This is a genomic window from Xanthocytophaga flava (genome assembly GCF_030068545.1).
Taxonomy (GTDB): domain Bacteria; phylum Bacteroidota; class Bacteroidia; order Cytophagales; family 172606-1; genus Xanthocytophaga; species Xanthocytophaga flava.
Genome location: NZ_JASJOR010000001.1, coordinates 519,044 through 576,714 on the forward strand (window position 1 = coordinate 519,044; position 57,671 = coordinate 576,714).

A 57,671-nucleotide genomic window follows, 5' to 3' on the forward strand; every position below is an offset into this window, starting at 1 on the left:
GGGTCAATCCCATCTACAAATTGATGTTTATTGAGCAGTTGTACTCCATTATAGGTTTCATTATATAGTTTGTTGTCTTCTCTCCCTACAAAATAGCTTACACCAGCCTTAGCCATCAAATCACCCTCATAGGTACAATCCATAAACATTTTAGCTTTAATAACATGATTGGTTGCACTAGAAGGCTTATCAGAGTTTTCAATCACAATTTCCTGAATAGTGGTACCTTGCTTTTTAACAGAAGACAAACGATAACTATATAACACCTGCACATTGCCCTTAGAGATATATTCTTTGAAGAGATTCTCAGCTACATGAGGTTCAAATATCCATTGTTCAAATTTGCCATAATGCTTTCCTATACGACGATAATAGTCACGTGCTAGCCCTGTAATTGCATATTTATTACCAATGTCTGTATAGCCTAGTCCTCCTGTGGTAAGTCCACCCAGGTGTTTGCCTGGTTCAATCAAAATCACAGATTTCCCGGCTTTCTTAGCAGTATAAGCTGCCATTACACCTGCCGATGATCCACCATATACACAAATATCTACTGAAGTAGTTACCTGCTGTGCCCAAAGAGAATGCGAAAACACAGGCAAAAGAAGAAATAGAAGAATCAATTTTCTCATAAGTATAAAACAAGGTGTAAAGGATTAGCTATTGAGTAACTTCTGCAAATAGGTAGGATAGTTTTGTCCATCGGCATCTCCCATAGTAATACTATCCCCAAAACATACTACTTTATTATGAGGTAAACCTTTCAAAGTAATATACTGATACACAGCTACCGCCATAACCCGATATCCATCTGCGGTAGGATGCACACCATCTGTCTTACCACTATTGATCTCATTTTTAAGCAGACTCATTGCCGAAAGTCCAATTTCTCCTGTCTTTTCAAAAATATGATGCATATCCAGAAATGAAAGATTTTTCTGCTCAGATATTCTATGAATCACCTCATTGACTTTGGACCTACGCAACGCTGGTCCGTCAGGAGCATAAAACTGAACAGGATGCCGGGTAAATAAGTACGGTTCATACACAGGCAAAATACTCATAACAAGTATCTTACTCTTGATTTTTAGTAACTTCTCAACCAGAGTCTGATAATTACTAGTGTATTCTTCCAGTGGCACATGTTTCATACTGTTCATATCGTTGGTACCTACCATCAGAATGGTCAAGTCAGGATTATGCTGTAGACAATCCTTTTCTATTCGTGCCAGAAGATCACGTGTATTATTCCCTCCTATTCCGGCATTAATTACCAAAGAAGGCTGATCCATAGAAAGCGTTTGTGGTTCTATATCAGGCAAAGAGGCCACAAAAGGAATTGTGGCCAATGATCGTTCTATAAAGTCTCTTCGTTTCACAGGTTTAACAGGCTATCAATAATCAGGATTTTGTTCTAATAGAGGATTAACGTCTCTTTCGGTTTGTGGAATAGGAAACAGATAGTGTCTTTCTTCCACAACGATGTCAGGATTCTGTGCTTTTAAGGCTGAAATGAGCCGCCGTGTTCGGGCCAGGTCATACCAGCGATGTCCCTCAAATGCCAGTTCAAGTCGCCTTTCCAATAAAACACTATTCCGAAACTCATCCTGTGTCAATCCTTCAGCCAGATCATCCAGCCCAGCCCGATTTCGTATGCGATTTACAGCCTTATAAGCATCTGAATTATTAGCTCCCAGCTCGTTTAATGCTTCAGCATACATCAACAGCACATCTGCATAGCGGATAATCGGAAAATTGTTACTCCCTTCTCCATTGGCAGTAGCTGTAGGGTCCAGGTATTTATTTACATAACAAGGAAAGGTAATACTAGCGGGAGCAGCAGGTGTACTGGTAGCCGAGTACAATCGCAGGGTAACGTCGCGTCTCTTATCATTTTCAGAGTAAGCTTCATATAGATTCTGTGTAGCAGGATCATCCCCAAAGCCAGCGATATTATTCACTTTGTCAAACGGAGGGCGCATGTATCCCTGCATAAAACTTCCTTCATTAAATCCCCCGCCCATAGCCTGAATCTCAAAGACAGCCTCTTTTCCATTCTTGTTAGCAATTAGAAATGCTTCGGCATAGTTAGTCCACAAATCATAAATTCCAAGATCTATCACTTCTTTGGCTTTGGTAGCAGCTTTCTCCCATTCCTGACGTGTTAGATACACTTTTGCCAATAATGCCTTGGCTGCTCCCTGAGTAACTCGCCCTATTTCAGCAGCGGAATAGCTGACAGGCAAAACAGATTCTGCTTCTGTAAAATCTTTGATAATTTGTGAGTATACTTCTTCTACAGAAGATCTGGCAATGGTGAGATTATTGAGAGATGTAGTCTCGGTTAATACAATAGGTACGCCTCCAAAAAGCCTTACCAGCGTAAAGTAATAAAATCCACGCAGTAATGTAGCTTCTGCCACATATCGCTTTTTCAAGGCGTCATCCATGCTGATGCCAGGTACACGTCCAATAACTGTATTGGCCTGATTAATCCCTCTATAGCAAGCTGACCATACACTCTGAAAGGTAGTGGTAGCAGGCGTGAAGGTATATTTGTCCAGATCATTTTTTGCCTGATTGGCAGTTGATCGGCCTCCACCCCACTCTGCATCATCAGTAGCCTGATCCTGTAAAATCCACATCAGCTGATTATATAGGTTATTATAGTTCATCTGATCATAGACAGCACTTACAGCGGATCTAGCATCATCCGCATTTTTATAAAAGTTATCAGGTGTAAAGCTGGACTCAGGAGATTGATCCAGTATTCCACAGCCTGATACCAGAATAAATACTACTGTATAAAAAGTGTTTCGGATTTTCATATCTGAATGATTTATCTTCAGTGGCATAAAAATGAACAGGTTGTAAAGAATGCTTCCACAACAATCAGAAGCCAATATTTAACCCAAATAACAATGTTTTGGCAGCAGGATATCCTCCATAGTCAAAGCCCTGGCTACGACTATCCTGTCCGAAACGGTTTACTTCCGGATCAAAGCCTGAATAACGGGTCCATGTCATGAAATTCTGGGCAGTAACATAAAAACGGGCTGACTGAATCTTAATCGCCTTTAGCAACGTATTTGGCAGATTATATGCCAGCTGAACATTCCGAAGCCTTAAATAAGAGCCATCTTCTATCTGACGAGTGGAAATACGATTGGCAGGACGGGTAGTAGAAGCTCTCGGTATGTCAGTGTTCGTGTTGGTTGGTGTCCAGCGATTGAGCATATCCCGATTCTGATTAGTGGTGCCATTCAAATATTCCAGTTCAAAACGGTTGGCGTTCAGAATATCATTTCCATACACTCCTTGAAAGAATACAGTTAGTTCTACTCCTTTATAGGAAAACGTATTGGTAATGCCACCAATAAACTTAGGCTGAGCTCTGCCAATGATGACACGATCCAAGTCGTTGATCTTTTTATCATTATTCAAATCAGCATACTTCCGATCTCCAGGTTTCTTAGCACTGGCATCTACCAGCTGTGTCAATTCGTCTGCTGTCTGATACACACCATTTGTCACATAGCCATAAAAAGATCCTAGTGACTCACCCACCCGAATAATACCTGAATTCGTATTTTGTGCGACATTGGCCACATTCCCTGCAAAAATCTGAGGTGCTCCACCAATGTCTAACACTGTATTCCGATTGGAGGCAAAGTTGATATCAGTAGTCCATTTAAAATCACCAACCAGATTGCGGGAAGATACACTAACCTCAATCCCTTTGTTTTCTACTTTCCCCAGGTTTTTGATAGCACTGGAATATCCGGAAGTACTTGGAATGGTAACACTTAACAACAGGTCACGAGTCCGCTTCAGATACACATCGGCAGTAAGTGTAATCCGATCCTGTAGAAATCCAATGTCTATACCTGCATCAGCCTGAGCTGTCGTTTCCCATGATAAATCCGGATTGGCAGCCTGATTGGGGCCAATACCAGTAGAAACAACATTACCAATGATATAATTTTGTGTACTCAACAACGAATAGGCAGGGTAGTTTCCAATCCCATCCTGGTTACCTGTTAGTCCATAGGAGGTACGTAGTTTTAGATCACTTAGGATTCTATTATTTTTTAGAAAAGATTCTTCAGAAACTCGCCATGCAAAGGCAGCAGAGGGGAAATAGCCAAATCGTTTGTTCTCGCCAAACCGTGAAGAACCGTCGGCACGAAAGGAAACTGTAAACAAGTATTTATCTTTTAGCCCATAGTTGATACGAGCCAGATAAGAAACCAGTCCCCAGGTTCCGATTCCAGAAGAAGGTATCAAAGCGACAGAACCAGTTCCCAGATCTCCGGTTTCCAGAATGTCGTTGACAAAGTTACGAGAAGCAGCCCGACTGCTCTCTGTACGGTTTGCCTGTTGTGTATATCCAAGTAGGACATTCAGATTATGGACAGAATTAAATGTTTTGGTATAGGTAAGCAGGTTTTCATTGAGCCAGGTAATGGATTGAGCATTAAAGATAGCCGCTGATCCACCCTGAGCCAGCCCGCTCTGTACTGTTCTGGGATCATAACGGTCCTGCTTTTGCAGAATGCCATCCAATCCAAATGAAATTTTCAGATTTAATCCTTCCAGAATCTGATATTCGCCAAAGATGTTTCCAAAAATACGATAGGCTGTATTACGATTCTTCCCATCTCTGGCTAGGGCAACTGGATTATCTGCAGTAAAATTCAAGGCAGGATTTGTAATTACATACGAACCATCTTCATTACGTACCGGTAAAATGGGTGGATATTGCAAAGCCGCTATTGTCACTAATCCGGCACTGCCTAAATCACCATCTGTACGTGACTGATTGGTTAGCGTCCGGTTTATCGTTAAGCTGTTTCCAATTTTAATTTTGTTATTGAGCTTTCTGTCTAGGTTCGTACGAAAGGAATATCGGTCAAAATTAGAGTTAATGACAATGCCGTTCTGATTAAAATATCCGGCAGTAACTGCATATTGTGTTTTCTCATCTCCTCCTGACATAGAGAACTGATAATTACTGATTGGGGCGGTACGGAATATCTCATCCTGCCAGTCAGTTCCTTTACCAAACGCATTAATTTGTTCCTGTGTATAGATAGGAGAACGCCCTTCATTTGTATTTGCCTCATTGACCATAGCCGCATATTCACTGGCATTAAGAACAGGATACTTACGTCGTACCTGCTGAATGCCGTAATACGCCTCAAATGAAACATTCGCTTTTCCAGCTTTACCACGTTTTGTAGTAATAATCACCACCCCATTGGCACCCCGAGATCCATAAATAGCTGTTGAAGAAGCATCTTTTAAAACAGTGAGGGATTCAATATCTGAAGGATTAAGAGTACTCAATACATTAAAACTTGAACCACTGCTGGCACCATCATTTTTAAACGGAATGCCATCAATTACATACAGTGGTTCATTATCTCCCTGAATAGAGTTGCCACCCCGTATACGAATAGTAGTACTCCCTCCGGGAGCCGCTGAATTTTGAGTGATTTGTACACCTGCAGCCCGTCCCTGCAACGACTGATCAATGGATGTTACTGCAACTTTCTTGATTTCATCAACAGATACAGTTGAAACAGAGCCTGTCAGATCCGTTTTGCGTACCTGTCCATAGGCAATCACCACTACTTCTCCCAATGCTTTAATGTCTGGCACCAGTTTTATGTCAATTTGTGACTGGGTGCCAACAGGTAACTCTTCTAAGGTATACCCGATGAAACTAAACACCAGTACAGCCTTTTCATCAGCAACAGTTAACTTATACTGCCCCTGTGCATTGGTTGTTGTACCATTGGTAGTTCCTTTTTCAGAAACACTCACACCTACCATAGGACTTCCATTTTCATCCCTCACAACTCCGCTTATAGAAATGCTATGATTCTCTACCTTTTGAACCTCCAGGGATACTGATGAAAGTGAATCATAGGAATCATTCCGACCTTCTTTAAGAAAGTTTTGCTCAGCTTTCTGATGATCTTTACGACGGTTTCGACCTTGCTTTGTACTAAAAATAGCGTAATACCTCTCCCCTATTTTTTCATACTTAAGTTGAAGTGGACTCAAGATATGATCCAGCGACTCTTCCAGATTATTTGTTATCGTAATATTCGGTGCCACAAACTTTTCCTGAATAGCAGCATTGTCAAAATTAAAGTAAACCTTAAATTTTTTCTCCATGTCTGACAATACCACTCTCAGTGCACGTGATTTCTGGTTACTATCCCGATCTTGCCTTACACGTATACCTGAAGCAAGCTCTTGAGCAAATGCATTTTTTTGACTAAAAAATACTATTTGAAATAAGACACACAAAAGACAGATGTAACGAGTTCGTTTCATACATAATTAGGAGGATAAAGTGGGGCTACTGCAAAATAATTTGATTTTCGGTACGAGTCACATGTAATCCGTAGATACTGGAAAGCGAGTTTAGAATTACTTCCAGATCATTATTGGGAAGCGTACCTGTATAGTATTGCTGGTTGAAAGAAGTATCCTGAAGTATAATTTTAATACCATAATAGTCCTCTACAGTCTGTAGCACTTCAGATAAAGGGATAGAATCAAAAACAAGTTTATTTTCCTGCCAGGCTGTATACAATTCCGGCTTTACATTCATTCGTTTTAACACAGTGTCTTTTGGAGAAAATGCCACCAGATCACCTGGCCTCATGTATACAGACGATACCTGCTTACTAGCAAAAGCACTTACCTTTACCTTTCCTTCTTTCAATACTACTCGTGTACTTCCACGTCGATCTGACACATTAAATTTAGTTCCTAATACTTCTACATTCAGGTTGCCAGTGTGTACAATAAACTTTTTGGCTTTAGCATTTTTTCGAATGCTAAAAAAAGCCTCTCCTTCCAGCCAAACTTCCCGTTGTGTATTGTCCAAAAAATCTCTTGGTATTCGTAAAGTTGAATGCGCATTGAGTACAATCTGACTATGATCAGGCAGGATCAGGGTTCGGGTTTCTCCATAAGCAGTCTGGTATGTCTGGTAAAAAAAGACATCTTTCATTGTCCAGAACATTACACTTACTATCAGTAGTATAGATGCAGCAACACTGATCCATCCCCAAAAGAAGTTCTTTGTTTTAGTAGTATCCTGACCAGAAACAGATTTCGATAATGAATGAGTAGCCTGGTTCTCCAACACAAAACTTCTATACTTAGTGTGAGCTTGCTCCAGATCCGGTACATATTGAGGATAAGTCATCTCCCATTTATCCAGACATTCATAAAATGCTTCTTCATTCTCCGAGTCCTGCAACCACTTTTCTATCATGTTCTTTTGCAGAAGAGTAGCACGACCAGCAAAGTATTCAAACAGGATTTCTTGTGTAACAGGCTTTTTCATATTTCTACAAAGAGAATAGTACAATGTCAGTACGATACGACAACTTTTCTTTCAGACACATTTACAGACACAGACACGTAGTGTATGCTAAAAAATTATAAGATAGAAGACAGCAGAAACAAGAAAAGTACTCCTCCTTCCTTCAGAACTTTCCGTAACAAGGCTAAGGCATTGCTAATATGAACCTCTACAGTACGCTGTGAAATCTGCATCTCCTCTGCGATCTCATGGTTTTTCTTGCCATCAAAACGGCTCATCAGAAATACCTTTTGACACTTGGGAGACATTTCATCTACTGTTTTTTGGATCATCTGATAGAGCTCATCATAAAACATCTGCTGATCCGAAGATTGAGTCTCAGATACAATAGGCAGGTCTTCCACAGAAATTGAGGATGTTAATTTTTGTCGCAAATAGTTAAAGGATCGGTTCCTAACTGTTTTAAACAAGTAAGATCGGTACGAGCTATGCACCTGTTCAAAAATTCGGTTTTTCCAGAAGTCATGAAAAATCTCTGCAACCAGATCTTCTGCTATTTCCCGCGAATACACATAGCGAACAGCATGACTACAAAGTACAGGATAGTATCTTCGAAATAGCAACGAACAGCCTTCCCAGGCATCTGTCTCAAATGCTTTCCGAATAAAGAACTCTGTATCTACCTGATTCTCCGCAGAGGAAATCTGTTCAGATAACTCTGTCATGTTAGTTCCTTGCTGGAACGACTCATCTGGGGTAGAAGATAGTTGCATTTGCCAGTGGTTAAATTTGCATAGATCAACTTTTTCTCAGCATTATACCATATAGACACAAAAGCATAGTATTACACGTAGTTAAATTTGAACTTTTTTATAAAAAAGAGAAATAAAGAATTGCTTTTCCTAAAAAGCAGGCAAGAAGGATCATTGTACAGAGTAAAATTCTTCCGGAAGCAGAAGGCTGTACGAAAATCCAGTCGATTAAGGGTAAAAAAATACCCAGGCTTGATTGCCTGGGTATCAAATTTCAACTAATTATTTTCTAGTGCGCTAAAAAGGAGAATCCTCTTCCCGATGTGTACCTAGAATCGCACTTAGTATATAGCCTATTCCACCAATAATTCCACCTATAGCACAGCCAATCACTACCAAAGATAACTTACCTCCATATCTCATCACATAGAAGATATAGGAGGATGCACCGAATCCTATTAACAGAAGGAAAATTCCATACAGATATCCTGCGCGACTTTCTTGCTTGAATTCTCCACCAGCCCTAGCATATAAATCTTCAAGTAATGCTGTTGCCTGTTGTGAAGTCATTCCTCGATAATCAGCAGTTAATGTTTCCAGTATATACTCTCTCCTCACGCCATCTTTTATAGCGCTAATTGCATATTCTATATTATTGGCATGTACACCCAGATCAGTATGTTTCTCTATAACAGCATCAAATTTTCCCATTGGTATTTCTGCTTATTTTGTAATTACCAGTTTTTGTACAAATTTTTGCTCTCCCAACATTACTTCCACAATGTAGATTCCATCTGCCAAGGCAGAAGTATTAAGAACTAATTCATTGTTGTTTAGTTTTACAGTTTGTTCCTGTATCACTTGTCCCATTATTGTAGATACAGTTACATGTGCTGACTGAGCTTTTGTTACCTCCTCAACAAAAACAACCTTTACACTTTCATTTGCCGGGTTTGGTACCAATTGTATCTGACGGGAACTGGTTGCCTGATCATAAGTAACAGAAACTACTTTGGAGTATAAATACTGACCATCCTGATCTACTTGCTTTAGACGATAATAGTTGCGTCCATTTGCAGGTGCTGAATCATAACAATAATAACTCTCCAACTGATTGCTGTTTCCTTTGGCACTTACCTGACATAGTTGAGTGAAAGTACTTCCATCTAAAGAACGTTCTACTATAAAATAATCTGTCTCAGACTCATAGGTAGTCTGCCAGTTTATCTGCACACCTGTACTGATCTTTTGTGCATTAAAAGAAAGCAATGTAGCAGGAAGAGGTACCAGACAAACCACATTTAGACTGGAAGAAACGATGTAACAGTTAGCAGAGCTCAGGTTAGGTACACTGCTGGCAATACGCAACCGCACCAGATCATTTTGATTAACTGTTGGAAAAGTAGGTATATATACGCTATCAGTAGCCCCAACAATATCTGTCCAGGAAGTACCATTATTTGAACTAACTTCCCACTGGTATTTAGGACTGGAATATTCATCTGTAATAGAATCAACCCAAACCAATGGAGTAGGTGTACAACCTGGAAAATTGTTTCCCAACAAAACAGAAGGTCCACAGGCACGAAACGAGAAGTCATCCAACGCAATATCGTTACCACCACCACCAGGTGCTTTATTCCGTACTTTTAATTCCAGTGATGTAACCCCTGCTTTGGTAGTAAAGGTAAATCCTACCTTATGCCATTGTTCATCATTAGGTATCGGTGCGGGAGGACTATAAGCAACCACCTCATTTCCACTGCCATCACCAATGATAAATTCGATATCAGGAAGTACCCGGTAGCTTCTTGAATCAGATGTAGTTGCATTAACAGTACCTGAAGTGTACCAGTCATACAAGTTACAGCCGCTACCACCTGAATTACTATGCGTAGTCAGATTTCGATTACCTGTTGCACTCACCCCACCGTCAAGCTGCGATAACTGCTGGCATCCAGGCTCTCGGGTAGGATCACAATTTTTAAATCCGCCATCTGCAGTTCCTGAACTTCCATAGGCAGTCCGATAAGTTTGTTTATCAACGTTCATTACCTGCACACTGAACTCATATCTGGTCAACTCACAGAAATTATTACTTGGCACCTGCTTGAAGAAAATATTGGGTTGATAAGCGGCATTGGCTAACATCAGGTACCCAGTACCACTATAATCTGTATTAGTAGTCCATACACCCCAGGCATTTCTTATGCCATTTACAAGAGTATAATATCCATCATTAGGTCCTCCGTTACCACCAAAGTTCAATACATCTACATAACAATAAGAACCACCACCTGTCACATCGACCCAAGGCCCGGAATCATCTATGGAACTTCTGGATGGAGGATCTGTCCAGGGTGATGTCTGAGCTATATTATAGGTAGGCGTAGAAGCATAGCTATCAAAGTCACCATTGGTAAAGATATTATTCCCAAGTGTTCCTGTACAGAGAGAGCCTTCAATGCGAATCAGATTAGATGCTGTTGTGGCAAAATTATAATCCGACGCGATACGCAGTTCGTCTATATAACTTTGAGGTATAGTTGATGCCACTCCCCCACCATAATAAGCAAGACTTGTAAATGTATTAACAACTCCAGCTGCCGATGAAGCAGAAACAGGAGCATTGCTAGTGGCAGGAGTACCAGACTGCCCAATATTGGTAGGATTCACATATAATGTTACCTGATTGCCTGTAGCTGAATTAAAATTAATTCTGGCAACCAGTAATGTCCATTGATTGGGTGTAATGATATCATTGCTGACAGTCACAGCATTATTAATCCGAATAGACCAATAGCGACTACCTCCGGAATTAGATGAAGCACCAAAATAACCAACAGCCAGATGATTTCCACTATCACCATCCCAATCATCTGAGTTTCTATGTAAAGAAATATAGGCTGGATTATCGTTATTCTCAGTTTTATTCACTAAAAAGCTAAGCCATAATGTAGTTCCATTTGCACCAACAGAAGTAGTTGTAGAGGAATAACTATTAGAAGTAAAGTTACCTGGTATTACCAGATAATTAGTACCATTACTCGTATTTCCCGTATTGGAGTTAGTACCATTTCTCCCAAATGGCCCGGCAGGACTATTTTGAAGTTTTCTTCCTATGGAAGAAGCAGTCCCTGTTTGTACAAAATGTCCGGCAGTAATGAGATCATATACGCCTGCCGTGTAATCAACAGAGGGCGAAGGACTTACTACATACGTTCCAGTCCCTCCAACCTCTTGCCAGTCACCTCCCCATCCCAAACTGGTCGCAAGATTAGTGGTAGTACCACCTGTGAATTTACCATTATGGATCTGATGAAGACTTTCGTTAGTCGTATTAAAATAATCAAAGCCCTCATAAACAAGTACCTGGGCACAAAGTTGCCCTGATACTATACTGTGTATGGCCAACAGTACTAAAAGTTTGAGTAAAGATTTGTATTTCATTTTTCATAGCAGGTTAATTCGTGCACTTTAATACCCATGTATAGACATCTTACTTGTAGTAGCATGAAAAAAAATGTATAAGATTACGGTTGAGGCAATCTTATAATCAAAAATCTTACGTATTCACTTGTATAACTAGTCTGAAAAAGGCATTATCTCAGTAAAAAAATAAAATCCTGAACCACAACAATTTGTACAAACCCATGACTTAATCAGTAGGATTTCAGACTATTAATATTACCTCAAACCCCTCTTATCCAGTTAGTCTATGTTTTTCTACCCTAATTAAAGCTACAACCCACTATCTATTAAATCCCAGCATATTTCAGAAAAAAGTTACAGACATATGATCTAATAGAAAACAGGATACTTAGATAGAAAGGTAGGGGATCATCCTAAAGAAGCCATTTCTTATAACAAGGTTCTCAAGAGCACTTTTAATATTATCATTCATAAAGTAGATCAACTACCACAAAAACATTGCATATAACAACATAATAAAAAGCAGGATTTACTTAAATTTCTACTTTCTATATTATTATTACATCAAATAAATAGATATATCTTTGCCAGAAAATCCCAAGTATCTTTACTTTCATAAATATGTAGGCTAACCAATCCATTATGATACACAAAACGGTTTATTTACTTATATTCCTTTTTCCTCATTTTCTACACGCCCAATTTGATAAATCCTATATAGCTGTCCCGATACTAGATACTATACCTATCAATGTCTATACAAAACTAACCCAACGACTGGAGGAGGATAAAACACATGTCAAAGGATATAGTAGGAAAATCAATAACTATATAAAACATCTATATGAGGAACGCTTCGAATATGTCGTATCCAACTTTAATAATGACTACCTTATAGATGACCCAATAATCACCCCCTATCTTCAACAAATTCAAGAGAAGATCTACAAGGCTAATCCTACATTGAGTAAAGAAACAACTGTATATGTATATCGTAGTAGTGTACCCAATGCATTTAGCTTTGGAGATGGAAATCTTGCTATTACTCTTGGTTTATTAAGCCGTTTACAGAATGAAAGTCAGCTTGCATTCATTTTATGTCATGAATTGGCACATTATCATCGCAGACATGCGGATATGCAGATAACCACACTTGCCAGATTAAACTATGATAAAGAACTGGAAAAGCAACTGGAACGGAATACAACCTATAACTACAAAAAAGAGTTAATCAAAAACCTGGAGTTATCTATCAATCAACATAGCCGTACCTATGAATTCGAAGCAGATTCTATAGGATTAACCTATTTCCTGAACACAAACTATGACCTAAGTGCCCCTGTTGAATGCATGGATATTTTAGGTAAAGCGGATAAAGGTTTTAACCAAACATCAATCGACTTTAAAAAATATTTTGATTTTGCAGAATATCCTTTTAAGACAACCTGGTTAGCCTATGAAAAATCTACAACCTGGGACAGGAATGAAAAAGAGGACACATTTGATGATTCAGATATCACCCACACACATCCAAATTGCCAACGCAGGCAGGCTGCCTTAAAAAGACAGCTTCAGGGAAAAACAAATAGACAATCAGCAAAAAGTAATGAAACGAAATTTCAACATATAACAACCTTATCCACCTTTGAAGAGATTGCGTCAAACTATCATTTCAAAGAATATGGGGTGGCACTATTTAGTACATTGCTTTTATTGGAAAAGTATCCTGAAAACACCTATCTCCATGCAATGGTCAGCCAGTGTATTTACCAACTGTATATGTATCAAAAAAATCATGAGATAGGTAAAGTATTAGACCTTCCAGACTCGCGCTTTGCAGATAATTATGACAGGTTTCTAACATTCTTTCAGCAGCTTCGATTGTCCGAAATAGCAAGCATTGGTTATCAATATGCAGAATCCAGAAAAACAAAAGATGCCACCAGTGAAGACTTCTGGTATGCCTACTGGCTCTGTAGTCAGTTACCTGCAAGTAAAACTACACCCACGAAAATAAAAGCTGAATATGTGGGCATCTTTCCAACAGGAAAATATATAGCCAGCATGAGACAACAATGATTTCAAAACTGCAACATTCTAACTGCAAAATCCTGATATATTGACTTTTCTATCACTAATTAACCTATTCAAGTATGCAAAGAATCGTTATTCTTCTACTAGTTTATTGTGCATTTATCATTTCTACCTCTGCTCAGAACCTGTCTACGCTTAACACCATCACTGTCAGGATTGCTAATTCAGGAAGAATCATGTATAACAATGAAGTAAAAGGGTATTACTCTTTATATTTATTAGACAGTACAAAGAAGGAACCACTGAAAACCTATTTATTCTTAATTCAAGATGAGAATCTTCGAAAGCTGGATTCGGTAGAAATCAAGCAAGAGAAAGATATAAGGCTTCAAAGTATCGTATTTAACGGTCAAGCATTTGGGGTTTTGTTTAGCAAAATTGACTTTACAGGTCCAAAGATAATGGAGAAACACATTTTACTCTCCTATGATAGAAACCTGAAACAATTAGGAAAAACCGAAAAGAAAGACCGTGTTTACTTTAATAAAGTAAAACTTGTTTCAATACCCAATGAAGGATTTATCTTGTATGCACATATGACCACAAAGTATACTAATCAGTTACACCAACAGTGGGAATATAACCGAGAATACAGTTGGGAAAACACATTTGCCGATTCGAAATATTTAGGTTCTCTACAAATTAGAGAAGATGCTTATACAACAGAAAAGAAAGATACAAGCAAATTTTACAGAAATACTCTCATTGTACAGGACATAACTACAGGAAATCTGCTTGCTTCTGTTCCATTATGGGATAAAACCTATTATATGGAACCAAATAAAGTAATCTATGACTCATTAAACCATAGTATGGATGTATTTGGAGACTTATACACGAAGAATACACTTTATGTTTTTTCACAAAATACAGGCCTATTTCATCTAAAGATTGACATTTCTGGCAAAATACTCAGACGTGATTTTAATTTATGGACAACTGCATTTCAGGGATTCTTTAATGAAAAAGCAAAAACCAAACAAGGCATTAATTTTTTCTTTCATGACATCTTACAAACAAAGGATGGGACTATTTTTTTAATAGGCGAAGAACATAGTAGGACATTTAGTCGGCTTGTGGCGTATGACATAGTTATTTTTGAGCTTGATTCAACCTTTACACTAAAAGAAATTCACACCTTTGCCAAAACCAAACAAAGGAAAAGAACTACAGATGGCCTTAACAACTCAATGCATCACAGGTTAAAAAGCTTATCATCATCAAAAAATGGTTATTTTGATTATAGGTTCAGTCAGCTGACAGATAAAGGCAATGGGTTCATAGCTGCATTTCTTGATCCGCTAGAGTCCAAAGACAAAATTCAGTTTATGATACTCGTTTATACTCCTGAAAAAAACTTTGGTATTGATAGAATAACCCCAAACTATACTTCTGCTATTAAAACAGTTATTGAAGAAGCGAAATCTGGTTATATTAAAATTTCTCAATATGATAGCAAAAAGAAAAAGTTAGATATGCAACTTGTAAAAATCAATATCTAATAAAAAGAATACCTCTCACTAGTGGAGAGGTATTCTTTATTATTCTATTCCTAAAATTTAAAATTATTATTTCGTCACGGTCTTTGTATACTCATAGATATAAAGATTCAACTTTCTCCATACAACGTCCTTTTTAGGAAATTTAGCCACAAACTCAGGACTATCACCAAAGAGTCTATCATAGTTATCTTCAAACTCAGCTTTTTTCAACCAAAAAACTTCATCTCCTTTTCTAACATAGAAAGATTTGTCAATACCACCAGCTACTTTCATAGGACCTACACCAATAGAAGCAGATTCTTTAGCCATATTGTCACCAAATACCATGATAGCAGAACAAAAATCAGGATTTACCAACTGCATCAGGAATTCCTTTTCTTTCTTTTTATTTTTTAAAGAAACTGATTGATTCTTAAAGTAGCAATATCCTTGATTTAAGATTTTGTCAAGGCTATTATTAGTATATGCCTTTAGATCAGTTACTGCAGCAGATCTCTTTGACAATTTGTCAAATCCTGAAGGATACAGATACATCTCATCAATCTGTTCAGCTTTATATTCTATTGTTTTCTTTGTAGCAGGATCTTTAATTTCTATGGCAGTAATCTGTCCTTTTTTTCTATCCAGATCATCGTTAATTCCTTTAACCGTAGTACCATCTTTCAATTTAACGATGCATTCCTTAGAAGCATAACGGTCATAAACCGGAAGGAACTGAAATACTGAATTATCTGGTTCATCCCCTTTATCTTGAGCAAATACGCTGACGCTGCCAACAAACAGCATAGCGAAAAACATAACTGTTTTTTTCATAGTAAACATTTACAAAATGAGTTAATTAGTTAAAAATTTCCTATAACAAACACTTTGCAAACATATACACAAAAAACACTTGTATCAATACTACAAATACAACATGTAATTTTAGCTATCAAATACCTAATTCGCCTATATACAGTTACCACCTTAATATGAAGCCATAAAGTATCATAAATAAAAATAGTAACAGGTATATAATAGTTCATAAAACAAATAATATACTATCAATCAAGTCATTAATATCTTCCCAGGAGTATTATTACCTATTACACTCATTAGCAACTGTTAGTATAGTATCAGAAGTAACAAATCGCGTTTCTTCACATCAATAATAATAGCTCAATAATGTAATAAATTGTATAATAACTACTTTCGTTTATAAATGAAGATCAAAAAACTAAATCACTCAATGTAAAGCACGACAAATAGCAATGAATCTGGACTTAGAATTAATCACTAAAGGAAAAAGTATTACCCAAATAGACCTACAACGTTTAGCAGTTGTTATTAGGTCAGAGATCCCTATTGAATTACAGAAACTTCTACTTTTACATAATGGAGGAGATCTGGAAGTTAACTCCTTTTACAGACTTATAGGAAATACCACTTTTCAAACCAGTAGTGTTGAGTCAATCCTGAGTGTGGAAGAAATCGAAACAACCTTCAATAATTTAAGTGATGATTCAACTCTTTGCGAAAGCAAAGTTATCCCATTCGCCAGCCTTTTAGAATTGGCTGGAATGTTTATAATAGAGGAAAAACCTATATTTATGATTGGGATTACGGATTAACCTACCAGGCAGCTTCATTAAGCGAATTCTGTAAGCAACTGATATTTACAGATTCTTCTGAACTTAGAAAGCAGCTACTTAATCTGCAAGAAGAAACAAAATGGATTATCTGAAAATCAATCATTCCATAACAACTACAAGTCATTATCAAGTAACATGTAGTCGTTATGGAATGGTTAATCAAGCCGTTACAACTTCCTTCTCATCTGTATCTTTCTCCTGCGGAGGTCTTCTGTGCCAATAAGACGCCAAAATAGAACCAGTAATATTCATAACCGGTCCAAAAACAGCTGGTGCTAAGCCCAGGGTTGCAGTCTTTCCCATTTCTTTCGCCAACCCGGAAGCCAGCCCTCCATTTTGCATACCTACTTCAATAGCAATTGTACGGCAATCACGTTCACTCAATTTGAAGGCGCGTCCCAGCCAGTATCCCAGAAAATATCCGCTGGTATTGTGAATCAGTGTACAGGCGATTAGTGCTGGTCCAATCTGCAATAGATTATTTCTACCAGAAGCGGTGATGATCACAATGATAAAAGCAATACCCAGCATAGACACCAGTGGCATTAGCTTATCCAGCCACTCCAGTTTTCCTTTGAGCAGTTTATTAAATAACAATCCGGCACCGATAGGTAGTATTACCATCTTGATGATATCCCACATCATAGCTAGCGCATCCACTTCAATAAATTCCCCACCCAGTATTTTCATCCACATAGGTGTCAAAAAGGGAGCCAGTAATGTCGCAATAGCCGTTAATGTAATCGACAAAGCTAAGTTCGCTTTTGCCAAATATGACATCACATTGGAAGCCATACCGCAAGGCATACTTCCAATTAATACCACACCCGCAGCAATTTCAGGAGAAAAGCCAAAAACCTTTGCCAATGTAAATCCTAACAGAGGCATTAATGTAAAGTGTCCCAATAAACCACTAATTACAGCCTTTGGCATCTTTGCTACGCTGGCAAAATCCTTTACTCCCATCTCAGTCCCCATACCAAACATGATAATTTGAATCAATGGAGTGATTAAAGCTGTAAGCGTAAAATTATTTACTTTGAGAAAGTATTGTGGATAATACAAAGCAGTTGTAACAGCAGCAAAGATCATGAGTGTGTAGGCGAATCCCTTCAATACCTCATATCCTCGAAAGGCAATACCCAAGGCAGCAAAGAGCAGAATAACAACAGGACCAGCCTCTGCTAACCTTCCCATTACTATCATAATTAAGGTGATAAGCAAACTGATTCCAGCTATACTCCAGGCAATTATATTCCGATACTTTTGTCCAGCAGTAGAAGTCATAGATTAAAAATTCTTAAATAAACAGGTGTGTAATTTTTTTCAGATGAAATTACCAAGTACGTTTTTTCATAAACTCATCGAGTTGAGCTCGAGTCATTTTCAGTTCTGCAGGATGTTGGTCCAGCCACTTTAGGAAATCCTCCTTAATTTTATCAGTCCACTCATTATCAATCTGACCTGTGCTGTATTTTCCTGTCTTCAGCATCTCATGACCAAATTTATCCCGCAGGCCAATGAACTCAGCAGTGGAGATTACTTTCTCAGCCATATGTGCCGGAATAAATAGTACTCCTTCCCGCTCTGAAATAACCAGATCGCCAGGTAATACGATGGCTCCGCCAATACGGATAGGAGTATTAAGCCCCATCAATACAACATCTTTTAAATAGGACGGATCAAAGTCCCGTACAAAGGCATTGAATCCTTTAATCTGAGCTAACCCTTGTAAATCCCGTGCAGCCCCATCAAAGATGACACCATTGTGAGATTTGGCATAAATTGAGTTTCCCAGGTTGTCTCCGATCAATGTTCCTTCAGCGATTTTCCCAAAACAATCTGCTACATACACATCACCTGGAGTCAGCATGTCAATAGGCCAGGCATTGGTATTGCCAACACGTCCCTGCTTCTGTCCTCTCTCTTTAATCTTTTTCTCTACATCCGGTCGACTCGGCATAAACATGGCAGTCAAGGCACGCCCAACTACAGGCACATCGTCATGCACCATTTTCCAGTTTCTTTCAAACTGACATGTGTACCCTTCATTATTCAATACCTGCCAGGCTTCTTCAATTCCAACTTTTTTAGCTCTTTCTATCAGATCATCAGGTATTTTTGGACGGCCATCCGGAAAGCGTTCTCCCTTCCATTCGGAGGTCAGAAAGATTAATTCATCACGTGCGATTGTCTGAGCAGAAGCGCCATATACACAACATAATAAAAGTATTGCGGCGAGGACTTTTTGTAACATGTGTTCTGATTAATTGGAAAATTCAGGTAAGTATAGATATTGAGAAGCAGAATGATATTTTTATAGATCACTCTGAAAACGGTTATTTATTTCAAAAACAGTTGTTGTACACATACAGCCATAGGAACCTTGGTTTCCCATCCTGTATAGGTAAGCTTGCCAGTAGTTTTATCTCGTTTGAAAACAACTACATTATCATTGTCACGATTGGTCACAAATACCAATTCGCCTTTTGCATCCACACAGAAATTTCTTGGATGTCCTCCATTTGTAGCCTCATGACCTATCACGGTCAGTTTGCCGGTTTGAGGATCTACTTTGTAGATTGCCAGACTATTATGACCGCGATTGGAAGCATATAAAAATTTGCCATCAGGTGAGAAATGGATATCTGCTGCATAACTTTTCTCTGTAAAATTTTCAGGCAACATGGTTACCTGCTCTACTGGAGTAAGGCCACCTGTCGCTCTATCCACCTTATATACAGCGACTTTTGAAGACAATTCTTCAGCGGAATAGGCAAAATTACCGTTAGGATGAATAGCCAGGTGACGAGGTCCTGCACCAGGTACACTTGCAGCAAAAGGTTTTGATGCTGGGGATAACTTACCTGTGGTAGGATTCACTGCATAAATCATAATCTTATCTAATCCCAGATCAGTAGCGTATATCCATTTACCATCAGGAGATGGAATAATAGAATGCATATGTGGCCCTTGTTGTCTGGCAGGATTTACACTTTTTCCCTGATGTTGTATAACATCTGCTACTTTCCCAACACTTCCATCCTTTTGAATAGGATATACGGATAAACTCCCTGTTCCATAATTGGAAACATAAATAAATCGGCCTTTAGGATCTACACTAACATGGCAGGGGTCATTCCCTTCAGAAGGTTGTTCACTACCCAACTTTGTCAGTTTTCCATTGGCAGGACTGATCTGATAAGCAATTACACTTCCACTCTGACTTTTAGTCCCTACACCTTTCCCATAAATAGCATACAGGAACTTTTTGTTAGGATGAATGGCCAGAAAAGACGGACCTGCTCCATCACCTACGGTTTGTAGTTCGGAGATTTTACCATTTGTCCGGTCAAAGTTTAAGACATAAATACCCTTGCTCCCCCGATCGGCAAAGGTGCCTATATAGAGAATCTCTTTAGAAGATGTAGACTGAGCAGTGCTACAAAGGTTTGCCAGCAGGCAGAAGGCAACAAATACTATTCTTTTCATAAAAATTAGTAAAAATTGAATCAGAAAACCAAAAATAGCCGGAAAAACCAATTTCCCTCTGATTCGTTTATGGAAACTGTCTGGTGTTAGTCTCTTTATGTGAATAATAGGAATCTCTGTATAGTAAGTATACAGAGATTCCAGCAGGTATAGATTATTTTATCAGTTTTCACTGGTGGCAACAGCTCCTTTGCCAGCTGTCTTACGCACCTTGTTTACCTCTTCTGGGGTAATGGCACTAGCCTTATTCCCAAAGTTCTTTCTGATAAACGTCAATACATTGGCAGCATCCTCATTACTCAGAAAACTATGCTGAGGCATCAGATTATTATAGGGTTTACCCTTTACTTCGATAGGACCTTCCAACCCATTAAGTAATACTTTAATTAACCTTTCTTTGTCTCCAATTACCCATTCTGATCCACCCAATGGAGGAAAACGTTGTGAATCTCCACGTCCATTTTGCTGATGACATGCAATACAATAGGTGTCAAATACTTTTTGACCAGCCACTATCAGCCCACTTGCTTTTATAATATCTTTCTGTTGATCCGGAGTACGGATAGAAGATACAAGTTTTCGTTTTTCCATAGAGGCCAACTGTTCCTTGCCAAAATTTTGTTTATCGCCTTTGTACATAATCCGCCATACCTTACCCTTTTCCGTTTCTGATATATACAATGAACCATCTGGACCCATTGCAATACCCATAGGCCGGTAAATAGCATCACTTACATTAACAATAGGATCTACTTTGGCAAAGCCATCTGCAAAGACTTCCCACTTCCCACTAGGTTTTCCATTTTCAAATGGAACAAAAGCTATAAAATAACCAGATTGAGGATAGGGAGCCCGGTTCGTAGAACCATGAAAAGCAATAAAAGCACCTTTCTTATAATGATCCGGAAACTGATTGCCTGTATAAAAGAACAAATCATTGGGAGCCCAGTGCCCTGGAAAGCCTATAAGTGGTTGTTCCAGACTATCCCCTTCGGCTACTAAATCCTGATGACCTGTATACTCAGGGTTGATCACTTTCTTTTTCTTTATCTGATCATAGTAGAAATACGGCCATCCACCATCCATTCCTTTTGGAACACGGAAAAATTCTTCTGCTGGAAGTACAGCACTTTCCCATGGCGAGTATTTTTCAGACCACAAACGCAACAGATCATCTCGTCCATGTTGTACCAGATACAAATTATTATCATCTGTATTCCAATCCATGGCAACCACACTGCGCAATCCTGTGGCATATTTCACTCCATCTTTCTGAGTTTGTCCTACCTTATTAGCATCAAACTGCCAGATACCACCATGATCTTCCAACAACGGACAAGGATAAATACCAGGTGATCCTGGAGTACGATTACTCTCCTGACAGGAATTGGATGGTGCTCCAAAAGGCACATACATATGTCCATTGTTGTCAAACGTTATTGGTTTGGCAATGTGCTCATGCATTCCATGTGGATGATCATCTTCCAGAATGACTTCCTGAGCACCTTCCGGAACGAGTTTGCCGGGAGTCAGCTTATAACGGAAAACAGTTAGTTCAGAGGTAAAATATAAATAGCCATTGTATACCCGCATAGCTGTTCCATATCCTCGCTCACGCCCTGATCCACCAAAGAGTTTTATCACATCTGCTTTTCCATCCTGATTGGTATCCCGTAAAGCGATAACCGAACTATCTTTTCCTCCATATCGGGCTTTTACATACACATCGCCATTGTCACTTACTGCCAGTTGCCGTGCTTTACCTTCCAGACTATCTACTACCACTACAGCTTCAAAGCTTTGCGGAAGAAAAAGTCCACCATTTTCAGGATCTCCTTCCGGCAAAGACTGTTTGTTGGTACATGCTGAGATTATGCTTAGTATAGCAATAAGTGCACACACACTCCATCTATGAAAAAAAACAGATGGCCAGGAACAGAATAAATAGTTATTTATAGTAAAGAATTTCATATCAGGATGAGAAGGTAATTAAGAGGTTAGGGTGATTGTGTATAGTAGATATGAATTTTGTAAAGAGATACTAATGCTTAGCAGGAGGAGCCGAGGGTAAAACTATTGGATCTGTAATCCCATTCAGGTCATAGACTACTTTGCCTGCCCGGATGGTCAGTTCACACTCTAGCTTTTGTTTACCTGTCACTTTATAGCCCGTTTTGTCAAAAAATCCAAAGTTTCCTTCCCGCATGGAAAAAACAGCGACATCAGCCACAGCACCCTGGGAAAGATGCCCAAGTTCTTCGCGTTTGATAGCTTGAGCTGATGTCCAGGTACTGGCTTTGATCACAGACGGCAAGTCCATACCCATATTCAAAAACTTTGACATTACACTAAGCTGGTCTTTCATGGAACCATTCATGCTTCCTGTATGCAGATCTGTGCTGATGGTATTTGGGAAAAATCCACTTTTCAAAGCAGGTATAGCCTGAGAATAGTTAAAACTTGTGCCACCATATCCTACATCAAAAATGATCCCTCTTTTTTGTGCTTCCCATACAAAGGGCTTTACCTTTTTTGTTGTCTCGTCTACTACCGATTCGCGACCATTTAGTAAAGCATAGGTATGAGTGTAAATATCTCCAGGACGTAGGCGTTTCATAAACAGTTCCTCAATTGGCAGAGGAGGAATACTCCCTCCAAAGTCAATCATAACAGGAATATTGGCTATTTTTCCGGCCTCTACCGCTCGATCTACCGGCGTCCATTCCGGACCACTAAAATGGGCTACTTTTATACCTACCACATAATTTTTATTTCCTCGTGCGACCAAAGCTGTCATCTTGGCATCCATATCCTGTGTATTCTGCTCATAGGGGCCACCACGCATACCTTCCCCTACTATATTTAATAGAGACAAAACCCGGGTTTGTGAATGATCGATAACATTATTTTTAAATGTCGGAAAAGATTTCCAGCCCGCCCCGCCAGCATCGACAATGGTTGTTACACCTACCCGAAACGTAAATCCATCTGGTGGCACAGCTACAAATCCGTTGCTCAGATAATGGTCAGGCTCAGTACCAAAGAACACATGTCCATGAATATCAATAAGTCCGGGCGTCACATACATACCTTTGGCTTGTACTACTTGACGGGCTTGCTTTTCGGGTATGCTCTTAGCAACCTTAGCGATAGTATCAGCGTTAATAGCAACATCCATTACCCCATTGATGCCATTTTTGGGATCTATAACATGACCTCCTTTGATCAGCAGATTATATGTCTGTGCATGAAGTGTAACAATGCCTATACACAGACACAAAAAAAGAGATAGAACTTTCCTCATGATTAACGAATGACAGGATAAGAATCAAAAAATAAGATACTTCTATACCTCTGGTTGTATATGTACACCAGATTCTGTAAAATAATCTCTATAGAGGAGAGCTTCTGCATTAGCAGGATTGTGTCTTTACCCGGTATAAAGTTGGAACACCCCATTAGGTATCCTACAAATGGTAGGATGGATAATTGTTTCAGTAGTTTTCTTCGATTTAACATAGGAATACCATTAACTGTTGTAAGATGGAACAGTGGTTCATTGAATTTCTATATTTTAGTCAGATGTAGAGGCAATGCAATGAGTCTAAGCCAACTCCAACAATCCATTCAACTATGTTATTTCTCCAATAAGCGGAATGCATCAGATTGCTTTATCTCGGAGAAAATAATCTGGCAGACTTTACTATCTAAACGACCTGCCAGGAAGGATCTACTCTGTATTTCTACTCTTTTTTTGTATTTTATTCACTTAGACTCCTATATATTCTATTATAGTTCATAAAATATACAGCAATGCCTTTCACGATCAACAGGATGAGACCTATCAATGAGGTTTTGAATAAGAAAATATCTAGAATGTCTACATTACAGAAATGTACGCTGATAGTGGTTGAAGGACATTGAGCACTAAAGCATTGCAATTCGTTTTATTCAAAGATCCATGTACCAAATTTCTGGTACTCATGAAAGCTAGCCTTTCTATTTGGGTAAACACTCACTTTTGACCAAGTCCATGTTGTATATACCTTATCATAATCAATCCGATAAAGATTTCCTCTCCAGCGATCTCCTGATTTTGGAGAAGCAGAAACAAGAGGACTCAATAAACGATAAGGAATAAAAAATTCGGCAGTCCATCCGGTAACACTTCCCAGCGATTTTCGTGTACCTCCTTGGATAGTAGTTGCATGTTGCGTCCGTTGTTTCCTCTCATAAAACGCAGGTAGCCAACCATTCAGTCTTCCGTTTATATTGGGTACAAGCAGTGGTAGTTCATAATTCAGAGGTGAAAGTTCATATTCAAAATAGATAGGAACAGAAGGATCTGGCCACAGAAAAACTTCAACGACATCCTCATTAAACAAGGCTCCAAAATCCTTTTGTATGGTTGCGGTTAGTTTTTGATCCTGACATTGAAAGAGAAAATATAATCCTGTATCTGAATACAGAAGTTTTACCAATGTGGAAGAAGAATCACCTGCAGATTCCAGTACAGGAATCTTTATCCATTCCGTTTTTTCCCAGCTTTTAGATTTTCCATCTCCAGTAATAGTAAAATCACTGGTTTTTCGGATAACAGTCTTTGTAGAATCATCTACAAAAGCAAAGGTTTCTGAGGAAAACACATGCAATAATCCAAAAATCGAAGCAAGAAAAAGGAAGCGCATCTCTCAGTTGAATTTTAGTGTTTAGTTGTAGATTGTCCAGAACCAGATTCTGCCTGAACTGCAATCCCATTCAGGTCATAGACTACTTTGCCTGCCCGAACCGTCAGCTCGCATTCCATTTTATATTTTCCATTTATTTTGTAACCTGTATAATCAAAGAAACCAAAATCACCTTCTCTCATAGAAAAAACGGCTACATCAGCCACAGCACCCTGGGAAAGATGCCCAAGTTCTTCACGTTTGATAGCTTGAGCCGACGCCCAGGTACTGGCTTTGATCACAGATGGCAGGTCCATACCCATATTCAAAAACTTTGACATCACATTAAGCATATCTTTCATCGAATGATTCATACTTGCAGTGTGAATATCTGTGCTAATTGTATTTGGGAAAAAACCACTTTTCAAAGCAGGTATAGACTGTGCATACGAAAAACTGATCCCCCCATACCCTACATCGAAGATGATGCCTTTTTTCTGTGCTTCCCATACAAATGGCTTCACCTGATTAGTAGTCAAATCTACAATAGGTTCACGACTCCCTAAACGTGCAAAGCAATGGGTAAAGATATCACCGGGACGTAAGTGTTTCATAAACAATTCTTCAATCGGCAAAGGAGGTGTGCTACTACCAAAATCAACCATAACAGGAATGTTGGCTATTTTTCCGGCCTCTACCGCTCGATCTACCGGCGTCCATTCTGCACCTATATAATGTGCTACTTTTACACCTACTACATATTGCCGATACTGACGTGCCACACTTGCTGTCATCTTGGCATCCATATCCTGTGTGTTCTGTTCATAAGCACCGCCACGCATGCCTTCTCCTACTATATTCAGCAATGCAAGTACCCGTGTCTGTGAATGATCAATCGTTTGATCTTTAAAAGTCGGAAATGTCTTCCACCCCGCACATCCGGCATCGACAATGGTTGTTACACCTACTCGAAACGTAAATCCATCTGGTGGTAATGCATCAAAACTATTGCTCAGATACCGTCCTTTCTCAGTACCAAAGAAATTATGTGTATGAATATCAATCAGCCCAGGCGTCACATACATACCTTTGGCTTGTACTATTTGACGGGCTTGCTTTTCGGGTATGCTCTTAGCAACCTTAGCGATAGTATCAGCGTTAATAGCAACATCCATTACCCCATTGATACCATTCTTGGGATCTATAACATGACCTCCTTTGATTAGCAGACTATACGTCTGTGCATGAACATTTCCAGCCCACAAGCAAGCCAGAATAATCAAAAACTGTAATTGTATCCGCATGGACAGAAATAGGGCAAAGCCTGTTACATCAGACTTTATAGAAAGGTAGCTGATGTAACAGTATTGTGAGGTAAATTTTAATGGAATCTATTCTGTGTGACTACGTTTCTGAATATCTATTATGCAGAAGCTTTTGTCAGTTCTTCTTTAATGCGGGTAGCTACAATTTTCTCCTGTCCAGGTTTCATCATCCAAACGGTCAGGTTAATGTGACTAGGACCGCTTCCACCTATCTCGATGGAAGGATTACCAAAACGTAGTTTCTCCTGAAGATCCTTACCAGCCATCTTTATCTTGTTGGTATCCCATTCTATTTTTAAAGTTGGTGTATGGTTACCCAGAGGATTTACGGTTACCTCAGTAGTAATTCCAGCAATAGGCTTTATTGTATTCTGGATATGTGCAATGCCATCTTCCCAGGTTTTCCATAGCTTACTGAAGTCCTGTTTAATAAAATTTTCCAGTGCTACATACATTCCCAAGATCTCTTCTTTATTGACCTTCATTCCCCGACCTATATTAAATCCGCGTGGAGGCATGTGCATCCGGGCAGCAGCAATGATTTCTTTCTTGCCCATCAGAATACCAGCACTTTGAGGACCACGCATGGCCTTACCACCCGACACAGCTACAAAGCTGAAGCCCATATCATTGAACTTCCATAAGTTCTCAACAGGAGGTACATCGGCAGCAATATCTATAGCTGTAGGTATATTGTGTTTTTTACCCAATGTTACCCATTCTTCATGTTTTATTTTCCCTTTATCAGACTGAATATGCAGGAACCACATCAGTGCCGTACGTTCATTAATCGCTTTTTCAACATCTTCAACAGTTTCCACAAATACAATCTTACAACCTGTATTCATCAGCGAATGCAGATAAACGATATCATGGCCTTTTTGAACAATCACCTCTGACTTCATTCCTGTATACTCCAGATGAGGTAACTGCTCTACTTTTTTCTGATCTGTTCCTGTTAATACACCTGCCAGTCCCAATGTGAGGGCTGAAAAAGCTCCGGATGTAACCACAGCGGCTTCCGAATGTACCAGTTTCGCAATACGTTCTCCTACTTTATCCTGTAACTCATCCAACAGACAAAATTCCTGAGCTGCATATTGAATCGTTTGTAAAACCTCTTCCTGCATCAATGAGCCTGTCATATATGTCAGTGTTCCGGCTGCATTAATAAAGGTACGCACACCCAACTCTTTAAATAGATCCCGCTTTACAACTGCTGTAGCAGCTTGTGTAGAGACAAAGGGAATAGTGCTCCCAAACATTCCACCTAATAATGGAAAGCTGGACAAACGCTGAAGAAGTTTTCTTCTGGATAACATAAACGACGGATTTGTACCTTTTGCCAGTAAATGGCTGTCAGGCGGATATAAGAAAGATATACAAAATGAGAGATGTTAAGGCTGCAAGAGAAGAAAAGCCGCACCCATAGGATGCGGTTTACTTACACAATAGACACCGCAATTACATTTGCTAGATGTAAAGCAGACAGTTTATTTTTAATGAGGGTATTATCAGTTTAGATATAGGCAATGCAATCCATTTCTACCAATGAATCACCTGGAACGCCACCATATACGGCAACAGTAGTACGAACTGGAGGCTTATTGCCAAAACGGCCTTTGAAAACTTCATTCATGGCTTTATAATCATTCAGATCATGCAGAAACACACTTACTTTCAACACTTTTTCCATAGAAGAACCTGCTTTCTTCAATTCTGCCTCAAGCTCTTTTAGTACGTGATCAGTGTGTGCTTTAATATCACCTTCAAAGTGAGCGCCTTTACCTGCGATAAATACCAGATTGCCAAATTTGGTTGAACCAGAGAACAATGGTACGTCATCATACATGGTTACATTGTTTACTTCTTTTTCTGGTGCAGCTTCTTTTACAGATGCCTTAGCCGTTAGACCAACTCCTGCAATGCCGGCCACTGAGCCAATGATTCTTTTCAGGATAGATCGTCTTTGTGTTGTCATGGTGGAAAAGCAGATAAAGTGAAAGATGTTAAATTGATATGTGGTTATGGTAATTGCTCAAATGACTACTTACTTCAAAAAGGCTTTCACTTCACAAAACGATACGACTATCGGAATCTAACCTTTCGCTTTAATTTTTTTCTTACTTATTCTATGACTTTCATAAACGGGATTATTTATCCCACCAAAGAGGTGTAGCAGGTGAGTCACTTCCATCCAGTAAGCTTTTGGCTGCTTCTACAGCGGCTGCATTACTTTGTGCATCACTTGTCAGAAAAGGCAGGCGTTTAATCAAAACATTTACTGGTAAATCGGCATTATCTGAATTGATACGGTCATAAAGTTTTAATTGATCTGAGCGACGCAAATCAGCCCATGCCTCTACCCCATCCGGATATAGAGCCAGCCATTTCTGGGTAGCAATCTGTATCAATTGTGTTGTTTTGTCACTTGCCCATTTGATAGGCGTATTGGATAGCGCAGGAGAATGAACAGCATCATCCGGTGCAATAGGTATATTAGCACTATTTATATATGCAGCGATGACATTTTCATCTATAATACCCCATTGAATTAATGAAGCACGAATTCCTTTCCCATATAACTCCTGAGCAGTTCCACCCATATTCCAGCCAAGCAAAGCACCTTCTGCACGAATGAAGTATGCCTCAGCACTATGCATAATATCCTGGGGACGGGTCAATGCTGTAATATTGGTAAAGTTATTTCCATACAACAAAGGTCCAGGATTAGAATTATCATCAGCACCATTGCCCACCAGAGTAGATAACTCCGTACTGCTATACCCATTACGTAATCCTTCATAAGTACCTGTTTTTGCAGCCGGAGAATAATACTTCCCTATACGCGGATCATCATATCCCTTCAACACAGATTCCATAGCTGCACTCATTCGAAACTCCCCCCAACTGGATATATACGCTAATCCATTGGCATCTCCGTTCAGGTTGGGCTTATTCATATAGGCATCATCCTGTGGAACACTATATGTTCCTGCTGTTTCCATTACTCCGGCAGCTACGGCTTCTTCTGCTTTTTGCCTAGCAAGTTCTGGCTCAACCTTCGAAACCCGCATAGCCAATCTCAGTTTAAGTGTATTACCAAACGTAATCCATTTACTGATATCCCCATGATAAATCAGATCATAGGTCCCATAGGTAGAGGTCTCACTGGTACTAGCTTCCAAAACAGCCAGTGCCTCATCTAACTTTGTAAAGAAATCACTATATATCTTATCCTGTGCGTCATAAGGGACAGACTCTGTACCGTGTCCTGCACTAAAGTAAGGGATTGGTCCATAATAATCGGTAGTACGATGAAAAGCCCACACCCACCAGATCTTTGCAATGGCATGTTCGGCAGAAGTAGAATCTGTATTAGCCATTATAGACAATAGTTGAGGGACTGTACCCACATAAACCTGTGACCACTGAGTAGTAATCCAATCCTGACGAATCACATATCGATCTGAATTAAAATAGGTTGCGGTAGTAGCAAAATACTGAGCATACAAATCTGCAAATAGATTTTGTGCAGTTTGATAAGTTATACCTGTGTATGATGCAGCAGATTGTGCTTTCGATAACAAGAAGCCGATTTCACGTATTCCTACTTCAGACAAACCCGTCTTGCTTGTATTCATTTTATCAAAGTTGCCAGTACAGCCTAACATCACCAGGAACAAGATAAGCCCAGATACAAGCCATGTTCCGAATCCGCGTAGTCTATTGGTTCTTACCTCTCTCATATTAATTCAGACAATACTGATGGGAAGAATTCTCTCAATTTAAATTGATAACTTCAGATTTAAACCAAAGCTGCGTGTAGATGGCAGGTTGCCATATTCTATGCCCTGCAAATTGCCGTTACCCAGATTCATCTCCGGATCAAACCACATTTTACGTTTGCTAATGCCTGGAATATTCAGAATAGAACTACCCCGATAGATAAAGAACAAGTTATGGGCTATGAAGGAGAGTTTAGCAGCTTTAAGAAAACCTTTACAAACTTTAAAATTATATCCCAAAGCCAACTCTCTTATACGAAAGTTTGTAGCATCATAGGTAAAGAATTCTCCCCAGGCATAGCGGCCATTAGAAACTGTAGTCCAGAAAGTTTCAGCATTAATAGCCTTTGTATTTTCAGAGTAGGTACCATCTGCATTTGCTACAACAGCATTCAATACCAAGCCACCCTCTCTATATTTGGTGGTATAGTTACTATTTCCATCATAGGCCAGGTTTTGGTCTGAGCCGGAAACCATAATGCCCCCATATCTTCCATCAATAAGAACCCGAAGAGAAACATTTTTATAGGTAAGGGTATTTGTTAAACCAGCCATGAACTTTGGATTATAATTACCCAATACCTGACCAGCAGAGGTATTTCCAACAGGTTTTCCGGATGCATCTACTACAAACCGTCCATCTGTAGTTCTTTGCCAGGTATATCCCTCCAAATCACCATAATGTCCACCCTCAGCAGCAACAGCAATAGCAGACCGTATGACAGTTCCACCCAGATATGACTTTTTCACCTTCTGAGATAGTGACAGGATAGTGTTTATATTTCGGGCATAATTCAATGCGATATCCCAGGTAAAACCATTTGATTTTTTAACAGGGGTAGCATTTAGAACTATTTCCAACCCTTTATTTTGAATATTACCTGCATTGATATACTGACTTTCATAACCTGAGGGAACTGGAAGACTTAATGTCAGCAACTGATTGATTGAGTTTGTTTTGTAATAGGTTGCATTAACTCCTACTCTGTTATTCCAAAACTGAGCTTCAATACCCATTTCAATATTTTTCGTAATTTCAGGCTTTAGATCAGGAATTGCTTTGGTCGTACTACGGCTGATAAACCCCTGTCCGATAGCTCCACCCTGACTATATTCATAGATATTCTTTAACATATATGGGTTAGCCCCATTCCCAACCTGAGCATAGGAAATACGTCCTTTCAAAAAGGAGAATACGTCTGGTAACTTCACCATGTCTGAAATTATACCTGTTAACCCAACAGAGGGATAAAAAAAGGAATAGGGAGCTGGTAAAGTGGATTGCCAATCGTTTCGTCCACTAAAATCGAGGAATAAATAATCTTTAAATGCTAATTGCCCTGTAGCAAATAAAGATTGTGTTTGTCTCTTAGAGTAATCCTGATCTGTTACAATGGCGGTTGCAAAAGCTAAATTAAATCGGTTTGGAATATTAAGGCCATTGGCGGTGTTGCTATTTATCTCATAGCCTTGTGTATTAACAATGCCTCCTAATGTATAATTTAATCTAAGGTTTTCATTCAATCGATTATTCCCAGTCACCATCAGATCATACCAGTTTTCATAGACGGATGTATAGTTAAGGCCATATGCACCTCCATTAGCAGTAGCCCATATTGTTGTATTGGCAGGTCCAATGGTTTCAATACGATCGGTATAATTATCCCGACCAGCACGTCCCTGAATGGTTAACCAATCTATTAATTGATATTTTACCAGAATAAATCCATTGATACGATTTCGTGTCTCATTGTGATTGTAGTCATTCGTCATCCAGTAAGGATTGCTATAAATAGAAGAAGTTGTCCAGTAGTTAGGTCTTGCAATACCTTTATCATTTAGTACAGAATAGTTCTTTATATCCTTTAGAAGAATGCTTCGGGGTATCTTATAAATATCAATAACCGGAGCATTCTGTTCTCCGGTTAGTACTACATGATCTATTTTCTGGTTGGTATAAGTAATCTTAGCATCAGTAGATAATTTCTTTGTAATCTGAGAGCCCAATCGCAAATTAAGTATATGACGTTGCAGATTATTGTTGGGAATAATTCCCTTAGCGTCGTTATTAGAATAAGAAATATAGGTATTTATCTTCTCTGAACCTGCTGTTACTCCCACTGAATTGCTTAGTGAGACAGCATTGCGAAAGAAGTCTTTTACATTATCTGGTTGTGGTGTTAATCTAGCCTCATTTTCAGTCCAGTCGGTTACTGTTTGTCCTTTCATTTTTGGCCCCCAGCTAGAAGCCCCGTTGCCTACAAAAGTACCAGCAGTACCTTGTCCATATGCATTTTGTAATTTAGGCAGTGTAAAAACAGACTCAACTGTAGTCACGGAGTTAAGATCTACAGCAACTTTTCCATCCTTCCCTTTTTTAGTAGTAATGAGAATAACGCCATTTGCAGCTCTACTTCCATACAATGCAGCAGCAGAAGCCCCTCTCAAAACGGTCATGGTTTCAATATCATCCGGATTGATAGTGGATGCGCCATTTATTCCATTCGTTCCACCAAAGTCACTGGTAACAGCTCCACCAGGAGTCGAATTATCAATAGGTATTCCATCAATCACATATAACGCATCATTTGAACCCTGGATAGAACGATTCCCACGTAATATAATACGTGTCGCACCACCCACACCCGAACCTGAAGATGTTACCATTAAACCTGCTACCTTTCCCTGTAATATATTGGCAAAGTTAGGATCACGCACTTCATTGATCTGCTCTAACGTTACTTCCTGTGTAGCATATGTTAATGAACGTTTTTGACGCGGAATACCCAATGCGGTTACAACCACCTCTCCCAATGACTTTACATCCTCAAAAAGAGTTACATCGACTGGCGTACGAGAATCCAGGATAATCTCTTCTGTTGTATACCCAACAAAGGAAAATACAAGCACACTATCTTCGGCAGGTACAGCTATTGAATATTTACCATCTACACTTGTCGTGGTACCTAAAGCAGTACCTTTAATTACTACGTTAACTCCTGGAAGTAGTTCATTCTGGCTGTCTCTCACTGTACCCTGAATTGTTGTAGAAACAGAAATATTCTCTTTTTTTTGAATCCTGCTATGTGATGAAGCTGTTGCCTTTTCCAACTCTTGAATTACATACACATTGTTGACCTTTTTGTATGTTAGTTTTAAAGGATGAAGAAGTTGATCAAGACAACGATCCAGATTGGTGCAGGAAGTCAGATTTATTTCAGCAAATTTTCCTTCAAGATTCTTTTTCTGATAAGCAAAATTAACCTGATACATTTCTTCCAGATCCTGTAAAATACTTATAAGGGGTCGCTGCTGAATAGTCGTATATATACTTTGTTGTTTTTCAGATATAGCTGGAGATGACAGATCCCGAGCTGTCACTTTAGGAAGTAATGACAAACAGAGCCATAGAAATACAAAAACTCTTACCCTATTTGGTGGAGTTTTATTCATAAGGATCGGAATGGTTTGAAGTTATATTTTACTTAGCCTCGGTTGTAGCTTCATCAGATGCCTTTCTATACATATTGATACATAACAGATATGCATTTAATACTCTAACTTAAAACAATCTCTATTAGCTTCTCCAAAAGAGTTTCTTTTTATATCTCAGTCCATTATTAATAATGAGATCTAAAACTGTTTCTGTTGCAATATAATCTCTGTATTTTTCCTGATTACTTTTATTTTAAGCATCGCAGTAAGTATATCCAATAAAACCTCAATGTTTCCCTGAGGAATTCTTGCTGTAATTCTTTGCTGAGCCAGTGATTGATCTGCAATTCTTACTTTCACACCAAAATAATCTTCTATAGTTTCTGCAACCTTACTCAACGGTTCATCATCAAAGACAAAAAAGTGGTTTTGCCAGGCAGTACAGGCTTTCCCATCTACAGAATGTACTGTTATTTGCCTGTCATTTAAATTGTATTCGGCCATCTGTCCTGGTACCAGCAAAAGATTTTCAGTGTTTGATGTAAGCTTTACTTTGCCAGATTGTAAATAGACTTCCGCCTGATTTCTTCTGGCATTCACATTGAATTTAGTACCTAGTACTTCTATATTTAATTTGTGAGGAGTATTTACTATAAAACGTTTGTGATCAGGTGTATGCGCAACTTCAAAAAAAGCCTCTCCATCAATATACACAGTGCGCTCTGATTGCTTATTCCAATCCTGGGCAGACAGATATACTTTTGAATTGGTATTTAAAGTAATTCTTGAACCATCAGGTAATTGAATACTCTTTGTTTGTCCATACCCTGTTTTATATGTTAGTAGCTTATCTTTTTCAGGTAGTGTTGAATATTTCCACCACAAACCAACTACGATCAACATACCAATTCCTATACATGCAGCCGCATATTTCCATACAGGCCGACTTACTCTCGAATTTCGTTCGCTATTTTGCTTTAACTCATTCCAGACTTCCAGGTAATGGGTATTTGCAGTATGATCTTCCGATAACCCGACCAGCTTTATCAATTCTATCGCATCGCTGACTTCTTTTTGCTTCTGAGGATTGGTAGCAAGCCACTCTTTCCAGAACTGATTTGTATCAGCATTTGGATTGAGAACCCATTGCTGGAATTGTTCGTCGAGGGCAAAATCTTCTGAGGTATAGTGTAGATATTTCACTTATCTGGCTTTTCTACTAAACGAGTCATCATGAACTATCTAATCTGACTTTCTCATTTTTTACTAGGATGATTTTATTCTGTACAAAAAAAGAAATAATTTTTTAAAGAAGGATGTCTGAGGAGTCTAACTTTGCTTTTTTAGCTTTTTCAGCTACAAAACAATATCAATTACTTTATAGTAAGGATTGATACTACTATGACCCAAATACTATCAGATAAAGAAAGTTGCTGACGAAGATTTTTTAATGTTTTGAAAACAGAATTATAGACAGATTGAATAGTTATTCCAAGCTCATCAGCAATCTCCTGATTAGACAAGTTCTTGTAAAATTTTAGCTGGAGCAATCGTTGCTGATGATCAGAAAGTCTGTTTATGGCATTTAGTACCTTATCTCTTTGCTCAGTAGCATTTTCATCTTCGCCATCTGCGGCTAGTTGTAACTCACTTTCAGACCAATCACCTTTTACTTCTGTTCGCATCTGGGCAGATTTAAGTGTATCAAGCAACTTACGTTTTAATGCTGTAAGTAAGTAGTAACGTATAGAGGTAGTCTGCGACAAATTTTCCCGGTTATTCCATATCTTGATAAAAACATCTTGTATGGTATCCTTCACTAAATCCGGATTGTCACATATCTTTCTACCATACTGATACATACTAAAGAAGTTTTGTCTATATAGTATTGCATAGGCTTCCATATCGCCATCTTTAAAATCGTTCCACAATTTGTACTCCATAGATGCATTTCCATTCTGTGGGTAGTTTGCAGAAATCGAACTCTCTTCCTGTTTAAGATCATGGTTGCTTAAAAGATGCATGACTTTATCAGACTAGAATGAATTAAATAGTAAAAGCATAAAAGACACATTGTATATTCTTTAGAAAACGAAGATTAATCCGTTTTTATCTTCTCAATCCATCTCCCATTTACTTGTTAGGTGTCACATGATATCTAGCATAAATCCAACATCTGCCTTTCACCGAATCTCCTCTTATCGTGCATAGTAAATTTAGAAATATTATTCTAAATAGATTATTCTGCGTAAAATATTATTCTGACATTACAATATTTAAAAATATTTTTTATCAATCCAATGCCACATTCGAATAAATTTACAATAAGACTACACCATACATCTAATCAACTTTAAATCAGACATATACAGACATAGCATATTAAGTTAATAAGGTCCAGGCTTATTATCACAGATCTAAAAGTAAATTTTGGATACCAAGTCTATTCTGACTCTGTAGTAAGGAGGAATAAAGGAGCCATTCCATGGAAAGTGAAAAATCCTCATGGCGATAACGACACAAAATAGTTGCAGCAGACAGATATATAGTATCTTGCAATAACTTTATCTATAGACAATCTTTACACATGAAAGGTCATTTATTATTTGGTCTGGGCATCATCCCCCTAATTATTTCGATGTTCATTCCAAACTTCAGCTGGCTCATCTCTATTGGCTGGCGCACTATGATTGTACCCGCATTTTCTACATTTCCATTGAATATCGTGGGTATTCTTGTATTAATAGCATTGATTTACTGGTTGTTTTATAGAGCTAAGAGAAAGGTTAACAGGGCATTAACTATTTGTCATGCTATTTTCACTTTTATTCCTATCTACTTGCTACTAGTTGTCGGACCTCTAGCCTCTATTCAAAGTAATGCCTTTGTCAATTTTATTTTTCTGGTTAACAAAGAAAGCTATTTGTTATTTTTTGTAGGACAAGCCTTATTCTTAGGAAATATAATCTGGTCGATGATCCAAAAACCTCAACGTTAAAGGAACTAAGAAAAGAGGTAGTCTACCATCTTACAAAAACAAAAGCCTCCGAAACTTCAGAGGCTTTTGTTTTTGTAAGATATCAGTATATTTATTCTTATCGATTCATTGAAATCAGGAATTCTTCATTATTACGGGTACCTTTCATTCGATCCAGCAGGAATTCCATTGCTTCACTGGAGTTCATATCTGACATATGCTTCCGCAGTATCCAGATTTTACCCAGCTCTTCTTCAGTCATCAACAGATCTTCCCGACGAGTACCTGAAGCAGGAACATCAATAGCAGGGAATACACGTTTGTTGGACAACTTACGATCCAGTTGCAGCTCCATGTTGCCTGTACCTTTGAATTCTTCAAAGATTACCTCATCCATACGAGAGCCGGTTTCGATCAAAGCAGTTGCAATAATAGTCAGTGAACCACCATTTTCAACGTTACGGGCAGCACCAAAGAAGCGTTTAGGTTTGTGAAGGGCATTTGCATCCACACCACCAGACAGGATTTTACCAGAAGATGGTACTACTGTATTGTATGCACGAGCCAAACGGGTAATAGAGTCAAGCAGGATTACTACATCGTGACCACACTCTACCATGCGTTTTGCTTTTTCCAGAACAATACTGGATACTTTCACGTGGCGTTCAGCCTGTTCATCAAAAGTAGAAGATATTACTTCTCCTTTGACACTACGTGCCATATCCGTCACCTCTTCCGGACGTTCGTCAATCAACAATACAATCAGATATACTTCTGGATGATTTTGCGCAATAGCATTAGCAATCTGCTTCAGTAATACAGTCTTACCTGTTTTAGGCTGTGCCACAATCATACCACGTTGCCCTTTACCAATTGGGGAGAACAGATCCAGAATACGAGTTGAATATTCAGAAGGAGTAGTGCTTAATTTCAGGCGTTCATTTGGGAAAAGAGGTGTCAGATACTCAAATGGAATCCGGTCACGAATTTCTTCTGTTGTTTTTCCATTTACGGTTTCTACCCGCAAAAGAGCAAAATACTTTTCACCATCTTTAGGAGGACGAATAGCTCCACGAATGCTATCTCCTGTCTTTAAACCAAATAGTTTGATTTGAGAAGGGGATACATAGATATCATCCGGACTAGCCAGATAATTATAGTCAGCAGATCTCAAAAATCCATATCCGTCAGACATAATTTCCAGTACACCTTCATTTTCAATCAACCCATCAAACTCCCGTACATTATACAAGCTACCTTTCTTGTTATTGTTCTGGCCTTGATTTTGGTTCTGATTATGATTTTGATTTTGGCGAGGTTCATGGTTGCGGTTTTCCCGATTACCATTTACTTCTTTCACTTCTTTGGATTCTTGTTTCTGCTCTTTTTTCTCAATAACGACAGGAGCTTTTTCCTGTACTTCTGTAGTAATTACAGGTTCTGCAACCAGCACTTCAGAAGCTTCCTCTTTATGAGCAACGCCATTGGTTTGTATAGGTTGTTCTTTTTCAGCAGGTTTTACGTTCTCGCGTTTCATACGCAAACGCTTCCTCTCATGGGGAGTATTATCTTTTTCAGGAGTGGATTCTGTAGCTTTAGGTTCTGGCGTTACTTCTGGGTTAGGCTCAACAACCGTATTAGCGCCAACGAATTCAATCTCAGGCATAACAGCCTGACGATCAAGAATCTTATAAACAAGATCTTGTTTCGCTAATTTTTTGTAATTGGCAACGCCTAATTGTTCGGCAATATCACGCAGTTCAGACAAGAGCCGAAGATTCAAATCATCAATGGTGTACATAAAAGAATAAGTTACAGGGGAGTGTAGTACCTGTGAATGTGGATAAAAAGTGGATGACTTTGATAGTTGAAATGAAATTTAAGTTAGAATAATAGCAAAAGAAATGCGACTATGGATGTAAAAAGAGGCACAGAAGCCTACATTATAGATATCAACATGATCCGTATCAATTAGCGCTACCTGTTTGTTGAGAACAGAACGCAACGAAAACAACAAGACCTGGGATGATTTTTTCTTGATTGGATGGTGCAAATATAATATTTTGTTCATTACTACTCTATACCCATCAAAAAAAAATTACAGTTTTTTCTCAAAATACTAGAGTATAGATAAGCCTTTTTGTCAAATCATATATATAAAGGAAATCTCTACCAACTTTTAAACTGAGTTCCGAGAAATTACCATTAAAAAATCTTTCCTAGTTCTTAAAAGGAAAGAAGCTTCTTATTCACCCACAAGTAAAGTACCAAATGTTTACAAAAACAATCATTTCTCCATAATTCTCAATACATTATCTTTATTTTTGTCATCTACTTCAAGAAATATAGTACGAGTAGGATGAGCAAAAGAAACTCCATGCTTATTTACAATTTCTACAATGCGATAATTAATTTCTTCTTTAACTGCATTAAAATCCTCCCAAACCACAGCTTCTACAAAATACAGGATCAGAATATTCAGAGAGCTTTCACCAAAATCTATAAACCGTACCTGTCCCTGTTCGTTACGAGTAAGTGGGTGTTCCAGAATAGCCAGAAGGATCTCTTCACAAATCGCCTTTACTTTCTCTGGAGGTGTATTATAAGGTAAACCAATAAAATACCGTGCCCTGCGAAATCTCCGCTGAGTCAAATTATCCAACGGCTGATCAGTTAACATTTTATTAGGTAAAGTCAGAAAACTTTTGTCCAGCGTTCGAATTCGTGTGCTACGAAAACCCACTTTCTCAACAGTTCCCTGAATATCACCTACCTGTACTGTATCTCCTACAACAAAAGGCTTGTCCAAAAATATAGTAAAGGAAGCAAATAGATTTTCCAGACTTTCTTTCCCTGCCAGTGCCACTGCCAAACCACCAATTCCCAAACCTGCAATAATACTGGAAACATCAAGGCTAAATACTGCACCCAAAATAACAAATATCCCCAGAATAAACAGAAATACTTTTGTAACCTCCTTGGCAAATGGTGCAAGCTGAGATTTTATAGGAGATTTGGTACGTTCTGCACGATGTAGAGTTACCAACGTAAAAAAATCTACAAACCGCATGATCATCCAGGTTACAACAATGATAATTGCAACCTGATATCCTTTTAAAATAAGAAACCGCAATCCAAATTTTGTAATTGGATCTAAATTCCACCACCATGGAAAGCGCAAGAAGGAGAAGGCTGTATACAATACTACCAGTGTCAAAAATGCCTCAAAGGGTGACCGTAGGAGATCTATAAACTCTGTAACACTCAGATTTTCTGTACGTTTTTTTATAATACGATAAATAACACGACTCAACAATAAAGAAAAAATGTTCTTTAGCAAAAGCCATGAAACCAGAATACCAGCACACCAGAGAATATTCTCAACGCGATTATCAAGTAGGCGTTGATTCAGAAATTGTTGTAGGTTCATTCAATCAATGTAGAGATCGCAAAGGTAGGAGTTTTCTACGTTTGGAAATAGTATTCATGGCATGATGTTAATGTTTATACTTCTGATCCTTACCAGATAATTTCTCAAGACTTTTCTTATAAAAGGAATATATAAGAGAGTTTCAGAAAATAAAAGCAGGGAATCACATTATTACCATGTATACAAAGTTAACGTTCTAGCAGTTGGCAAAGTTGCAACTAATCCAAAAATCATATGACAGGAAAAATTCACTCTCAAATAACACAAAACAAAAGCCATCTATACTTTTGGAAGGACTTTATAATAACCTAGTCAAAAATACAGATGGCATATTCGAAAGCATTACAAATTCTCCAGAATAAAGTTTGTCATCAGATTATATAAATGAATACGGGATTTTCCTCTCACTCCATGAGCCTGATTAGGATAGACAAATGTTTCAAATTGTTTTCCATTATTGATCAACTCCTGTTGCAAAGCGATGGAATTTTGAAAATGCACATTATCATCACCTGTACCATGTACTAGTAAAAACTTTCCTTTTAGTTTACCAGCATGTGTTACAGGTGAGTTATCATCATAACCAGCAGCATTATCCTGAGGACGTTTCAGATATCTTTCAGTATAGATACTGTCATAAAACCGCCAGGTAGTTACTGGTGCTCCACTAATTCCCATCTTGAAATAATCTGCTCCTACAGTCATACATAAGGCAGCCATATATCCACCATAGCTCCAGCCATGAATACCAATACGTCCAGCATCTACATAAGATTGTTTTCCCAAATATTTTGCCCCTTCAATCTGATCCTGAACTTCATATTTTCCCAGATTGGCATATGTCACCTGCCGAAATGCAGTTCCTCTGCCACCAGTTCCTCGGTTATCTACACACGCTACAATATATCCTTTTTGCGTAAGTAGCTGAAACCACATGGATTGCAATGACCATTCATCTGTTACCTGCTGGCTTCCGGGTCCACCATATACAAACATAAAAACAGGATATTTCTTACTGGGATCAAATGAAACAGGTTTCATCATCCAGCCATTCAGGGTTACATTATCAGGCGTGGTAAACTGAAAAAATTCCTTCTTCGTTAAATCCTGTTGTTGCAATTTAGACTTCAATGCTTCATTTGTTTCCAGCATCTTTACCAGCTTTCCGGCAGGAGCTGTATACAAACCAACAGAAGCGGGTGTGTTAGCATCTGAAAAAGAATCCAGATAATAAGAGAAATCTACACTAAAGTTAGGACGGTGTGTTCCTTTAGCTACACTTAGTTTCTTTTTGGTTTTCCCATCCAGTGAAATAGAATACAGGTGGCGTTCCATAGGAGATACTTCAGTAGAAGTAAAATACACTAACTTTTTCTTCTCGTCTAGTCCCAGAAAATTAGATACTTCCCAGTTTCCGTTGGTGATCTGACGAATCAGTTTTCCACTTATATCATATAAGTACAGATGCTTGAATCCGCTTTGTTCACTGGCATGGATAAAGTGTTTCCCATCAGCCAGATAAGTCAGGTGGTCTGTAAACTCCAGGTCTACATAAGCGTTGCTGGTTTCTGTTAATATAGTAGTGGTTTTGCCAGTGGAAGCATCTGCATGCAGAATATCCAGTTTGTTTTGCAGACGATTCATACGTCTCACTGAAAGAACATTGGGATTATGTGTCCAGTTAATGCGAGGGATATAGATATCGGTTTCTGTCCCGATATCCACTTTGACAGCAGATTTCTTTGCCAGATCAAAAACAGAAATCGTAATGACAGAATTCTTCTCTCCTGCTTTAGGGTATTTGTATCGGTAGTCTACAGGATATAATTTTCCCCATACCTGCATATTATATTCAGGCACTTCGGTTTCATTGAATGTATAGTAAGCAACCTTTGTCCCATCTGCATTCCACTCAAATGCCTGTGTAAATCCAAATTCTTCTTCATATACCCAGTCGGTACTTCCATTAATAATATGATTAAATTTTCCGTCTGTTGTAACGGCACTTTCTGTACCAGCTTTCAGATCTGCAATGAACAAGTTGTTATCCCGTGTAAAAGCCACTTTGCTACCTTCTGGAGAAAAAGCCGCATTTGACTGTTTGCCACCAGATGACAACTTCGTAACCTGTTTGGTTTTCAGATCATATATATAATAGACAGATTTACTGGAGCGACGATAAATAGATTCTCGCTCTGTCGCAATCAATAATTTGTCTTCATTAGGGCTTAACTCATACCCATCTACTGAGTTAGCCTGGCTCCCCAGTACATTGGCCTGAAACAAAGTTTCCACAGGAGTTCCTGTTGTTACATCATATTTTACAACAGTAGCTTTGCCATCTTCTCCCTGAACAAGAGAAGTATAAAAACCTCCATTTTTCATCCAGTTTACACCTTGTACACCTTTAGGATTAAAGGTCGGACGAGCAAAAATGTCTTCAATGGTAAGCTGAGCCTTTTGAGCCAGCATATTTTCTGTGGCAAACAGAAATAAAATAAGTAAAACAATGGGCAGGAATAAAGGTTTTCTCATTTTAAGGATACAATTGGTTTGGTGTTTGTCTCTGAATGTATACTATACAACTTCGCTTCTATAGCTGGAAATTTGTGCATCAGCAAAAATATCTTTTTTATGTGAAATCCGAACTGAAAAATGATATTGACAAAAAAGGTTACTTTTGTAGCTCAAATCTGAAAAACTCTAATGAAAGGCATCTATTCCATTCTGTTGTTGGTTTGTTCCAACATTTTTATGACCTTGGCCTGGTATGGGCATCTGTATTTCAAAAATTTTACAAAACTGCAAAAATTAGGAATCTTTAGTGTAATTCTGATTAGTTGGGGACTAGCCTTCTTTGAGTATATATTTCAAGTGCCTGCCAATAAAATCGGCTACAAGGAAAATGGAGGTCCCTTCTCAATGTTTGAATTAAAGACTATTCAGGAAGCCGTTTCACTGATTGTCTTTACACTTATGATTGTTTTTGTCTTCCGTACAGAAAAACCAGCATGGAATCACCTGGTAGGCTTTGCACTTATCATTCTCGCCGTTTTTTTCATTTTTAAAAAATGGTAAATTTTAAGTTCTGAATAGATTTATTGATTAAACCAACAAACCGGATACCGACTTATATTCTATGGAGATTACAGAAACAGACCGCGTTAAATTACACCAACTGAAAATAAAACAGGTAATGGCAGAAATGAGCAAGGTTGTGGTAGGTCGTGAATATCTGCTCAATCGATTGCTGATTGGATTATTTACAGGTGGTCATATTCTGTTGGAAGGTGTACCGGGTCTAGCCAAAACACTTATAGTTAATACATTATCCAAAGTTTTATATCTTAATTTCCAACGCATTCAGTTCACTCCTGATCTGCTACCAGCCGATTTGATCGGAACAATGATTTACAATCAGCGAACAGGAAACTTTGAAGTCAAGAAAGGGCCTATATTTGCCAATCTTATTCTGGCGGATGAGATCAACCGATCTCCTGCGAAAGTACAATCGGCTTTACTAGAAGCAATGCAGGAACGCCAGGTAACTATTGGCGACACTACGTTTCCTTTGGACAGACCTTTCCTTGTATTAGCTACACAAAATCCTGTAGAACAGGAAGGAACCTATCCCCTACCTGAAGCGCAGGTAGACCGTTTTATGATGAAGGTATTTGTGAGTTATCTGGACAAAAATCAGGAACTGGAAGTAATGCGTAAAATGTCTAACATGAACTTCTCAGGCCATGTCAATCCTATTCTGGAAAAAGATGATATATCAAATATCCGAAATGAGATTAACAAAGTGACCATCTCCGAATCACTGGAGAAATATATTATTGAACTCATCTTTGCTACCCGCCAACCACAGGATTATGGATTAAAGGATGAGGCACATTATGTTCAGTTTGGAGCATCCCCTCGGGCAAGTATCAATCTGAACCGGGCTGCCAAAGCAATGGCGTATCTGAATGAACGGGATTATGTACTTCCTGAAGATATTAAAGAAGTAGCACCTGATGTATTGAACCATCGCCTTATTCTCAATTATGAAGCTGAGGTAGATGGTGTAACGCCTTCTAAAATAGTGGATACTATTCTGAAAAAAGTTGCAATAGGAAGATAAAATAAGAAGGTCTTAAATCCGGATTTAAGACCTTCTTATTTTATGATATATTTATCTTTCCAGTGAAATCTGATATACTTCAGTAGTCTCTTTGGTAAGTTTAAATCGGTCATCAATACGCATACCCACAATCCATACAATATCCTCTCCTGACAAAAGAACATAAGTCCTCTCCTTTATATTTACTGGCACTTTTTCATCTATCAGAAAATCACTTACCTTTTTCTTTTGCTTCATTCCTAATGGACAAAATTTATCTCCCTGTTTCCACAAACGTATCTTTAACGGAAATTTCAGGGTTGCCAGGTCTAAAGCTGCAATTTTAGGAGAAGAAGGAATTTTAAATCCTGAAGCAGATACTTTCTGAATAGAAAGAGAAATCACTTCATTCTGAAACTGAGTGCTATCAGCATCAATAGTAGCCGGGATATAGGACTGCAACCCCTTCGCTGTAATCACCAGTTCCGTACGATCTTTTATCAATCGGTAAGAGGGCGAATCAAATTGCTTACCGGATTCGGCACCTAATGTCTGCCAGATATCATTTACTTGTGTATAAGTAAAGTGAAATGGCTTCAATAACTCATGTAACTTGATGACAGGCTCTATCTCTGCCTGTAGTTTTTCAAAATTAATGTAAGTTACTCCACCCTCCTGACGCATTACAACAGCACGTGTTTTTTCAACCTCAGCCAGAAATACCTTTTCCACTGCCAATACTCTGTCTACTGTATGTTCAATGGTATGTTCCAGATTGGGATTGATAGTCTTTAATAGAGGGATAACCTCATTACGAATAAGATTACGGTGATAATGAGACGATTGATTGGAAGAATCTTCACGCCATGCCAACTGGTTCTCCACTACATATTCATATATTTCTTCTCTATTGGCAAATAACAAGGGTCTGGCAATACGCCCGTTTTTAGATTGGATGCCATGTAATCCAGCAATGCCTGTTCCTTTTGTCAGATTAAATAATACGGTTTCCAGTGTATCATTCAGATGATGCGCCGTAGCAATCACAGAAAAACCATTATCCTTACAAATACCTTCAAACCACTCGTATCTCAATACTCTGGCAGCCATTTGTATAGACACTTTTTCTTGGAGAGCAAAAGCCTCTGTATCAAACTGCTCCGAATAAAAAGGCACCTTATATTTTTTTGCCAGCTTTTTCACAAACTGCTCATCTGCATCAGATTCTTCACCTCTCAAACCAAAATTACAATGTGCTACAGCAAAGTTTAATTTGGCTTTGTAGAATAAATGAAGCATTACAACAGAATCCATCCCTCCACTTACTGCCAAAAGCACTTTTTCATCAGGCTGGAATAATGTTTTTTCGTTAATGTATGTTAAAAATTTTTTTAGCATGAGAACAAATGTGAAATTTACATCCGCATAAATCGGATACAAAACTGTGAAAAATTTTGGTTAGATTTTTGATAGCAGAAAAGATTAATTACCAATGTCTTTAACCTTTTCTGATCATCCTATAAAGCGATCAGAAAGAAAAGTAAATAAAGTGTGTGTCACATTTTTATATGCAGGGTAATTAATTCACAGCAGTCAGATCTTCATCGTATACTTTCATGCAAAAAATATTTGGATATTTAAGTTATTTACTCTTATTCTTTTTGACTGTTCCGGTTCTGGCACAGCAGAAAGAAAAAATCACACTTGAGTTTGCAGATAGTCTGATCGGAGCAGTAAAAAATGGACAGGAGACACGCCGTTTGATTGGTAATGTACGGTTGCGTCAAGGTACTACTACAATCAATTGTGATTCGGCTTACTTATACAACTACAAAAATTTTGTAGAAGCATTTGGGCATGTTCGTATAGTACAAAACGATTCCATCGTCATTACAGGTAATAATGGCACCTATGATGGTCAGACCAAGTTTGCCAAAATGCGGGAGAATGTAGTTATGAATGATGGCAAAAAAACACTGACTACCGAACAACTTGACTATGATATGCGAAGCAATCAGGCATATTATCCGAACAATGGTACAATTGTCGAAGAAGATAATACCATAGTCAGCAAGCAAGGTTATTACAATACACAAACTAAAGTATTCACTTTTGAGAAGGATGTTGTAATGACTAATCCCAAATATAAGCTAACCTCTGACAAAGTTATCTACGACAGCCATACCAAGGTAGCCTATTTTACTACATTAACTCATATTGAAGGCAAAGATGGAACGCTGGTTTCTACAGATGGAGAATATAATACAGTTTCAGGACAATCTGTTTTTCGTTCCCGCAGTTCTATTGACTATGATACCTATATCCTGACAGGAGATCGACTCAATTATGATAAGTTGAATCAATTGGGTGTCGCAACAGGGAATGTTATTTTGTTTGCCAAAAAAGACAGTGTCATAGTAGAGGGAGATACAGCCCGTTATTTCGGACAAGCAGGAATATCCAAAGTATATGGAAAGGCTTTGATGAAGAAGTTAATGAAGAAGGATACGCTATATATTACCGGAGACACACTGGTATCTATAGAAGACAAAGCCTCTAATTCCAAAAAGATATTTGCCTATTTTAATGTACGCATTTTCAAAAAAGATCTGCAAGGCAAGTGCGATTCTCTGGTATATAACCAAACAGATTCAACTATTCAGTTTTATCACGATCCTGTATTATGGAACGATAAAAGTCAATTGATGGCAGACACGATGCGGATTCAGTTGGTCAATAATGCGATTGACAAAATGTATCTCAAGACAAATTCATTTGTTATTTCTCTGGATACACTGAAAAACTACAATCAGGTAAAGGGACGTCAGATGGTGGCTTATTTTGATACAACCAGTCAGCTGTACAGAGTAACCGTCAATGGCAATGGGGAAAATGTAACCTGGGTGCTCAACGATCAAAATACCAATATAAGAGGAGTAAATAAGGTAGAATGTAGCAACATGATTATTAATCTTACAGAAGGAAAAGTAAAGCGGGTTGCCTTTTTAAATAAACCAGATGCAGTATTTATTCCTCCGCATGAGATAGTAGAGCCAGATACACGATTGAGAGGATTTAAATGGAGGGAAAAAGAAAAGCCTGCCAGAAAAGATGTATTGGTACGGGAAGAATTGCCATTGCCTGTGTCTAAGAAAAACAAGAAAGAACCTGCAAAGACAAAGAAGACAACAATAGAGAAGGATAAACCAGCAGGTAAAACAACAAGTAAAGTAAGTTAGAAGTAGCAACAGCTCGTCGCAGAAAAACAACCACTAAGACAGACAATAAAACAGTTTGTCCAAAAGTAGTAACGGATAGCCTTTTTTATTATTATATTTACCTAAAATTAATTTCTGATATTAATACCTATATACTTTTATTCCATTAGATAGAAACATTCAACCTGCTACTATAACATGAGACAACTTTTACTTATTTTTTTATCCTCATATTTTTTAACCTGTTCAGTGGGGGTTTGGGCTGTAACGCCAACAGAAGTTCGTATTGATTCACCTTCTGTAAAATATACGCATACAACATTTCAGGGAGGTGTACCTGCATTCTCTAACGATAAAATTACTATTTCTGGTATATATCCTAATCCGGCAACTACATCAGCAGCGTTGGAATATGACATCACCGGAGAATTAAAAGAAGCAAAAATATTGATAAGTAATGTTTTAGGAAGCAGTATTGGAGAATATAAATTAACTCGTGAAGGCCACAAAATGCAGTTAGATACATCTGAATTTGCGCCTGGTATCTACTTCTACACCTTATCAGTTGATGGTAAAAGTATTTTTACGCGAAAGCTTATTATCCGACACTCATCTTAGATAACTATTGCATACATATTTGTTATTTTACTTTCATCTTCAACTATTTATACCCTATATATTATTTCTACCAGCTCTCTCTTCTCGGTGTTTCCCTATGTGAAGAAAATACGTTTTCTTACAGTTTGTGCGTTACTATATCCTGAGAACAAGCATATTCAAGATCTTAAACAAATGAAACGCTTTACAATGAGAAGATTAAGCATCAAAACATTGTAAATTAGCCCTACAACCGTTATATTTGCGCCCTTATGCAAAAAAATTGGATTATTTTAGCAATTATCCTGCTTTCTCTATTTACTACCGGATGCAGTGAGTTTGAAAGATTACGTAAAAGCAATGACCTGCCTAAAAAAGTAAAAGCAGCATTTGAATATTACGATCAGAAAAGATATTACCGCGCCGATATTTTATTTGAAGAAGTATTGCCTCTGATTCAGGGAGCGCCAGAAGCAGAAAAAGGCACATTCTATCATGCTTACTGCAAATATTATCTGGGAGACTATGTTCTGAGCAAGTATCAGTTTCAGAAATTTTATGAAACCTATGCACGTAGCCAGTTTGCGGAAGAAGCAATGTATATGAGTGCAGTTTCTCTCTATGCAGACTCACCTATCTATACTTTAGATCAAACTAATACCATTGAAGCTATTGGATCACTTCAAAATTTCATTAATACATATCCTAATAGCAAATATGTAGAGGAAAGCACGAACCTGATTAATGAACTTCGTGTTAAACTTGAAAAGAAAGCATTTGAAGCTGCATTGTTATACTCCAGAACAGGTAATCATAAAGCAGCTCTGGTTGCATTTAACAATTTTCAGCGTGGTTATCCGGATTCTGACTATAATGAAGAAGTAGCTTTTCGTAAAGTAGAAAGTGCTTACCTTCTGGCAGAACAAAGTATTCAAAGTAAACAAGTAGAACGTTATCAGGAAGCTATTTCATCTTATGAAAGTTTTCTGGACAGATATCCTCAGAGCAAGTTTTTGCGTCGTGCAGAATCTTACTATGAAAAAAGCCTGAACACAGTAGGAGAAGCAAATAAAAATCTCCAGACTCAAAAGGCTCAAGAACAATAAGTATTTTCGTCATTTAATTCTATTCAGATATGATAAAGCCTAATGTTTCAGCATCTATCTTAACTCGTGATAACGATAAGTTGGCAGAACCAACCGGAAATGTATATGAGTCAGTATCCGTAATAGCACGACGTGCTCGTGAACTTGCGATGCGCAATAAAGAAGAGTTAAATAACAAGCTGGCAGAATTTGCTTCAACAGTTGACAATCTGGAAGAAGTTTTCGAAAACCGTGAGCAAATCGAGATCTCCCGTTATTATGAGCGTCTGCCAAAGCCTGCTTCTGTAGCCATTGATGAGTTTCTAGCAGGAAAGTTATTCCGTCGTTTTCGTGATGATGAAGCAGATAAGACTCAAGAGTAATACGATATAAGAGTACATTGCTAAAAGGTTGAGAGACTGAAAAGTTATAAGCAGACTTTTCAATTTCTCAACCTTTTGTTTTAGCTTGGGAGCCTAATATAAATGTTATGCTTGCAGGTAAAAAAATAATTTTAGGTGTTACAGGAAGTATTTCAGCCTATAAAGCGGCTCTCCTGACCCGATTGCTTGTGAAAGCCCATGCAGAAGTCCGAATCATTATGACAGATGCTGCAACCGAGTTTATTACACCACTAACGCTAAGTACACTCTCCAAAAATCCGGTTCTGAACAAATTTGTCAGGAATGAAAGCGGTGAGTGGAATAATCATGTAGAGCTTGGCCTCTGGGCAGATGCCATGGTAATAGCTCCAGCCTCAGCCAATAGCCTCGCAAAATGCGCTAATGGATTTTGTGATAATCTGCTTACTGCTACCTATTTATCCGCTAAATGTCCAGTTTTTTTTGCTCCAGCTATGGATCTGGATATGTATAAACATACGGCAACCCAAGCCAACTTACAGAAACTAATCTCATTTGGAAATCAAATCATTCCAGCAGAACACGGGGAACTCGCCAGCGGATTGGTAGGCGAAGGCCGTTTGGCAGAACCTGAGCATATTGTTTCTTTTCTCGAAAAACATTTTTCACAGTCTGAGATTTCTACGAAGATATCCCTTGCAGGAAAGAAAGTGCTTATTACAGCCGGTCCAACCTATGAGCCACTTGATCCGGTGCGATTTATTGGGAATCACTCAACAGGGAAAATGGGATTTGCCCTAGCGGAACGGATGGCAGCACATGGGGCACAGGTTGAGCTGGTAACAGGTCCAACTCACCTACAATTGACAAATTCCAACATTCATATTACCAGAGTCCTTAGTGCACAACAAATGTTTGAGGCCTCAGCCAGGATATTTCCTCAATCAGATATCACTGTCTTAGCTGCCGCTGTAGCAGATTATCGTCCGGCAGAAATTGCAGATCAGAAAATAAAAAAGAAGGAAGATAGCTTTACACTCAATCTGGTTAAGAATGTAGATATTGCAGCCACTCTTGGGAAACAAAAACAACCAGGACAGATTATGGTAGGCTTCGCTCTGGAAACGGAGAACGAAGAAAGTAACGCACAGGAAAAACTAAGAAAGAAAAACCTGGATATGATTGTACTAAACAGTCTGAATGATAAAGGTGCCGGGTTTGGACACGATACAAACAAAATCAGCGTTATTCAGAAAGATGGAAATCTTCAACGCTTCGATCTGAAGTCCAAAACAGCAGCAGCAGAAGATATTACCAATCTGATTATCGATTTGCTTGTTGAAAAAGCTGCTCAGACTTCATAACTTCTTATCACATGATTAAAATGAGAACATTGATTTATACACAGTTGCTGGTAGTAGGGTTCATACTATTGAATCACCTTCAGGTAGTAGCCCAGGAATTACGTTGCAATGTAAAGATTAACGCAAACAGCAACCAGATAGCCTCTAATGTGGGTACTCTTAACGACACACAGATCTTTACAGAAATACAGCGGACAATGACTCAGTTTATGAATAATACACGCTGGACTAATGATAACTTCAAAGATTCAGAAAAAATAAACTGCAATATAGTCATTACTATTACAGCAATACCTGGTGTAGGCCAATACGAGGGACAAGCCATTATTCAATCTTCTCGCCCTGTGTATGGAACAGATTATGAATCGGTTGTAATGAGCTTTGTGGATAGAGCATTCCGATTTACCTACAATCCAGGTGAACAAATGAATTACAATGAAGCAGCCTTCACCTCCAATCTGGTATCCATGCTATCTTTTTATGCCAATATTATCATTGGTCTGGATTATGATACATTTAGCAAGACAGGAGGAACCGCTTACTTTCAAAAAGCAGCTGCGATTTCTACACTTGCAGCTCAGGAAAGTAATGATGATTCATGGAAGCCAAACAGTGATACAAGAAGCCGTTACTGGCTCGGAGAAAATCTGAATAGCCCCCAAATGCAATCGTTTCGGGAAGGATTATATACTTATTATCGGGTAGCCATTGATAACTATGCAGCGAATGGAGATCAGGCTCGAGGTCAGATACTGACATTTCTGAACAATGTAAAACAAATCAATCAGATTCGTCCTAACTCCGTCTGGACAAATACATTTTTCGATACGAAATCCAATGAGTTGATCAATATATTTTCAGAAGGAAATCCTCAGGATAAAGTCAAAGCATATAATCTTCTGGTAGAACTGGACCCGACCAAGGCCGACAGATACAGAAAACTAACCAAATAATCTCCAGATTGTACTATGGGAAAAAGACAGAAGCGCATATTTCAACAGGATCTTGTAAATCAGTCTACATTACTGACAGGCAAAGAGGCTAATGTAACTCTTCATAATCAAAGTACTTTTCATGGCCATATTCTGGAGATCACGCCTGAAAACTTGAAATTTCAGGATATGCGTCTAAAAAAACATTTTTTATCTATAAAGGATATAGCAGAAGTAATTGTTGATGCAACTACCCAATGGTAGTTCACAATCCGATTTATTTATATTAGCTCACATGCTCCACTCTCTTCATCACGTTGCTATTATTTGTTCTGATTATCAGAAGTCTAAAAAATTTTACACAGAAGTGCTGGGTCTAACTGTTGTGCAGGAGACCTATCGTGCCGCACGCGATTCCTGGAAACTTGATCTGGCTGTTGGAAACCATTATCAGATCGAGCTTTTCTCTTTTCCTAATCCGCCTGCACGGGTTTCTCGTCCTGAAGCAAGAGGATTACGTCATTTGGCTTTTGCTGTAACGAATCTGGAGGAGAGTATTGACAGACTAACTCATTATGGTGTAGTTACAGAGCCTATTCGCACAGATGAATTAACAGGCAAACGTTTTACCTTTTTTGCAGATCCGGATGATTTGCCACTGGAACTATATGAAATTTGATAAAATACCGATTGGCTGAGCCAATCGGTATATATACTTTACTCATGCTTCCATTGCGTTCGCCGAAATTTCTTCCAGTTACGCTGATACTTTGATTCTTTGGCATTGGTCGATTCGAATCCATGCGGAAAACAGAATGAACAACCACCCATATCATCACAATTTTCTATTCTGGAAATACGAACATTAGAAAATTTAATGGGTAAGGCAATAAATCCTGTTTCATCACAGCCAAAAGCATCTTTAAACTTTTTGTTTACTTTCATAAAGCATCTGATTAGGTGAAAACCTAATACAGAGCATCTTTGCGAAAATCGGGTAGGTAGATCATAAACTTAAATCAAAAGTAATAGTCCGGATGTTTACAAAGATACAAAAAGCCATTACATTGCAGCATTGTGATAAAATGTGTATTTTAGTAGGTTAAAAACAAACAGCTATTGGCTTTTATTTAGATATTCTATTTCAGAAATGCTGACAAATCTCTTTATAAAAAACTATGCATTAATTCGGGAATTCGAAATGCAACCCGACCCCGAACTAAGCATCATTACAGGTGAGACAGGTGCCGGAAAATCCATTATGCTGGGGGCTATTGGCCTGCTATTAGGTAATCGCGCTGACACACGTGTGCTCTATGACGAGGGAGAAAAATGTGTAATAGAAGGCACCTTTGACGTTCCTGATCACGACAGTCTGATACATATCTTTGAAGAAGAGGAACTGGATTATGATGCCACCAATATTATACGCAGAGAAATCAGTCCCAGCGGCAAATCACGAGCATTTGTCAACGATACGCCTGTTACTCTTGAAACTTTGCGAAAAATCGGCAATCTGTTGGTAGATGTTCACTCGCAACACGATACACTTCAACTAGGCTCGAATGAATATCAGTTGTATATCATTGATACGTATGCCCAAAATCAGGCCATTCAGAATGATTACCGACAAGCCTACAGACTCTACAAAAAACATGAACATACCTATGAAGATCTGGTAGCCAATGCCGATACGCTCAGAAAAGAACTGGATTACAATAAATTCCTTTTGGATGAATTGGCAGAAGCAGATCTGACAGCCAATGAAGAACAGGAAATGCTGGAAGATCAGTTGAAAATGCTGGAGAATGCAGAAGAAATAAAAACCAAGTTGAATACTGCTATTGAGATAATTGCTAATTCTGAATATGCTGTCAATACCAACTTGCGTCAGATAGGAGGCATACTAGGTCAACTCAGCAATCTTTCCAGTAAATATACGGGGCTGAAAGAACGCGTTGAAAGCTGTCTGATCGAATTACGGGATGTAGCTTCCGAGCTGGAAACAGAAGAAGTAAATATTGAGTTTGATCCGGAACGCATCAATCAGATTCAGGAACGCCTGTCTATGATTTATCGGTTGCAGAAAAAACACAACGTTGAGAGCATACAGGAACTGCTTAGCATACAGGAAGTACTGGAAGCCAAAGTTGGGAAAGTGCTCAATTTTGATGATGCAATAACGGAAGCAAAAAAGCAGATGGATAAAAGCTTTGAAGCACTTATGAAGATTGCCCAGAAGTTATCTGCTACTCGTACCAAGGTAATTTCCAGCATCGAAAAAGAACTTATGGAACTGTTGAAAGATGTAGGTATGCCTAATGCAACTGTATCTATTCAACATGATGTTGTAAAACCAATAGCCAACGGCATTGATAGTGTAAACCTTCGTTTTTCGGCAAACAAAGGGATGAAGCCGCAGGAATTGAAAAGTGTTGCCTCAGGTGGTGAATTTTCCCGGTTGATGTTGTGTGTTAAATATCTACTGGCAGATAAAACATCTCTTCCGACCATCATCTTTGATGAGATTGACACGGGTATATCAGGAGAGGTGGCTATCAAAGTAGGACGTATGATTAAACGTATGGCTCAGGCAAAACACCAGGTACTGGCGATCAGCCACCTTCATCAAATTGCAGCCAAAGGAAATGTACATTACTTTGTATACAAAGACAACTCTGCAGAAAAGACAGTTAGTAAGATTAAGAAATTGAGCGAACAGGAACGAATCAATGAGATTGCCAAAATGATTGGAGGCGAAAACCCATCAGAAAGTGCAATCAAAAATGCAAAAGAACTATTGGAAACAGCCTGATACACCTAAGCCATCTTTAAAAGATGGCTTTTTTATGGATTTTATATCTTTGGTGCATCTACAGAAGAAATATATTAAACCTTATTTACTTCTATGATGCGTTTATTAATACTACTAGTTATTAGCTCATTTATTTTCTCTGGCTGTAAGACAAGTTCTGTTTCCTTAACTCATACTCCTCCTGCATTGCTTGACAGCTCAACATTCAGTTTAACAGCTGTATCAGAAGATTCTTCGTATGAATATACAGCAAAGAATGCAATACAAACAGGAGGTGGAGCAGAAGGAGAAAGACGATATCTGAATGCCCTTACAGGTCCTAATGGTGAAACTGTGACCTATGTACGTTTGGGAAGTTGTTGTGCATTTAAAACTCCCAATGGCATTGTCGATAATACAGGGCTTTTAGATAAATATGAAGTTCGGTATGAAGGATTAAGCAAACCAGTAATACTTTATCTAAACATGTATGATAGTGGAGACATGAAAGCACCTGTTAATTTTGGTTATAAAAAGTGAAAGTATACGATGAAATCAGATCAGGTTCTGTTATTGGGAGATCCCCGTTTACACGAAGTTTCTACTCCAGTAGTTCAGGAAGAATTAGCTGGCATAGCACCTGTCATTCAGGATTTACATGATATACTGTTTGAGTTCAAAGCCCGTTTTGCTCATTATGGAGCATTCAGAGCTATTGCTGCTCCACAGATTGGAGTAATGAAACGCCTGATATACATGTATATTGACAAGCCTGTTGTTTTCATTAATCCGGTTCTGACAAATTTAAGTGTTGAAATGATAGAACTGTGGGATGATTGCATGTGTTTCCCTAATCTGCTGGTAAAGCTACAAAGACATAAAAGTTGTACCATAGAATATATGGATGAGCATTGGCAACCCCAAAGCCTATCCTTAACAGATAGCCTGTCAGAATTACTCCAGCATGAATACGATCATCTGAATGGAGTTTTGTCTACCCAACTCGCGATAGATGCTCATTCATTTCGATGGAGAAAATAGATTTCTATCATATAAGTAGTATTTGACAGTCATCTAATTATAGGCGGAGTGGACAATCTTTCCTATCAAAGTACCACAGGAAAGCGTTGTCTGCTCTTATTTTTATTTTTAGAGTGGAATTCTGTTACTTCCTGTAAGTTCCTACGGGCTTTTTTGGTAACTTTGCACCCTTACACATCATACCTACAAAAAATCCATGTTAACAGTCTCTAATCTTTCGCTGCGATTCGGAAAGCGGGTTTTATACGAAGATGTCAATCTAAAATTTACACCCGGCAATTGTTATGGTGTAATCGGAGCAAATGGAGCCGGAAAATCTACCTTTTTAAAAATAATCTCAGGTGAAGTAGATCCTACTACAGGTTCTGTGAGTATCACACCAGGAGAACGGATGTCTGTATTAAAGCAGAACCACTTTGAATTTGATGAATATCCTGTTTTACAAACAGTAATTATGGGAAATCGGAAACTCTATGATATCATGCTCGAAAAGGATGCTATCTATATGAAGCCGGATTTCTCAGATGCAGATGGAGAAAAAGCAGCTGAACTGGAAGGAAAGTTTGCGGAAATGAATGGATGGGAAGCGGAAAGTGATGCTGCAACGCTACTCAGTAACCTTGGAATTTCAGAAGATCTGCATGCGAAACTGATGAATGAACTATCCAACACAGAGAAAGTACGTGTGTTGCTGGCTCAGGCTTTATTTGGAAATCCGGATATATTACTGCTTGACGAACCTACCAACGACCTGGATGTGGAAACCATCATGTGGCTGGAAGACTTCCTGGCAGATTTTAAAAACACCGTTCTGGTAGTATCTCACGACCGCCACTTTCTGGATACAGTTTGTACACATGTGGTGGATATTGATTTTGGTAAAATTCAGTTGTTTACAGGTAACTATACTTTCTGGTATGAGTCCAGTCAGTTAGCCGCCCGCCAACGATCAGACCAGAACAAGAAGATGGAAGAAAAACGCCAGGAGTTACAGGAATTCATCCGTCGGTTCTCTGCAAACGTGGCTAAATCACGTCAGGCTACCAGCCGTAAAAAATTGCTTGAAAAACTGACCATTGACGAAATTCAACCTTCTACCCGTAAGTATCCTGCTATTTTGTTTAAACAGGAACGGGAAGTAGGCGATCAGATTCTGAATGTAGAGAACCTGTCTTACTCTTTGGATGGAACACCTTTATTTGGGAATATAACATTCCGGTTAAACAAAGGTGATAAAGTAGCGATTCTTGCCAAAGATGGCTTAACAATCAGTGCTTTTTTCCGTATACTGAATGAGGAGATCAAACCAGATAGTGGAGAGTTTAAGTGGGGAGTTACTATAAACAAATCGTATCTGCCTAACGACAACTCTGATTACTTTACTGTAGACCTGAATCTGATTGACTGGTTGCGTCAGTACTCAGTAGAAAAAGACGAAACCTTTATTCGGGGTTTCCTAGGCCGTATGCTCTTTACAGGTGAAGAAACGCTGAAAAAATGTACGGTATTATCCGGAGGGGAGAAAGTGCGTTGTATGATATCCCGAATGATGTTACAAAATCCGAACTTCCTGTTATTGGATGAACCAACTAACCACCTGGATCTGGAATCTATCACAGCCTTCAACAATGGGCTTAAAGATTACAAAGGTGGTGTTCTGGTGGCTTCACATGACCATGAGTTTTTACAAACAGTAGCTAATCGTATCATTGAACTAACTCCATCTGGCGTTATTGACAAATCAATGACCTTTGATGAGTATATCCTCAGCCCTGAAATTAAAGCATTACGGGAAGAGATGCATCAAATGGTATAACATACCAGAGTACAGCAAAGGGATTCCTGTTCAGGTTAGTGAGAACAGGAATCCCTTTGTATTTGTCAAGAATAAAACAAAATCTTCAGAGCAAATCAACGAATATCTGTTAGATTTGAACTTATAATCAAATAATTCAGGTATGATTCTTTAAATTGGCATCATACCCAAACAAACCAGCCACCTTATTGTTAAATTTTACTACTCTAAAGCAAACAAAAGACAATGAAGTATTTAGTAATTGCATTGGCATTCCTATGGCTTTGCATGGCTTGTGATAGCAGCACATCTGAAACAACTTCATCTTCCGACACAGTTTCTGCGCCTGTTGAGCCAACATTGCTCAGCCGCTTTAGTCCCAGACTTCAACAGGTAGTTAATACAGAATCAGGCCTCATACGTGGATTTACACCAGGTCAGCCACTGGATTCTGTGATGCATCAGGAAACTGCAGTATTGGAAGAAGACAGTATAGACTATA

At 38.5% G+C, this 57,671-nt stretch carries 46 protein-coding genes (2 of these 46 running past the window's edge); 19 read left to right on the forward strand and 27 right to left on the reverse strand.

What is annotated here, in order from left to right; all coding sequences use genetic code 11:
* The 8 genes from QNI15_RS02135 to QNI15_RS02170 all read right to left on the reverse strand — a co-directional run.
* Positions 1-632 carry the start of an FAD-dependent oxidoreductase gene (locus QNI15_RS02135; RefSeq protein ID WP_314030299.1) on the reverse strand. 1,387 nt of this gene lie to the left of the window's left edge, so the window shows 632 of its 2,019 coding nt (coding positions 1-632); the start codon lies at positions 630-632; its stop codon lies beyond the left edge, outside the window.
* 24 nt (positions 633-656) lie between these two features.
* The gene (locus QNI15_RS02140) at positions 657-1,379 is read right to left on the reverse strand and encodes an SGNH/GDSL hydrolase family protein (RefSeq protein WP_313993669.1); all 723 of its coding nucleotides are present in this window, start codon (positions 1,377-1,379) and stop codon (positions 657-659) included.
* A 15-nt stretch (positions 1,380-1,394) separates the two neighbouring features.
* Positions 1,395-2,828, reverse strand: coding sequence for a RagB/SusD family nutrient uptake outer membrane protein (locus tag QNI15_RS02145; protein WP_313993672.1), 1,434 nt, complete (start codon positions 2,826-2,828; stop codon positions 1,395-1,397).
* A gap of 64 nt (positions 2,829-2,892) precedes the next feature.
* Positions 2,893-6,348 carry a SusC/RagA family TonB-linked outer membrane protein gene (locus tag QNI15_RS02150; protein ID WP_314030300.1) on the reverse strand — a complete coding sequence of 1,152 codons (3,456 nt, stop codon included), beginning with the start codon at positions 6,346-6,348 and terminating at the stop codon, positions 2,893-2,895.
* Between the two features lie 25 nt (positions 6,349-6,373).
* Positions 6,374-7,372: a FecR family protein gene (locus tag QNI15_RS02155; protein WP_314030301.1), complete on the reverse strand. Its 999-nt coding sequence runs from the start codon at positions 7,370-7,372 to the stop codon at positions 6,374-6,376.
* A 95-nt stretch (positions 7,373-7,467) separates the two neighbouring features.
* The gene (locus tag QNI15_RS02160) at positions 7,468-8,124 is read right to left on the reverse strand and encodes an RNA polymerase sigma-70 factor (RefSeq protein ID WP_314030303.1); all 657 of its coding nucleotides are present in this window, start codon (positions 8,122-8,124) and stop codon (positions 7,468-7,470) included.
* A gap of 276 nt (positions 8,125-8,400) precedes the next feature.
* The gene (locus QNI15_RS02165; protein ID WP_313993681.1) at positions 8,401-8,814 is read right to left on the reverse strand and encodes a hypothetical protein; all 414 of its coding nucleotides are present in this window, start codon (positions 8,812-8,814) and stop codon (positions 8,401-8,403) included.
* A 12-nt stretch (positions 8,815-8,826) separates the two neighbouring features.
* Complete coding sequence (locus QNI15_RS02170) at positions 8,827-11,553, reverse strand: T9SS type A sorting domain-containing protein (RefSeq protein ID WP_314030305.1); 2,727 nt, start codon at positions 11,551-11,553, stop codon at positions 8,827-8,829.
* A gap of 624 nt (positions 11,554-12,177) precedes the next feature.
* On the opposite strand from QNI15_RS02170, the gene QNI15_RS02175 reads away from it, so the two are divergent.
* Together QNI15_RS02175 and QNI15_RS02180 are read left to right on the forward strand one after the other, a co-directional pair.
* Positions 12,178-13,614 (forward strand): M48 family metallopeptidase, encoded by a 1,437-nt coding sequence (locus QNI15_RS02175; protein WP_314030307.1) that lies wholly within the window; start codon positions 12,178-12,180, stop codon positions 13,612-13,614.
* A 74-nt stretch (positions 13,615-13,688) separates the two neighbouring features.
* Positions 13,689-15,131, forward strand: coding sequence for a DUF6770 family protein (locus tag QNI15_RS02180; RefSeq protein ID WP_314030309.1), 1,443 nt, complete (start codon positions 13,689-13,691; stop codon positions 15,129-15,131).
* Positions 15,132-15,197: 66 nt separating this feature from the next.
* On the opposite strand, the gene QNI15_RS02185 is transcribed toward QNI15_RS02180, so the two are convergent.
* Positions 15,198-15,944, reverse strand: coding sequence for a hypothetical protein (locus QNI15_RS02185; RefSeq protein ID WP_314030311.1), 747 nt, complete (start codon positions 15,942-15,944; stop codon positions 15,198-15,200).
* A gap of 437 nt (positions 15,945-16,381) precedes the next feature.
* On the opposite strand from QNI15_RS02185, the gene QNI15_RS02190 reads away from it, so the two are divergent.
* A complete protein-coding gene (locus QNI15_RS02190) occupies positions 16,382-16,741 on the forward strand; it encodes a hypothetical protein (RefSeq protein WP_314030313.1) in 360 nt (119 codons plus the stop codon).
* Positions 16,742-16,921: 180 nt separating this feature from the next.
* Here QNI15_RS02190 and QNI15_RS02195 read toward each other — a convergent pair whose 3' ends face one another.
* From QNI15_RS02195 to QNI15_RS02255, 13 genes are all read right to left on the reverse strand, one after another.
* On the reverse strand, positions 16,922-18,049 hold the full coding sequence (locus QNI15_RS02195; RefSeq protein ID WP_313993696.1) for a bile acid:sodium symporter family protein: 1,128 nt from the start codon (positions 18,047-18,049) through the stop codon (positions 16,922-16,924).
* A 49-nt stretch (positions 18,050-18,098) separates the two neighbouring features.
* Positions 18,099-19,019, reverse strand: a complete 921-nt coding sequence (locus QNI15_RS02200; RefSeq protein WP_314030315.1) for an RraA family protein — start codon at positions 19,017-19,019, stop codon at positions 18,099-18,101.
* Positions 19,020-19,105: 86 nt separating this feature from the next.
* Positions 19,106-20,254, reverse strand: coding sequence for a lactonase family protein (locus QNI15_RS02205; protein ID WP_314030318.1), 1,149 nt, complete (start codon positions 20,252-20,254; stop codon positions 19,106-19,108).
* Between the two features lie 162 nt (positions 20,255-20,416).
* Positions 20,417-22,225 carry a c-type cytochrome gene (locus tag QNI15_RS02210; protein ID WP_314030319.1) on the reverse strand — a complete coding sequence of 603 codons (1,809 nt, stop codon included), beginning with the start codon at positions 22,223-22,225 and terminating at the stop codon, positions 20,417-20,419.
* A 70-nt stretch (positions 22,226-22,295) separates the two neighbouring features.
* Entirely contained in the window at positions 22,296-23,558 is a 1,263-nt protein-coding gene (locus QNI15_RS02215) for an amidohydrolase/deacetylase family metallohydrolase (protein ID WP_314030320.1), read from the reverse strand.
* 643 nt (positions 23,559-24,201) lie between these two features.
* Positions 24,202-24,942: a carbohydrate-binding family 9-like protein gene (locus QNI15_RS02220; protein WP_314030322.1), complete on the reverse strand. Its 741-nt coding sequence runs from the start codon at positions 24,940-24,942 to the stop codon at positions 24,202-24,204.
* 14 nt (positions 24,943-24,956) lie between these two features.
* A complete protein-coding gene (locus QNI15_RS02225) occupies positions 24,957-26,225 on the reverse strand; it encodes an amidohydrolase/deacetylase family metallohydrolase (RefSeq protein WP_314030324.1) in 1,269 nt (422 codons plus the stop codon).
* Positions 26,226-26,344: 119 nt separating this feature from the next.
* Entirely contained in the window at positions 26,345-27,568 is a 1,224-nt protein-coding gene (locus QNI15_RS02230) for an aminotransferase class V-fold PLP-dependent enzyme (protein ID WP_313993713.1), read from the reverse strand.
* 197 nt (positions 27,569-27,765) lie between these two features.
* Positions 27,766-28,227 carry a RidA family protein gene (locus QNI15_RS02235; RefSeq protein WP_313975328.1) on the reverse strand — a complete coding sequence of 154 codons (462 nt, stop codon included), beginning with the start codon at positions 28,225-28,227 and terminating at the stop codon, positions 27,766-27,768.
* Between the two features lie 172 nt (positions 28,228-28,399).
* The gene (locus QNI15_RS02240) at positions 28,400-29,890 is read right to left on the reverse strand and encodes a SusD/RagB family nutrient-binding outer membrane lipoprotein (protein ID WP_314030325.1); all 1,491 of its coding nucleotides are present in this window, start codon (positions 29,888-29,890) and stop codon (positions 28,400-28,402) included.
* 144 nt (positions 29,891-30,034) lie between these two features.
* Entirely contained in the window at positions 30,035-33,487 is a 3,453-nt protein-coding gene (locus QNI15_RS02245; protein ID WP_314030327.1) for a SusC/RagA family TonB-linked outer membrane protein, read from the reverse strand.
* A 180-nt stretch (positions 33,488-33,667) separates the two neighbouring features.
* Positions 33,668-34,672 (reverse strand): FecR family protein, encoded by a 1,005-nt coding sequence (locus QNI15_RS02250; protein WP_313993721.1) that lies wholly within the window; start codon positions 34,670-34,672, stop codon positions 33,668-33,670.
* Between the two features lie 170 nt (positions 34,673-34,842).
* Entirely contained in the window at positions 34,843-35,493 is a 651-nt protein-coding gene (locus QNI15_RS02255) for an RNA polymerase sigma factor (RefSeq protein ID WP_313993723.1), read from the reverse strand.
* A gap of 563 nt (positions 35,494-36,056) precedes the next feature.
* Here QNI15_RS02255 and QNI15_RS02260 point away from each other — a divergent pair.
* Complete coding sequence (locus tag QNI15_RS02260) at positions 36,057-36,467, forward strand: hypothetical protein (protein ID WP_313993725.1); 411 nt, start codon at positions 36,057-36,059, stop codon at positions 36,465-36,467.
* Positions 36,468-36,564: 97 nt separating this feature from the next.
* On the opposite strand, the gene rho is transcribed toward QNI15_RS02260, so the two are convergent.
* The 3 genes from rho to QNI15_RS02275 all read right to left on the reverse strand — a co-directional run bounded on the left by rho (position 36,565) and on the right by QNI15_RS02275 (position 42,411).
* Positions 36,565-38,247, reverse strand: a complete 1,683-nt coding sequence (gene rho, locus QNI15_RS02265) for a transcription termination factor Rho (RefSeq protein WP_314030329.1) — start codon at positions 38,245-38,247, stop codon at positions 36,565-36,567.
* 486 nt (positions 38,248-38,733) lie between these two features.
* Positions 38,734-39,876, reverse strand: a complete 1,143-nt coding sequence (locus QNI15_RS02270) for a mechanosensitive ion channel family protein (RefSeq protein WP_313993731.1) — start codon at positions 39,874-39,876, stop codon at positions 38,734-38,736.
* 342 nt (positions 39,877-40,218) lie between these two features.
* Positions 40,219-42,411 (reverse strand): S9 family peptidase, encoded by a 2,193-nt coding sequence (locus tag QNI15_RS02275; protein ID WP_313993734.1) that lies wholly within the window; start codon positions 42,409-42,411, stop codon positions 40,219-40,221.
* A gap of 171 nt (positions 42,412-42,582) precedes the next feature.
* On the opposite strand from QNI15_RS02275, the gene QNI15_RS02280 reads away from it, so the two are divergent.
* Together QNI15_RS02280 and QNI15_RS02285 are read left to right on the forward strand one after the other, a co-directional pair.
* Positions 42,583-42,954, forward strand: a complete 372-nt coding sequence (locus QNI15_RS02280) for a DMT family protein (RefSeq protein WP_313993736.1) — start codon at positions 42,583-42,585, stop codon at positions 42,952-42,954.
* Between the two features lie 61 nt (positions 42,955-43,015).
* On the forward strand, positions 43,016-44,002 hold the full coding sequence (locus QNI15_RS02285; protein ID WP_313975346.1) for an AAA family ATPase: 987 nt from the start codon (positions 43,016-43,018) through the stop codon (positions 44,000-44,002).
* Between the two features lie 51 nt (positions 44,003-44,053).
* Here the strand turns inward: QNI15_RS02285 and tilS are convergent, their stop codons facing one another.
* The gene (tilS, locus tag QNI15_RS02290; protein WP_313993739.1) at positions 44,054-45,379 is read right to left on the reverse strand and encodes a tRNA lysidine(34) synthetase TilS; all 1,326 of its coding nucleotides are present in this window, start codon (positions 45,377-45,379) and stop codon (positions 44,054-44,056) included.
* A gap of 218 nt (positions 45,380-45,597) precedes the next feature.
* On the opposite strand from tilS, the gene QNI15_RS02295 reads away from it, so the two are divergent.
* From QNI15_RS02295 to gloA2, 8 genes are all read left to right on the forward strand, one after another.
* Complete coding sequence (locus tag QNI15_RS02295) at positions 45,598-47,220, forward strand: OstA-like protein (RefSeq protein ID WP_313993742.1); 1,623 nt, start codon at positions 45,598-45,600, stop codon at positions 47,218-47,220.
* A 177-nt stretch (positions 47,221-47,397) separates the two neighbouring features.
* Positions 47,398-47,817 (forward strand): T9SS type A sorting domain-containing protein, encoded by a 420-nt coding sequence (locus QNI15_RS02300; RefSeq protein ID WP_313975352.1) that lies wholly within the window; start codon positions 47,398-47,400, stop codon positions 47,815-47,817.
* Positions 47,818-48,068: 251 nt separating this feature from the next.
* Positions 48,069-48,902, forward strand: coding sequence for an outer membrane protein assembly factor BamD (locus tag QNI15_RS02305; RefSeq protein ID WP_313975354.1), 834 nt, complete (start codon positions 48,069-48,071; stop codon positions 48,900-48,902).
* A gap of 29 nt (positions 48,903-48,931) precedes the next feature.
* Positions 48,932-49,264, forward strand: a complete 333-nt coding sequence (locus QNI15_RS02310) for a DNA-directed RNA polymerase subunit omega (RefSeq protein ID WP_313975356.1) — start codon at positions 48,932-48,934, stop codon at positions 49,262-49,264.
* A gap of 107 nt (positions 49,265-49,371) precedes the next feature.
* Positions 49,372-50,607: a bifunctional phosphopantothenoylcysteine decarboxylase/phosphopantothenate--cysteine ligase CoaBC gene (gene coaBC, locus QNI15_RS02315; protein ID WP_313993745.1), complete on the forward strand. Its 1,236-nt coding sequence runs from the start codon at positions 49,372-49,374 to the stop codon at positions 50,605-50,607.
* Between the two features lie 11 nt (positions 50,608-50,618).
* Entirely contained in the window at positions 50,619-51,560 is a 942-nt protein-coding gene (gene porD, locus QNI15_RS02320; protein WP_313993748.1) for a type IX secretion system protein PorD, read from the forward strand.
* 15 nt (positions 51,561-51,575) lie between these two features.
* Positions 51,576-51,803, forward strand: coding sequence for a hypothetical protein (locus QNI15_RS02325; RefSeq protein ID WP_313975362.1), 228 nt, complete (start codon positions 51,576-51,578; stop codon positions 51,801-51,803).
* Positions 51,804-51,834: 31 nt separating this feature from the next.
* Entirely contained in the window at positions 51,835-52,218 is a 384-nt protein-coding gene (gloA2, locus tag QNI15_RS02330) for an SMU1112c/YaeR family gloxylase I-like metalloprotein (RefSeq protein WP_313993751.1), read from the forward strand.
* Positions 52,219-52,256: 38 nt separating this feature from the next.
* Here the strand turns inward: gloA2 and QNI15_RS02335 are convergent, their stop codons facing one another.
* Positions 52,257-52,484, reverse strand: coding sequence for a hypothetical protein (locus tag QNI15_RS02335; protein WP_313975366.1), 228 nt, complete (start codon positions 52,482-52,484; stop codon positions 52,257-52,259).
* 205 nt (positions 52,485-52,689) lie between these two features.
* On the opposite strand from QNI15_RS02335, the gene recN reads away from it, so the two are divergent.
* The 5 genes from recN to QNI15_RS02360 form a co-directional block, all read left to right on the forward strand.
* On the forward strand, positions 52,690-54,354 hold the full coding sequence (gene recN / locus QNI15_RS02340; protein WP_313993754.1) for a DNA repair protein RecN: 1,665 nt from the start codon (positions 52,690-52,692) through the stop codon (positions 54,352-54,354).
* 93 nt (positions 54,355-54,447) lie between these two features.
* Positions 54,448-54,873, forward strand: coding sequence for a hypothetical protein (locus tag QNI15_RS02345; RefSeq protein WP_313993757.1), 426 nt, complete (start codon positions 54,448-54,450; stop codon positions 54,871-54,873).
* A 9-nt stretch (positions 54,874-54,882) separates the two neighbouring features.
* Positions 54,883-55,374 (forward strand): peptide deformylase, encoded by a 492-nt coding sequence (locus QNI15_RS02350; RefSeq protein ID WP_313993760.1) that lies wholly within the window; start codon positions 54,883-54,885, stop codon positions 55,372-55,374.
* Between the two features lie 196 nt (positions 55,375-55,570).
* The gene (locus tag QNI15_RS02355; RefSeq protein ID WP_313993763.1) at positions 55,571-57,190 is read left to right on the forward strand and encodes an ABC-F family ATP-binding cassette domain-containing protein; all 1,620 of its coding nucleotides are present in this window, start codon (positions 55,571-55,573) and stop codon (positions 57,188-57,190) included.
* Positions 57,191-57,415: 225 nt separating this feature from the next.
* Positions 57,416-57,671 carry the 5' portion of a hypothetical protein gene (locus QNI15_RS02360; RefSeq protein ID WP_314030331.1) on the forward strand. The gene runs 299 nt beyond the window's last position, so the window shows 256 of its 555 coding nt (coding positions 1-256); the start codon lies at positions 57,416-57,418; the stop codon falls past the right edge of the window.

What these genes read in the sequence shown, in the direction of transcription:
- QNI15_RS02155 (WP_314030301.1), bottom strand. Translation starts at nt 7,372, where the DNA reads ATGAAAAAGCCTGTTACACAAGAAATCCTGTTTGAATACTTTGCTGGT.
- QNI15_RS02335 (WP_313975366.1), bottom strand. Translation starts at nt 52,484, where the DNA reads ATGAAAGTAAACAAAAAGTTTAAAGATGCTTTTGGCTGTGATGAAACA.
- QNI15_RS02165 (WP_313993681.1), bottom strand. Translation starts at nt 8,814, where the DNA reads ATGGGAAAATTTGATGCTGTTATAGAGAAACATACTGATCTGGGTGTA.
- QNI15_RS02180 (WP_314030309.1), top strand. Translation starts at nt 13,689, where the DNA reads ATGCAAAGAATCGTTATTCTTCTACTAGTTTATTGTGCATTTATCATT.
- QNI15_RS02295 (WP_313993742.1), top strand. Translation starts at nt 45,598, where the DNA reads ATGCAAAAAATATTTGGATATTTAAGTTATTTACTCTTATTCTTTTTG.
- QNI15_RS02200 (WP_314030315.1), bottom strand. Translation starts at nt 19,019, where the DNA reads ATGTTACAAAAAGTCCTCGCCGCAATACTTTTATTATGTTGTGTATAT.
- QNI15_RS02245 (WP_314030327.1), bottom strand. Translation starts at nt 33,487, where the DNA reads ATGAATAAAACTCCACCAAATAGGGTAAGAGTTTTTGTATTTCTATGG.
- QNI15_RS02350 (WP_313993760.1), top strand. Translation starts at nt 54,883, where the DNA reads ATGAAATCAGATCAGGTTCTGTTATTGGGAGATCCCCGTTTACACGAA.
- QNI15_RS02325 (WP_313975362.1), top strand. Translation starts at nt 51,576, where the DNA reads ATGGGAAAAAGACAGAAGCGCATATTTCAACAGGATCTTGTAAATCAG.
- QNI15_RS02170 (WP_314030305.1), bottom strand. Translation starts at nt 11,553, where the DNA reads ATGAAATACAAATCTTTACTCAAACTTTTAGTACTGTTGGCCATACAC.
- QNI15_RS02255 (WP_313993723.1), bottom strand. Translation starts at nt 35,493, where the DNA reads ATGCATCTTTTAAGCAACCATGATCTTAAACAGGAAGAGAGTTCGATT.
- QNI15_RS02145 (WP_313993672.1), bottom strand. Translation starts at nt 2,828, where the DNA reads ATGAAAATCCGAAACACTTTTTATACAGTAGTATTTATTCTGGTATCA.
- QNI15_RS02160 (WP_314030303.1), bottom strand. Translation starts at nt 8,124, where the DNA reads ATGCAACTATCTTCTACCCCAGATGAGTCGTTCCAGCAAGGAACTAAC.
- rho (WP_314030329.1), bottom strand. Translation starts at nt 38,247, where the DNA reads ATGTACACCATTGATGATTTGAATCTTCGGCTCTTGTCTGAACTGCGT.
- QNI15_RS02280 (WP_313993736.1), top strand. Translation starts at nt 42,583, where the DNA reads ATGAAAGGCATCTATTCCATTCTGTTGTTGGTTTGTTCCAACATTTTT.
- QNI15_RS02215 (WP_314030320.1), bottom strand. Translation starts at nt 23,558, where the DNA reads ATGAGGAAAGTTCTATCTCTTTTTTTGTGTCTGTGTATAGGCATTGTT.
- QNI15_RS02175 (WP_314030307.1), top strand. Translation starts at nt 12,178, where the DNA reads ATGATACACAAAACGGTTTATTTACTTATATTCCTTTTTCCTCATTTT.
- QNI15_RS02205 (WP_314030318.1), bottom strand. Translation starts at nt 20,254, where the DNA reads ATGAAAAGAATAGTATTTGTTGCCTTCTGCCTGCTGGCAAACCTTTGT.
- QNI15_RS02355 (WP_313993763.1), top strand. Translation starts at nt 55,571, where the DNA reads ATGTTAACAGTCTCTAATCTTTCGCTGCGATTCGGAAAGCGGGTTTTA.
- QNI15_RS02305 (WP_313975354.1), top strand. Translation starts at nt 48,069, where the DNA reads ATGCAAAAAAATTGGATTATTTTAGCAATTATCCTGCTTTCTCTATTT.
- coaBC (WP_313993745.1), top strand. Translation starts at nt 49,372, where the DNA reads ATGCTTGCAGGTAAAAAAATAATTTTAGGTGTTACAGGAAGTATTTCA.
- recN (WP_313993754.1), top strand. Translation starts at nt 52,690, where the DNA reads ATGCTGACAAATCTCTTTATAAAAAACTATGCATTAATTCGGGAATTC.
- QNI15_RS02195 (WP_313993696.1), bottom strand. Translation starts at nt 18,049, where the DNA reads ATGACTTCTACTGCTGGACAAAAGTATCGGAATATAATTGCCTGGAGT.
- QNI15_RS02150 (WP_314030300.1), bottom strand. Translation starts at nt 6,348, where the DNA reads ATGAAACGAACTCGTTACATCTGTCTTTTGTGTGTCTTATTTCAAATA.
- QNI15_RS02240 (WP_314030325.1), bottom strand. Translation starts at nt 29,890, where the DNA reads ATGAATACAAGCAAGACGGGTTTGTCTGAAGTAGGAATACGTGAAATC.
- QNI15_RS02285 (WP_313975346.1), top strand. Translation starts at nt 43,016, where the DNA reads ATGGAGATTACAGAAACAGACCGCGTTAAATTACACCAACTGAAAATA.
- QNI15_RS02225 (WP_314030324.1), bottom strand. Translation starts at nt 26,225, where the DNA reads ATGCGGATACAATTACAGTTTTTGATTATTCTGGCTTGCTTGTGGGCT.
- QNI15_RS02190 (WP_314030313.1), top strand. Translation starts at nt 16,382, where the DNA reads ATGAATCTGGACTTAGAATTAATCACTAAAGGAAAAAGTATTACCCAA.
- gloA2 (WP_313993751.1), top strand. Translation starts at nt 51,835, where the DNA reads ATGCTCCACTCTCTTCATCACGTTGCTATTATTTGTTCTGATTATCAG.
- QNI15_RS02210 (WP_314030319.1), bottom strand. Translation starts at nt 22,225, where the DNA reads ATGAAATTCTTTACTATAAATAACTATTTATTCTGTTCCTGGCCATCT.
- QNI15_RS02230 (WP_313993713.1), bottom strand. Translation starts at nt 27,568, where the DNA reads ATGTTATCCAGAAGAAAACTTCTTCAGCGTTTGTCCAGCTTTCCATTA.
- QNI15_RS02300 (WP_313975352.1), top strand. Translation starts at nt 47,398, where the DNA reads ATGAGACAACTTTTACTTATTTTTTTATCCTCATATTTTTTAACCTGT.
- QNI15_RS02185 (WP_314030311.1), bottom strand. Translation starts at nt 15,944, where the DNA reads ATGAAAAAAACAGTTATGTTTTTCGCTATGCTGTTTGTTGGCAGCGTC.
- porD (WP_313993748.1), top strand. Translation starts at nt 50,619, where the DNA reads ATGATTAAAATGAGAACATTGATTTATACACAGTTGCTGGTAGTAGGG.
- QNI15_RS02310 (WP_313975356.1), top strand. Translation starts at nt 48,932, where the DNA reads ATGATAAAGCCTAATGTTTCAGCATCTATCTTAACTCGTGATAACGAT.
- QNI15_RS02345 (WP_313993757.1), top strand. Translation starts at nt 54,448, where the DNA reads ATGATGCGTTTATTAATACTACTAGTTATTAGCTCATTTATTTTCTCT.
- QNI15_RS02260 (WP_313993725.1), top strand. Translation starts at nt 36,057, where the DNA reads ATGAAAGGTCATTTATTATTTGGTCTGGGCATCATCCCCCTAATTATT.
- QNI15_RS02235 (WP_313975328.1), bottom strand. Translation starts at nt 28,227, where the DNA reads ATGACAACACAAAGACGATCTATCCTGAAAAGAATCATTGGCTCAGTG.
- QNI15_RS02275 (WP_313993734.1), bottom strand. Translation starts at nt 42,411, where the DNA reads ATGAGAAAACCTTTATTCCTGCCCATTGTTTTACTTATTTTATTTCTG.
- QNI15_RS02270 (WP_313993731.1), bottom strand. Translation starts at nt 39,876, where the DNA reads ATGAACCTACAACAATTTCTGAATCAACGCCTACTTGATAATCGCGTT.
- QNI15_RS02220 (WP_314030322.1), bottom strand. Translation starts at nt 24,942, where the DNA reads ATGCGCTTCCTTTTTCTTGCTTCGATTTTTGGATTATTGCATGTGTTT.
- tilS (WP_313993739.1), bottom strand. Translation starts at nt 45,379, where the DNA reads ATGCTAAAAAAATTTTTAACATACATTAACGAAAAAACATTATTCCAG.